This is a genomic window from Candidatus Neomarinimicrobiota bacterium (genome assembly GCA_012964825.1).
In the GTDB taxonomy this organism is placed as follows: Bacteria; Fidelibacterota; Marinisomatia; order Marinisomatales; family S15-B10; genus UBA2125.
The window spans coordinates 1-57671 of sequence record DTTI01000079.1 but is presented as its reverse complement, the minus strand read 5'-3'; the positions used below and the strand labels follow the sequence as shown (position 1 = coordinate 57671).

The 57671-nt window shown below is 47.1% G+C and carries 48 protein-coding genes (1 of these 48 running past the window's edge); 32 read left to right on the top strand and 16 right to left on the bottom strand.

What is annotated here, in order from left to right; translation table 11 throughout:
- The 14 genes from EYO21_08360 to EYO21_08295 form a co-directional block, all read left to right on the top strand.
- Window positions 1-1045, top strand: partial view of an N-acetylmuramoyl-L-alanine amidase gene (locus EYO21_08360; GenBank protein HIB03814.1) — the 3' portion only. Its footprint begins 410 nt before the window's first position; only the last 1045 of its 1455 coding nucleotides appear in the window; its start codon lies beyond the left edge, outside the window; it ends in the stop codon at window positions 1043-1045.
- Between the two features lie 35 nt (window positions 1046-1080).
- Entirely contained in the window at window positions 1081-2355 is a 1275-nt protein-coding gene (locus EYO21_08355) for a bifunctional folylpolyglutamate synthase/dihydrofolate synthase (protein HIB03813.1), read from the top strand.
- Between the two features lie 97 nt (window positions 2356-2452).
- Window positions 2453-3700 carry a transcription termination factor Rho gene (locus EYO21_08350; protein ID HIB03812.1) on the top strand — a complete coding sequence of 416 codons (1248 nt, stop codon included), beginning with the start codon at window positions 2453-2455 and terminating at the stop codon, window positions 3698-3700.
- A gap of 25 nt (window positions 3701-3725) precedes the next feature.
- Window positions 3726-4610 (top strand): hypothetical protein, encoded by an 885-nt coding sequence (locus EYO21_08345; protein ID HIB03811.1) that lies wholly within the window; start codon window positions 3726-3728, stop codon window positions 4608-4610.
- 15 nt (window positions 4611-4625) lie between these two features.
- Window positions 4626-5810 carry a pyridoxal phosphate-dependent aminotransferase gene (locus tag EYO21_08340; protein HIB03810.1) on the top strand — a complete coding sequence of 395 codons (1185 nt, stop codon included), beginning with the start codon at window positions 4626-4628 and terminating at the stop codon, window positions 5808-5810.
- Between the two features lie 9 nt (window positions 5811-5819).
- Window positions 5820-6038 (top strand): 50S ribosomal protein L31, encoded by a 219-nt coding sequence (gene rpmE, locus EYO21_08335; protein HIB03809.1) that lies wholly within the window; start codon window positions 5820-5822, stop codon window positions 6036-6038.
- A 76-nt stretch (window positions 6039-6114) separates the two neighbouring features.
- Window positions 6115-7185: a peptide chain release factor 1 gene (locus EYO21_08330; GenBank protein ID HIB03808.1), complete on the top strand. Its 1071-nt coding sequence runs from the start codon at window positions 6115-6117 to the stop codon at window positions 7183-7185.
- Window positions 7182-8072 (top strand): peptide chain release factor N(5)-glutamine methyltransferase, encoded by an 891-nt coding sequence (prmC, locus tag EYO21_08325; protein HIB03807.1) that lies wholly within the window; start codon window positions 7182-7184, stop codon window positions 8070-8072. Before EYO21_08330 ends, prmC begins: the two co-directional genes overlap by 4 nt.
- A complete protein-coding gene (locus EYO21_08320) occupies window positions 8069-8902 on the top strand; it encodes a hypothetical protein (GenBank protein ID HIB03806.1) in 834 nt (277 codons plus the stop codon). The genes prmC and EYO21_08320 overlap by 4 nt, the downstream gene beginning before the upstream one ends.
- Window positions 8903-8906: 4 nt before the next feature.
- Complete coding sequence (locus EYO21_08315) at window positions 8907-12344, top strand: DNA polymerase III subunit alpha (protein ID HIB03805.1); 3438 nt, start codon at window positions 8907-8909, stop codon at window positions 12342-12344.
- Window positions 12344-12790 (top strand): D-tyrosyl-tRNA(Tyr) deacylase, encoded by a 447-nt coding sequence (locus EYO21_08310; protein ID HIB03804.1) that lies wholly within the window; start codon window positions 12344-12346, stop codon window positions 12788-12790. Before EYO21_08315 ends, EYO21_08310 begins: the two co-directional genes overlap by 1 nt.
- A 32-nt stretch (window positions 12791-12822) precedes the next feature.
- A complete protein-coding gene (locus EYO21_08305) occupies window positions 12823-13194 on the top strand; it encodes a hypothetical protein (protein HIB03803.1) in 372 nt (123 codons plus the stop codon).
- A 71-nt stretch (window positions 13195-13265) separates the two neighbouring features.
- Window positions 13266-13451, top strand: a complete 186-nt coding sequence (locus EYO21_08300; GenBank protein ID HIB03802.1) for a MotA/TolQ/ExbB proton channel family protein — start codon at window positions 13266-13268, stop codon at window positions 13449-13451.
- 186 nt (window positions 13452-13637) lie between these two features.
- A complete protein-coding gene (locus EYO21_08295) occupies window positions 13638-14366 on the top strand; it encodes a hypothetical protein (GenBank protein HIB03801.1) in 729 nt (242 codons plus the stop codon).
- Here the strand turns inward: EYO21_08295 and EYO21_08290 are convergent.
- The gene (locus tag EYO21_08290; protein HIB03800.1) at window positions 14338-14697 is read right to left on the bottom strand and encodes a septum formation initiator family protein; all 360 of its coding nucleotides are present in this window, start codon (window positions 14695-14697) and stop codon (window positions 14338-14340) included. The genes EYO21_08295 and EYO21_08290 overlap by 29 nt on opposite strands.
- A 5-nt stretch (window positions 14698-14702) precedes the next feature.
- Window positions 14703-16001, bottom strand: a complete 1299-nt coding sequence (locus tag EYO21_08285) for a phosphopyruvate hydratase (protein HIB03799.1) — start codon at window positions 15999-16001, stop codon at window positions 14703-14705.
- 250 nt (window positions 16002-16251) lie between these two features.
- On the opposite strand from EYO21_08285, the gene EYO21_08280 reads away from it, so the two are divergent.
- From EYO21_08280 to EYO21_08250, 7 genes are read left to right on the top strand one after another with little or no spacing between them, the layout of a single operon-like run.
- A complete protein-coding gene (locus EYO21_08280) occupies window positions 16252-17679 on the top strand; it encodes a hypothetical protein (GenBank protein ID HIB03798.1) in 1428 nt (475 codons plus the stop codon).
- The gene (locus tag EYO21_08275) at window positions 17676-18662 is read left to right on the top strand and encodes a glycosyltransferase (protein HIB03797.1); all 987 of its coding nucleotides are present in this window, start codon (window positions 17676-17678) and stop codon (window positions 18660-18662) included. The genes EYO21_08280 and EYO21_08275 overlap by 4 nt, the downstream gene beginning before the upstream one ends.
- Window positions 18587-20053, top strand: coding sequence for a hypothetical protein (locus tag EYO21_08270; protein HIB03796.1), 1467 nt, complete (start codon window positions 18587-18589; stop codon window positions 20051-20053). Before EYO21_08275 ends, EYO21_08270 begins: the two co-directional genes overlap by 76 nt.
- Window positions 20050-21603 carry a hypothetical protein gene (locus tag EYO21_08265; GenBank protein HIB03795.1) on the top strand — a complete coding sequence of 518 codons (1554 nt, stop codon included), beginning with the start codon at window positions 20050-20052 and terminating at the stop codon, window positions 21601-21603. Before EYO21_08270 ends, EYO21_08265 begins: the two co-directional genes overlap by 4 nt.
- On the top strand, window positions 21600-22637 hold the full coding sequence (locus EYO21_08260) for a glycosyltransferase (GenBank protein HIB03794.1): 1038 nt from the start codon (window positions 21600-21602) through the stop codon (window positions 22635-22637). Before EYO21_08265 ends, EYO21_08260 begins: the two co-directional genes overlap by 4 nt.
- Before the next feature lie 19 nt (window positions 22638-22656).
- Window positions 22657-23574 (top strand): glycosyltransferase family 2 protein, encoded by a 918-nt coding sequence (locus EYO21_08255; GenBank protein HIB03793.1) that lies wholly within the window; start codon window positions 22657-22659, stop codon window positions 23572-23574.
- 15 nt (window positions 23575-23589) lie between these two features.
- Complete coding sequence (locus tag EYO21_08250; protein ID HIB03792.1) at window positions 23590-24504, top strand: Ppx/GppA family phosphatase; 915 nt, start codon at window positions 23590-23592, stop codon at window positions 24502-24504.
- Window positions 24505-24507: 3 nt separating this feature from the next.
- Here EYO21_08250 and EYO21_08245 read toward each other — a convergent pair whose 3' ends face one another.
- From EYO21_08245 to ltaE, 5 genes are all read right to left on the bottom strand, one after another.
- Window positions 24508-25341 carry a rhomboid family intramembrane serine protease gene (locus tag EYO21_08245; GenBank protein HIB03791.1) on the bottom strand — a complete coding sequence of 278 codons (834 nt, stop codon included), beginning with the start codon at window positions 25339-25341 and terminating at the stop codon, window positions 24508-24510.
- Window positions 25319-26107: an alpha/beta fold hydrolase gene (locus EYO21_08240; protein HIB03790.1), complete on the bottom strand. Its 789-nt coding sequence runs from the start codon at window positions 26105-26107 to the stop codon at window positions 25319-25321. Before EYO21_08240 ends, EYO21_08245 begins: the two co-directional genes overlap by 23 nt.
- Entirely contained in the window at window positions 26104-26853 is a 750-nt protein-coding gene (gene recO / locus EYO21_08235; GenBank protein ID HIB03789.1) for a DNA repair protein RecO, read from the bottom strand. The genes EYO21_08240 and recO overlap by 4 nt, the downstream gene beginning before the upstream one ends.
- A 9-nt stretch (window positions 26854-26862) precedes the next feature.
- Window positions 26863-28338: a proline--tRNA ligase gene (locus EYO21_08230; GenBank protein HIB03788.1), complete on the bottom strand. Its 1476-nt coding sequence runs from the start codon at window positions 28336-28338 to the stop codon at window positions 26863-26865.
- 67 nt (window positions 28339-28405) lie between these two features.
- Window positions 28406-29446, bottom strand: a complete 1041-nt coding sequence (ltaE, locus tag EYO21_08225; GenBank protein ID HIB03787.1) for a low-specificity L-threonine aldolase — start codon at window positions 29444-29446, stop codon at window positions 28406-28408.
- A gap of 93 nt (window positions 29447-29539) precedes the next feature.
- Here ltaE and EYO21_08220 point away from each other — a divergent pair, with 93 nt between their 5' ends.
- The 6 genes from EYO21_08220 to EYO21_08195 all read left to right on the top strand — a co-directional run bounded on the left by EYO21_08220 (window position 29540) and on the right by EYO21_08195 (window position 35007).
- Window positions 29540-30304 carry an RNA methyltransferase gene (locus tag EYO21_08220; protein ID HIB03786.1) on the top strand — a complete coding sequence of 255 codons (765 nt, stop codon included), beginning with the start codon at window positions 29540-29542 and terminating at the stop codon, window positions 30302-30304.
- 251 nt (window positions 30305-30555) lie between these two features.
- A complete protein-coding gene (locus EYO21_08215; protein HIB03785.1) occupies window positions 30556-31350 on the top strand; it encodes a CPBP family intramembrane metalloprotease in 795 nt (264 codons plus the stop codon).
- A gap of 19 nt (window positions 31351-31369) precedes the next feature.
- Complete coding sequence (gene mgtE, locus EYO21_08210) at window positions 31370-32749, top strand: magnesium transporter (GenBank protein ID HIB03784.1); 1380 nt, start codon at window positions 31370-31372, stop codon at window positions 32747-32749.
- 9 nt (window positions 32750-32758) lie between these two features.
- Window positions 32759-33883 (top strand): glycosyltransferase, encoded by a 1125-nt coding sequence (locus EYO21_08205; GenBank protein ID HIB03783.1) that lies wholly within the window; start codon window positions 32759-32761, stop codon window positions 33881-33883.
- On the top strand, window positions 33760-34614 hold the full coding sequence (locus EYO21_08200; GenBank protein ID HIB03782.1) for a DUF3108 domain-containing protein: 855 nt from the start codon (window positions 33760-33762) through the stop codon (window positions 34612-34614). The genes EYO21_08205 and EYO21_08200 overlap by 124 nt, the downstream gene beginning before the upstream one ends.
- Before the next feature lie 126 nt (window positions 34615-34740).
- Window positions 34741-35007, top strand: coding sequence for a hypothetical protein (locus tag EYO21_08195; protein HIB03781.1), 267 nt, complete (start codon window positions 34741-34743; stop codon window positions 35005-35007).
- 59 nt (window positions 35008-35066) lie between these two features.
- On the opposite strand, the gene EYO21_08190 is transcribed toward EYO21_08195, so the two are convergent.
- The 3 genes from EYO21_08190 to carA all read right to left on the bottom strand — a co-directional run bounded on the left by EYO21_08190 (window position 35067) and on the right by carA (window position 40525).
- A complete protein-coding gene (locus EYO21_08190; GenBank protein ID HIB03780.1) occupies window positions 35067-36161 on the bottom strand; it encodes a sorbosone dehydrogenase family protein in 1095 nt (364 codons plus the stop codon).
- A gap of 109 nt (window positions 36162-36270) precedes the next feature.
- Entirely contained in the window at window positions 36271-39447 is a 3177-nt protein-coding gene (gene carB / locus EYO21_08185; GenBank protein HIB03779.1) for a carbamoyl-phosphate synthase large subunit, read from the bottom strand.
- Window positions 39431-40525, bottom strand: coding sequence for a glutamine-hydrolyzing carbamoyl-phosphate synthase small subunit (carA, locus tag EYO21_08180; GenBank protein ID HIB03778.1), 1095 nt, complete (start codon window positions 40523-40525; stop codon window positions 39431-39433). The genes carB and carA overlap by 17 nt, the downstream gene beginning before the upstream one ends.
- A gap of 264 nt (window positions 40526-40789) precedes the next feature.
- On the opposite strand from carA, the gene EYO21_08175 reads away from it, so the two are divergent.
- Entirely contained in the window at window positions 40790-41227 is a 438-nt protein-coding gene (locus EYO21_08175) for a type II 3-dehydroquinate dehydratase (GenBank protein HIB03777.1), read from the top strand.
- A 28-nt stretch (window positions 41228-41255) separates the two neighbouring features.
- Window positions 41256-42284: a M23 family metallopeptidase gene (locus EYO21_08170; protein ID HIB03776.1), complete on the top strand. Its 1029-nt coding sequence runs from the start codon at window positions 41256-41258 to the stop codon at window positions 42282-42284.
- A 2-nt stretch (window positions 42285-42286) separates the two neighbouring features.
- Here the strand turns inward: EYO21_08170 and EYO21_08165 are convergent, their stop codons facing one another.
- Window positions 42287-42475 (bottom strand): hypothetical protein, encoded by a 189-nt coding sequence (locus tag EYO21_08165; protein HIB03775.1) that lies wholly within the window; start codon window positions 42473-42475, stop codon window positions 42287-42289.
- A 112-nt stretch (window positions 42476-42587) separates the two neighbouring features.
- On the opposite strand from EYO21_08165, the gene EYO21_08160 reads away from it, so the two are divergent.
- The 3 genes from EYO21_08160 to EYO21_08150 are packed head-to-tail and all read left to right on the top strand — an operon-like array spanning window position 42588 to window position 46787.
- The gene (locus EYO21_08160; protein HIB03774.1) at window positions 42588-42794 is read left to right on the top strand and encodes a hypothetical protein; all 207 of its coding nucleotides are present in this window, start codon (window positions 42588-42590) and stop codon (window positions 42792-42794) included.
- Between the two features lie 58 nt (window positions 42795-42852).
- The gene (locus tag EYO21_08155; GenBank protein ID HIB03773.1) at window positions 42853-44982 is read left to right on the top strand and encodes a 3-hydroxyacyl-CoA dehydrogenase; all 2130 of its coding nucleotides are present in this window, start codon (window positions 42853-42855) and stop codon (window positions 44980-44982) included.
- Window positions 44983-44996: 14 nt separating this feature from the next.
- Entirely contained in the window at window positions 44997-46787 is a 1791-nt protein-coding gene (locus EYO21_08150) for a DUF1446 domain-containing protein (GenBank protein HIB03772.1), read from the top strand.
- A gap of 250 nt (window positions 46788-47037) precedes the next feature.
- Here the strand turns inward: EYO21_08150 and ggt are convergent, their stop codons facing one another.
- The 5 genes from ggt to EYO21_08125 all read right to left on the bottom strand — a co-directional run.
- The gene (gene ggt / locus EYO21_08145) at window positions 47038-48771 is read right to left on the bottom strand and encodes a gamma-glutamyltransferase (GenBank protein HIB03771.1); all 1734 of its coding nucleotides are present in this window, start codon (window positions 48769-48771) and stop codon (window positions 47038-47040) included.
- A gap of 97 nt (window positions 48772-48868) precedes the next feature.
- The gene (locus tag EYO21_08140) at window positions 48869-51055 is read right to left on the bottom strand and encodes a hypothetical protein (protein ID HIB03770.1); all 2187 of its coding nucleotides are present in this window, start codon (window positions 51053-51055) and stop codon (window positions 48869-48871) included.
- Between the two features lie 76 nt (window positions 51056-51131).
- Window positions 51132-53777 carry a peptidase M14 gene (locus tag EYO21_08135; protein HIB03769.1) on the bottom strand — a complete coding sequence of 882 codons (2646 nt, stop codon included), beginning with the start codon at window positions 53775-53777 and terminating at the stop codon, window positions 51132-51134.
- A 75-nt stretch (window positions 53778-53852) separates the two neighbouring features.
- Window positions 53853-55202, bottom strand: a complete 1350-nt coding sequence (locus tag EYO21_08130) for a RagB/SusD family nutrient uptake outer membrane protein (GenBank protein ID HIB03768.1) — start codon at window positions 55200-55202, stop codon at window positions 53853-53855.
- A gap of 9 nt (window positions 55203-55211) precedes the next feature.
- Window positions 55212-57671 (bottom strand): hypothetical protein (locus EYO21_08125; GenBank protein HIB03767.1); only part of this gene is annotated, 2460 nt, incomplete at its 5' end.

Sequence of the window (57671 nt, the reverse complement as noted above, 5' to 3'; positions counted from 1 at the left end):
CATTGAGGAAAAAGCCAACGGAACAGTCATCCGCCTGGAGTCGACTCGCCAGTTTGAGGAGGGCTCCCTTACCGGTTGGTCAGCGCGAAACAGATGGTTTTATCTCACTGTATCAGGCGGCATTGCTGATTCCGTCGCACTTCGGAAGGCAAAATTGGGCGGTGTCGTCCAAGGCATAACCGTTGATCAGACAGGTCGTTCAGTTCAAGTTGCTTTTCAGCTTAGAACTGAAATCGAAAATTTTGAAATCTATCAAAATAAGGCCCCCAACGAGATTGTTCTGACACTGAGAACTCCCTTAAACTACAGCGCCGAAAAGATCAAAAAACTGAGAGACGCCTGGTACATTGACACAATTGTCATAGATGCAGGTCACGGCGGAAAAGACCCCGGAACTACGGGCAAGTACGGTCTGAGAGAAAAATTCGTCACACTGGACATTGCCAAGCGTCTTGGGAAGCTTATTGAGAAAAACACAAATGCAAAAGTGGTCTACACCAGAGACGAGGACGTGTTTGTCCCTTTATGGGAGCGGACCAAGGTCGCCAATGAAAGTAACGGCAAGCTCTTTATCAGTATTCATGCCAACGCCAACAATAATAGGCGTATTAAAGGATTTGAAACATTTATTCTGAGACCAGGGAAAACAGCTGACGCTGTGGAAGTGGCTGAGCGTGAAAACAGTGCCATCAAACTTGAGGAGGAAGCATCCCGGTACGATCACCTGACGGAAGACAGCTTTATCATTGCATCTCTGATGCAAAATGCCTTCATGAAAGAAAGTGAAGATCTGGCCGCTATGGTTCAATCGGAATTGCGGAAGAGTATTCCCTCACCCGATCGTGGTGTGAAACAGGCTGGATTTTATGTTCTTATCGGCGCTTCAATGCCTCATGCGTACCTAGAAATAGGGTTCCTTTCAAATCCCCTTGAAGAAAAGCAACTCCGCAAGCCCGGTTACCGGCAAAGTATCGCACAAGCCGTTTTCAACGGCGTCCGCAGCTTCAAAGACAAATATGAGCGCGTCCTGGCAGACGAAGGCTAAGACCTTTTCAGGCGTCTCGTCACCCAAGCCTCATCTTGTCTTCCCTCGATAAAGCTACGTTAGACTATCTCTATTCTCTTCGGCGCAGGGGAATCAAGATAGGGCTCCACCGCACAGAGATGTTGCTGAAACGGTGCAAAAACCCTCATCACGGCCTCCCTGTCATTCATATTGCGGGGACCAATGGAAAAGGGTCCACTGCCGCCATGACCTCTTCCATTCTCAGATCAACGGGCCGGAAAGTGGGACTCTACACATCTCCTCACCTGGTGAGGTTCAATGAAAGAATTCGAGTCGGAGGAATCCCCATCCCCGATGAGTGGATTGTCTCATTTCTGAAGAAATATCGTGGTGAGATTGACACCCTCGGCTCCACCTTCTTTGAAACCACCACCGCCATGATGTTCAGCTACTTCGCTGATGAGGCGGTGGATATTGCGGTGGTAGAAGTTGGCCTGGGCGGGCGGCTCGATTCCAGTAACGTTTCTGAATCTATTGTTTCGGTACTTACTCCCATAGATTTTGACCACATGGAATTTCTCGGTGGTGATCTCCCATCCATTGCAAGGGAGAAGTGCGGGATATTAAGAAAAGATGTGCCAGTGGTAACGGCTCCTCAACACGAGAAAGTGATGTCTGTCATCGAATCATCCTCGAAAGACAAGGAGTGTCCTCTCTTTTTGACATCAGAGGTATGTCCAGTTGCCGCAGCTGTTCAAAGCCCCAATGGCAGTCGTTTTGCTATCGGTGAAACATCAATAGATCTACCTCTATTTGGGAAATATCAGGTGATAAATGCACAGACCGCCATAGCGGCGTGTAGTCTCTTTGATCCCAAACTCGGCGATGATGTTGTGAAAATAGGACTGACAAAAATTGTATGGCCAGGAAGACTTCAAAAATTGAGCGAAAATCCATTGGCTTATTATGATGTGGGGCACAACCCTCACGGTATCAGTGCCGCAGCCGGATCTCTGAGAGAAATTTTCCCCAAAGCCAACTTTGGTGCAATTTGCGGATTCAAGAAAAACAAGGACCTCGACGGCATCACAACTGTTCTTAAAAAATACTTCAATCAGATCATAACCGTTCAGCCCGACCACGGCGAATTTCACTCTGCCGAAATAGTGGCCGCTTCTTTGAAAAAAGCGGATATTCCTGCTGAAGCGTGTCAATCTGTGACTGAAGGTCTAGAGCGGTGCAAGTCGGGAAATAGGAGCGTGGACCTGTGGTTTATATTTGGTACACATTATATAGCGGAGGACGTATTCAGCGTCTTTCATTTTCCCTTTGACAAAGGCGAGATTTAGCCTAAATTAAATTAGAGGCTGCCTTTTTAAGGTTTTTATCACTGCCGATTTCATAGAATTCCAGTAACTCAATAAATTAATTAGTGGATTTTATCTCATGGATGTAACCCAGTTACAGGGCCAGAAGATCAAGGAATTAACCAAGCTCGCTCAGGAGATGGAAGTTTCCGGTTATTCCGGTCTGAAGAAACAACAATTGATCATGCGCATTCTCGAAACCAGTGCCGAGAAAGAAGGGAAACTGTTTTCTTCTGGCGTTATCGAGGTGATGAAGGAGGGATACGGCTTCTTGCGATCGCAGGATTATAACTACCTCCCAGGGCCTGATGACATCTATGTCTCCCCTTCCCAGATAAAAAGATTCAATCTCCGCACCGGTCATCTGGTGGCCGGACAGATCCGCAATCCCAAGGATAACGAACGTTTCTACGCCCTACTAAAAGTTGAAACAGTGAACGGCGAGGCACCGGATCAGGTCAAAAAAACTATTCTGTTTGATAGCCTCAAGCCACTTTACCCTGAAGAACGGATCAACCTTGAAGGGGAATCGAAGGAATTTTCGATGCGAATCCTTGATCTCATGGCGCCTATCGGCAAAGGTCAGAGAGGACTAATCGTCGCCCAGCCGAAGACGGGAAAAACAATGCTTCTGCAAAAAATCGCCAATACCACACTTAAGAACCATCCTGAAATTAAGATTATTATCCTACTCGTTGCGGAGCGGCCGGAAGAAGTGACAGACATGGAGCGGAGCGTTGAAACCGAAGTGGTGAGTTCTACTTTTGATGAGCCGCCTGAACGGCACGTTCAGGTGGCGGACATGGCCCTAGAAAAGGCCAAGCGGATGGTAGAGAGCGGCCACGATGTGATGATACTTCTTGATAGTGTTACCCGCCTCGGCCGCGCCCACAACGCGGTGATTCCGCACAGTGGAAAAATCCTTTCAGGCGGTGTAGATGCCAATGCTCTTCATCGCCCCAGGCGCTTTTTCGGCGCAGCCCGGAACACAGAGGAAGGAGGAAGCCTCACAATTATTGCAACAGCGCTCATTGATACAGGCAGCAGAATGGATGATGTAATCTTTGAAGAGTTTAAGGGTACCGGCAATATGGAGCTCGTTCTCGATCGCCGCCTCAGTGACCGTCGGTTGTTCCCATCCTTTGACCTTATACGTTCAGGGACACGGAAAGAAGAACTTTTACTTTCCAAAAAAGAACTTTCAAGAGTTTGGATTCTAAGAAAGATTTTGAGCGACATGACTCCAATAGAAGCAATGGAATTTCTCCTCGACAGAATGAGGCGAACAGAAAATAACAAAGAATTTTTGGATACAATGAATAACTAATCAATGTCTGTCTTTATATCCTCTTGTGTCTAAGGATCAATCTTATATAAAATCAGTCGTCGCCCGCCTCTCCACCGATAAACCGGTTAGAAAGACGTCTTATCAGGTTAAGGGCGTTCTCATGAGAGAATTCCCGGATGACCCCATCGTCCCTTTTATCAACGGCTCTTACCGCAATGACTTTCTGTATCCCCGTGTACAGGTCAAGATACTAAATGAACAAATATATTTTATTGGAGTCAAGGAAGGAGTGGAGTCCATTGAGTCCATGGTTGAAAAACTCGACATTTTGAATTTCGGCAACATCACTTTCAAGGTCGAGAGTGTCGACACTGAAGTTTGTGATGATGGTTTAGGATCGACCGATAAAACAATCCAGTACAAATTTCTCACTCCGTGGATCGCTCTCAACCAGATTAACCTGAAACGCTATAAAGCATTAACAGATAAAGATCGTTTAATACTGCTGAGACGTCTGCTGAGTCAGAATATTGCTTTCGTTGGAAAGGAGGTCGGTCTTACACTTGAAAAAAGAATTTTCGTAGATCTTTCTCTGGAATCGCTCCAGACCAATTTGATGGATGAAGGAAAAATGGGCAGCTTTGATGGTAAATTCAGAACTAACTTTATTTTGCCGAACTTTATCGGCCTGGGGAACGGGATCACCAAAGGTTATGGTGTACTATTCAGTCAATTCAATCCGATAGACTTTTCCTTAGAAGAACTGGAGCTGGCAAACAACCAGTCTGATGATGACGAACCAGTAGGAGAATTGCCCGAGGGTTGGGAGGATGAAGCCATCGATCCAAATGACATCCCTCAAAGTAAGCGGCTCAAGAACTCCGAAAAAGGGAAAGGGACGAAAGAGCCTAACTTCAACACTTCCAAATATCATTCCAAGACGCATTGATCCCGAATAATCCTTATGATCGCTGAAAGAGTCCAGCGGATCCAACCATCTTTCACTCTGGAGATGACAGCGCGGGCTGCTGATTTAAGGAATAACGGTGTAGATGTAATTGACCTTGGCGTCGGTGAACCCGATTTCAACACACCTGAAAATATCCGCCAGGCGGCCATTCGCGCAATGGCTGGCGGTCATACAAAGTACACACCCGGAAGAGGAACAATGGAACTTCGCGAAGCGATCTGCAAAAAACTGAAGCGCGACAATAATCTGGATTACACCCCGAATCAGATCATTGTTTCAAACGGCGCCAAGCATTCCCTCAGCACACTCTGCCAAGCTGTACTAAACCCCGGGGATAAAGTCATTGTCTTTGCACCCTACTGGGTTTCATTTCCCGAATTTATCCGGCTGGCGGATGGTGAACCTATCATTGTACAAACTATGACCGAGAACAATTTTTCTCCTGACTGGAATGATCTTGAGTCAAAAGTCACATCTAAAATTTCCGCAATTATCATTAACTCGCCTTCCAATCCGACGGGAGCAGTCTGGGACAAAGAGACAGTTACAAGACTTCTTGAACTTGCCGCCAAACACAATTGGCTGGTGATTTCTGACGAATGCTACGAACGCCTCGTCTATGATGCCCCCTTCACCAGCACGGAGGCCCTGAATGACGTGGGAGCCAATGTGGTAACAATTCAGAGCTTATCCAAAACTTATGCCATGACTGGATGGCGGATCGGATATGCGGCCGGAGATGCTACAATCGTCAGCGCTATGGCGAAAATACAGGGACAGGCGACATCTTGCCCCAACTCCATTGCACAAAAAGCTGCCGTGGAGGCACTCACCGGTGATCAGACTGAAGTTGAAACTATGTGCAAAATTTTTGCGAAACGTCGTGATGCAATGATTAACCGCCTCAACTCCATTCCCAATTTCTCCTGCGCCAAACCGGGGGGCGCATTCTATGCATTCCCCGATGTGAGTCAGTACATCGGCCTAGCCGCAGATGGGAAGATAATCAACAGTTCTTTTGCCCTAAGTGATTATATTTTGGACAGCGCAAAGACGGTGACTGTCGCCGGTTCCGGCTTCGGGTCAGAGGGCTACATCAGGCTCTCTTACGCCACCGATGAGGCAGTTTTTTTGGAAGGCATCGACATGCTTGAAAAGGCGTTGAGTGATCTGAATTAGAGGAAAGAAATGAAAACTGAGATTCATCCTGAATACACGCTCGGTACAGTGACCTGCGCATGTGGCAACAGGTTCCAAGTGCGAAGCACCGTGGGCGATATGCGAGTGGAAATCTGCTCCGCATGCCACCCGTTTTTCTCCGGTCAGCAAAAACTGGTTGACACCGCCGGCCGTATCGAAAAGTTCAAGAAAAAATACGCAAAGCTGAACGCCAAAGGCGAACAGTAACCAGACAAACACAACGGTTTCTGATGTCATCGGATAGAGATGGCCGGGAACCGTTTTTTTATGCCCAGAAACTTCTGTGAGAGATAAAGTCAAACAGATCATTAAAAGATACGAAGCTGTTACTGCACAGCTGGCCGAACCTGAAATTGCGTCTGACCCGGGTAGATACCGCGAACTGGCGAAAGAACACCACGACCTGGGGCCAGTATCCAAAAAAGGGGGCGAGTATATCAGTGTCACGGATCAAATTGATGAAGATGAAGCTATTCTGCAAGGTGACGATGAAGAGCTGAAAGATCTGGTGCAGGAGGAGATTGAAGGATTAAGGGACGAAGCCCTAAAGCTGGAAGAGGAGCTGAAGGTTCTTCTGCTATCTAAAGATCCGCTGGATGAAAAAAATACCATCATGGAGATCCGGGCTGGGACGGGTGGTGAAGAAGCAGCCCTTTTTGCCGCTGACCTTTATCGCATGTACGGCCATTTTGCGGAGCAAAACGGGTGGAACATCAAACTGATTGCAGCAAATGTAACAGGTAACGGCGGCTACAAAGAGGTGATCTGCTCCTTTCAAGGTGACACTATTTTCGGTAAACTAAAATACGAGGGGGGCGTTCATCGGGTGCAGCGTGTCCCCGCTACAGAGACCAGCGGGCGCATCCACACATCAGCCGCCACGGTCGCCGTCCTGCCAGAAGCTGATGAGGTTGATATTAAGATCAATCCCCAAGATTTGCGTATTGACACCTTTCGAGCGTCAGGAGCCGGTGGTCAGCATGTGAATAAGACAGAGTCGGCTATCAGGATCACTCACATTCCCACCGATACTGTGGTCACCTGTCAAGATGAAAAATCGCAGCACAAAAATCGTGTGGCGGCAATGAAAGTTTTAAGATCCCGTCTTCTGGCTCGCGAGCGGGAAAAACAGCAGTCAAAGCGGGCGGAGGCGAGAAAAACCATGGTGTCCACTGGAGACCGGAGTGCAAAGATCCGTACTTACAATTTTCCTCAAGGACGGGTGACAGACCACCGCATAGAATTGACCCTTTACAGGCTTGAGGAAATTATGAACGGTGATCTCACCGAGCTCATCGAACAACTAAAGATTGCTGATCAGCTGGAACAGTTAAAAGCGGAAAATCTCAGTTGACATACCTGGCTCCACTTGCCACAGTTCAGGAAAACGTCACGGTTCGACGGGTTTTGGATGCAGGTGTAAAATTGCTGACTGATACAAGAACTGATGCACCGAAGGCTCGGGCAGAATGGCTCCTCTCCTCCCTCCTCAAACTTTCCAGATCTCAACTCCACATGGAAGCGGACCGCCACCGCCTCACCCACCAACAAAAAAACACCTTTAGAGCCTGGCTGAGGCGCTCTGCTGCCGGCGAACCGGTTCAGTACATAACAGGTGAAACGGAATTTTTTGGCCTGCCGTTCACTCTCACTGAAAATGTCCTCATACCGCGGCCTGAAACAGAGCGGCTGGTTGAAATTGCAATTGATGAAGCAAATACAAGTAAGGCATCTTCCATATTGGATATCGGTACGGGTTCCGGCGCTGTTGCCATCAGTCTCGCCCGCTCACTTAAAGAGATTTCTGTTGCGGCAACTGACAATAATCGAAGTGCTCTGAAGGTGGCGCATCTGAATGCTGAAAAAAACGGCGTCGCTTTAAGGATTGAGTTCTTTGATCATGACATTCTGAACGATCATATAGAAATTTGTTTTGATATCATCCTCAGCAATCCGCCTTACGTGCCGCTGAAAGAGTATAAAACACTTCAGGATAATGTCCGGTGTTTTGAACCGAGAGAGGCATTGACGGATGACGCTGACGGTCTAACTTTTTACAGAAAATTCGCCAGCGAAGGGAAAAACTGGCTCCGGGAAGGTGGCACGATGATTTTAGAGGTGGGCCGTGGTGAACACCCATTTCGCACTAAGGAACTGTTTGAGTCAGCGGGGTGGGCTAAGGTTGAACTGCTAAAAGACTACAACGGAGATCCGAGAGTGCTGAAAGCGAAACGGCCATGAATAGCGTCCTGGCTGCAATCAGGCTCTTTAGACCCGTGAACCTTCTACTGGGTGCGCTGGCGGTCGCCGTTTCTGCGGCGCTAGTTGACGCCCTGGACCAGGTCGTTCTCCTCATAAAAGGGATCCTTGTGGTGGTGTCTCTCATAGCCGCAGCCAACGCATTTAACGATTATCACGATCTGGAGGCTGACAGGATAAACCAAACGAACAGACCATTGCCAAAGGGTGACCTTTCTCCAAAAACTGCATTGATACTCTCCATCCTACTTTTCCTGATGGGCGCGGGAATCTCATTTACCATGAACACCGAATCTTTCATCATTGCCGCAGTTGTTGCTCTTCCACTCATGGTGGTCTACAGTTTATGGCTGAAAGGGTCAGTTTTAATCGGTAACATTATTGTGGCAGCAATCATCGGACTGGCATTTCTATTTGTGGGAGCACTGTTCAGTGAATTGAACCGGATGATAACGCCGTCACTGCTGGCATTTGGGTTTACAGTGGTAAGAGAATTCATCAAAGATATGGCTGACGCAGAAGGGGACCGCGCCGCTGGGCTAACTACCTTCCCCGTGAAATTTGGTTTAGAAACATCGGCAAGGGTTGCTATCGTGATAACTACTCTTTTCATGGCCCTCTTAGCCGTTCCGTATTTAATGAACATCTACAGTGAAAAATATCTTGTGGCGGCAATCCTGGGAATTGGCATTCCACTCGCATATATCATAAGTTTGCTTGTGAAATCTCCCTCCTCAAACAACTGTCATACCGCTTCGCAGATACTGAAACTTTCCGTTTTTCTTGGTCTGCTGGCTATTTATCTCGGCTGAGGCTATGGCTTCAGAATTCGTACACCTCCACAACCATACAGACTATAGCCTTCTTGATGGTGCTCAGAAAGTACCCACACTTTTAGATACAGTTACTGATCTGAACATGGATGCCGTAGGTGTCACAGAACACGGTAATATGTTTTCCGCCATCGCTTTTTACAAAGCGGCAAGAAAAGCAGGCGTCAAACCTATTATCGGCTGTGAAGCGTACGTGGCACAGGGTGATCGGTTCGACAAAACACCCAAACGAGACGGCGGATGGGGTAATAACCATCTTGTACTGCTGGCACAGAACTACACTGGCTACAAGAACCTCATGAAACTCACCACCGCCGGATATCTTGAAGGATTTTATTACAGGCCCAGGGTTGACAAACATCTCCTGAAAGAATACAGCGAAGGGATCATTTGTCTATCGGCATGTTTGAAAGGAGAGATACAGGAATGCGCTGTTAAGGACGATCTGAATGGTGCCAAGCGGACTGCTATAGAATATGCGGAAATCTTTCCCGGGCGGTTTTATCTGGAACTTCAGAATCACAACATCCCGGAAGAAGATATCTCCCGCACCGCCATCAGTAAACTGGCAAAAGAACTGGACATCCCTCTGGTTGCCACCAACGACTGCCACTACGCTCTCCAGGAGCACTGGGAAGCACACGACATCATGTTCTGCCTTGGAACAGGCAAGGATAGGAATGACCCTAAGCGCCAGCGATACGCCACTTCAGAATTCTATTGTAAATCTCAAGATGAGATGTGGAAACTTTTCAAAGATTATCCTGGCGCAATGGAAAACACTCGATTGATTGCCGATTCATGTGATCTGGAGATACCGCTGGGGGAATACCTCTTGCCCACATTTCCCATACCTGAGGACGCTGGAGCAACCACACCCGACGATTTCCTCTCACTTTCCTGCCAAAAAGGACTGGAAAATCTCTATCCGTCAGTCACCCCTGAACTCAAATCTCGCCTTGACTATGAACTAGACGTTATCCAAAAAATGGGTTTTGCCGGTTATTTCCTTATCGTCATGGATTTTGTCAAATATGCCAAAGATAACAAAATTCCTGTGGGGCCCGGCCGGGGTTCAGTGGCGGGGAGTCTGGTGGCCTTTTGTCTCGGTATTACTACCATTGACCCCATTAAATACAATCTGATTTTTGAGCGATTCCTCAATCCCGAACGGATTTCCATGCCAGACATTGACATCGATTTTTGTTACGAACAGCGGCCCCAGGTCATCGATTATATCAAGGAGCGATATGGTGAAGATTCGGTGACTCAAATTATAACGTTCGGCAAATTGAAAGCCCGCCAGGTTGTTCGTGATGTAGGACGTGTGCTGGGAATGAACTTCGGTGAAGTTGACAAAATAGCCAAATCCATCCCTGCCGGTCCCGGTGTTTCTCTGGACTCAGCCCTGGAGATTAGTAACGAACTTCAGGAATACACTGAAAAAGACGATCAACACAAAGATCTGATCAATTATTCAAGGACACTGGAAGGGATGAATCGACACGTGTCAACCCACGCGGCTGGTGTGGTAATTGCACCAGGCGATCTCACCGACTATATCCCCCTCTATAAATCGCCCCAAGGCGATATTACCTCCCAGTACGACATGAAGGATCTGGAAGATCTGGGTCTTCTGAAAATGGACTTCCTTGGCCTGAGGAATTTGACAGTCATCGATCAAACAATTTCTCTTCTCAAGACAAAAGGAATCAAACTTGATATTGAAAAACTGCCGTTGGACGATGAGGCTGTGTTTAAACTGTTTTCCCAGGGCAAGACCGTTGGTGTATTTCAGTTTGAGTCTGCCGGTATGAGGGAATATCTGAAAAAGCTAAAGCCGACCTCACTGCAGGATCTTATTGCCATGAACGCTCTATACCGCCCTGGCCCCATGGAGAACATTGATGAATTCATCAAAAGAAAACATGGTAAAAAGAAGATTAAACACATTCATCCCGATCTGAAACCGATTCTTGAAGAGACTTACGGGATTATCGTCTACCAGGAACAAGTGATGCAGATCGCCAACAGCATCGCAGGTTTTTCATTGGCACAGGCGGATATGATGCGCCGGGCCATGGGGAAAAAACAAAAAAAGCTCATGACAGACCAAAGAGAGGCTTTCATCGAAGGTGCGATTGGCCAAGGAACGGACAAGAAGAAGGCGAAGGAGATCTATGATCTAATTGAAAAGTTTGCTCAATACGGTTTCAATAAAAGTCACTCTACCGCTTACGCCTGTATCTCCTACCGGACAGCCTATCTGAAAACGCATCACCCCGCCGAATTCATGGCGGCAAACCTAACTAGTGAAATGACCAACACAACTCGTGTGGTGACTCTTCTAAATGAATGCCAGAAACTGAAAATCACAATTCACCCGTCCGATGTAAATGAATCAGACATCAACTTTAAAGCTGTGGATGAAAAAACTATCTCTTTCGGACTGAATGCGATCAAGAATGTCGGTTCAAAAGCTCTTAAGAACATCCTGTCTGTGAGAGATGAGCAAGACCACTTTAACACACTCTTCGACTTTTGCGAGCATCTCGACTTACGGATTGTAAACAAGAAAGTACTGGAAAGTCTAGTGGCCGCCGGCGCCATGGACTCACTAGAGGGGAATCGAGCACAACAATACGCTGCCGTTGAATCAGCGCTTAAGTTCACCCAACAGATGCAGGCTAACGCCAATGATAATCAATTTTCAATGTTTGGGAGTGAGACCTCAGAATCTCAGATAATTGTAAAACCTACTCTCCCAGAGGTATCCGACTGGAGTGAGACTGAAAAGCTAAATCGTGAGAAAGAGTTGATGGGCTTTTATCTAACAGGCCATCCACTGCTCGAATATGCTGATACACTGGAGAAATATTCTAATTTCGATTTTTCAGATGCTCCTGACGATATCGAAATTGAACAGATCCGGGTTGGGGGAATTATACGGGACATTCGCCATCACTTCGACAAAAAGAATCAGCAGATGGCTTTCTTTAATCTGGAATGCCTAGGCGGTTCTGTTGATGTACTTGTTTTTCACAAGGCATTCAATAATTTCAAACAGCTCATAAGTGACGGTGGTCTCATCTTTGTCAAAGGTCGCTCTACTTCACGCCTGTCGGATGATACACCAAAAATGATTGCTGAATCCATTGAGTCACTTGATGAAGTCCAGGGAAGAAATCAGTCCACGGTAAATATTGTGGTAGAGGTCGACAAAATGAAAGAGACAGATGTAGACGCACTCTATCAGTTAACCAAAAGTCACGCCGGAAATTCACCTGTCTTTTTTCATCTTTACAATGATGAGGGCAACGGCAAAAAGTTTTACGCCAAAACTGTAAAGGTCACTCCAGACGAAACATTTATCTTAAAGCTCAAGGGGCTTTATGGTGATCAAAATGTCTGGGTGGAGTGATGATTGCTCTGCTCCAGCGTGTATCGAAAGCAGAAGTCACCATCAACGATAAAACCACCGGAGACATCGGCCTGGGTCTCCTCATTTTTCTAGGTGTTTTCCAGAAAGATTCACGGGAAGATATAAAATTTCTGACGAATAAAATTGTTAACCTCCGCATTTTCAATGATGGGAACGGGAAAATGAACAAGTCGATTTTGGATATTACAGGTGCCGTTTTGGTGGTAAGCCAATTCACACTGTGTGCAGACACCAAAAAAGGACGGAGGCCAAGCTTCATCAAAGCAGCTCGACCTGGGCTGGGTGAAGAACTCTACAAAAATTTTATCCAAGCTCTCAAAGAAAGAGGTCTTTCTGTTGCCACGGGGATTTTCGGTGCCATGATGGAAGTGCACCTTGTCAACGATGGCCCCGCTACTTTTGTGTTGGATAGTAAAATCAGTTAGATACTCGCCTATTTAGAGGAGGTAAGGGTTACATGGATCTTGGCACAGCATTTGGTCTATTATTAGGTATAGGGCTCATTTCCATCGGGATTGTTTCTAACAACGGTAATCTGATGTGGTTTTTGGACTGGGATTCACTCTTGATCGTAATTGGCGGCACTTTCGCAGCAACACTGGTCAACTATCCTTTAAGAAATATTCAAGGTCTTCTGAACATTGCCTCGGCAGCATTTACCCGACAAGACATCGATCACGATGGTGTCATCGATGAGTTGGTGGAAAAAGCAGAAATATCACTGAAAAAAGGTGTTCTTTCCCTGGAACAGGAGCTCCCGAAAGTGAAGGACAAGTTTTTACGAGACGGGCTCAATCTGGCCATCAACGAGCGGGATCCGCAAGGCTGAGAAATTACCTTGAACTGGACCTGTAAAACACAGAACGGCGCAACAGCCTTGGACAGGAAATTTTTCTCTACATGGGAGCCTATGCACCTGCGTTCGGTATGCTGGGAACAGTTTTGGGACTTATCATCATGATGAAGAATTTCGCTGTAACTCAGAGCAGTGAAATGAGAGGTATTGAATTCAACATAGCGGAAAGATTCGCAGATCTGCTTGGTGGCATGGGACTTGCTCTTATTACAACATTTTACGGGGTATAGCTGTCCAATCTAGTCTTCCTTCCACTGGCCGGAAAACTAAAGCGCAAATCTGAAGAAGAATTGATGGTAATGGACATCATGGTTGAAGGCGTCATTGGAATTCATGCCAAGGATCACCCCATCATTCTTCGTGAAAAACTTATGACCTTCGTTCCTCAGAGTAAGCGACCAAGAAAGGAATAGGGTTTGGCCCGTAAAGTTTCAGGTGTATCGTTCAGCGAAGCAAAGGCCAGAAGTACAGCCTGGGCAGTTACCTTTGGGGATATGGTAACTCTGCTGCTGACATTTTTTATACTCGTTATTGTCATCATGAATGAAGCAGAAAAACATTTGGATCAAATCGTTAATATGTTACTAAACGAGACCTACAAAGAACTAAGCACCGAACTTGAATCAGACAATGTCCAGGTAGATCGCGTTACAAAGGGTGTAAAAATTACCATGGCAAGCGGTCAGCTGTTTTCGTCTGGTGACGCTGAACTCCGCCGTGAGGTGTTACCTGTCCTTAATCAGATCACCACATTCATCAAGAATTCGAGGATCGTCAGCATTCGAGAGGATCCTGAGTTTAAACAATTCCTGGATGCCATCGAAAGGAGCAAACAAAAACTTAATATTGAAATCAGGACAGAGGGACATACAGATAATCTACCCTTGCCAAAAGAGCTTACATCAAAATGGAAATCCAACTGGGAATTGTCAACCGCTCGGGCATTGAATGTTGTGGAGCTTTTGTCTGAATTCTCTGAACTATCTGAAGATAAGTTTTCGGCCATGGGCTACGGTGAATTCAGGCCCGTTGGCAAAAACGACACTCCGGAAGGACGTGCCAGGAACCGTCGAGTGGAAATCTATCTGGACGCCTTTGTGACGATGGAAGAAGTTATTACCGTTTCTCCTTTTCCAGCACCTTAAAGACTTTTTCTCCCGGTTTTGCCATCCTGTGACGTTCCCGGGCAAGTCGCTCAATATACTCCAGATCATTTTCAAGCTTGCTCTTCTCACTAATTAATTCCTCCTGCTCAGCGCGCAAACTATCAATACTCTCCATCAGGTAAGCCTTCTCTCTCTTGATTGAATAGAGTCGGTACACACCGTGATCTCCGAAGAAAAATATGACCACCAAAATGAGAGCTCCCAGAATAAGAATTTTAGGGAGAAGATTCTTGCTCTTTGACGGGGCGCCGATTCGCCGGACGGGGTGATACCGGCGCTTAGAAAAGAGAGCTAGTCTTTTTCGTGCCATCTGTTCTACCCTTCTTCGGAAAGATGCCCCAACACTTCCATTCCGGGAAAGGTGGCTGAACTGCCGAGTGTCTCCTCTATCCTTAGCAACTGATTATACTTACAGATACGGTCAGTCCGGGAAGCTGAGCCCGTCTTTATCTGGCCCATCCCCATGGCTACCGAAAAATCAGCGATAGTGGTGTCTTCAGTCTCACCAGAGCGGTGAGACACCACAGCCGCCATGCCGCTCTCTCTTGCCAGCGTCATGGTCTCCACAGTTTCCGTTACACTGCCCACCTGACTCAGCTTAATAAGAATGGCATTCATGGCGGACATATCGATAGCTTTTTTCAGGCGAGTCATATTTGTGACAGTAAGGTCATCTCCAACGATCTGGATTTTTTTTCCCAGCGTTTTGTGGAGCTCCGTCCACCCTTCCCAGTCATCTTCTGACAGCCCGTCCTCGATGGAAACAATAGGATACTTCTGCGTCAGTTCGCAGTAGAACTCTATCATTTCACTACTTGTCAGCTCTCTATCTTCTGAAGCAAGGCGGTAAATATTGCGACCGGCATCATAGAGCTCTGAAGCGGCCACATCCAGGGCGAGATAGATTTGGCTCCCTGTTTCGTAGCCCGTACGGGATACAGCCTCCAAAATAACTTCGATAGCCTCTTCATTTGAACGGAGATCAGGGGCGAAACCGCCTTCGTCCCCCACAGCTGTATTGAGGCCCTTTTCACCAAGAACTGACTTGAGATGGTGGAAAGTCTCCGTCCCCATCTGGAGCGCCTCTGAAATGCAGGAAGCACCGATTGGAAAAACCATGAATTCTTGAATGTCTACCTTGTTATCGGCATGGCAGCCGCCGTTCAGAATATTCATCATAGGGATAGGAAGAAGGGTTGCTTCTCCATTTGAGAGATAACTAAAGAGTGGCAACCCCTTGTAAGCAGCCGCTGCGTGGGCCACCGCCATGGAGACACCCAGAATAGCGTTGGCACCTACTTCACTTTTGTTTTCTGTCCCGTCACATGAGATGAGAAGTTCATCTACGCCCTGCTGATCTAGGGCATTGTGGCCTGCAACTGCTTGGCCTAACACACCTGTAACCTTGTGAACAGCCTTCATTACACCCTTCCCAAGATAAAAGTTTTTATCGCCGTCCCGGAGTTCTACCGCTTCATGAGTTCCGGTGGAGGCACCTGATGGTACAGCCGCACGACCGAAACTTCCGTCTGAAAGCAAAACGTCAACTTCCACAGTGGGATTACCACGGGAATCGAGAATTTGTCTCGCTTTGACTTGCGAAATGTTACTCATTTCTTTTTTTCGACCTTCCAGTTTACAGAAACCTGTCCAAAAATAGCACTTTCCTGCCCCACAGACATCCGGAAAAATAGATGGTTCAGAGGAAGGGAGTAGGTTGTGCGAATAGCGATCCCCCTGTATATTCGCCATCTGGAACTACCTGCAAAGAGAAAACGTATCAGACCAACTCTACTGAAAATAGAGGATCTCGTTTCTTAATTCTCACGTGACACCGCCTCTCAGACAACTCACTCGACAAACTTTGGTCTACGGCGCCGGCAATGTGCTAACCCGGCTGGTTACCTTTCTCCTACTGCCTATCTTTACTAATGTGCTCACCCCGAGGGAGTACGGTCTCACCACACTACTTTATGTATTCCTCGGCTTCATGAATATTATCTATCACTACGGGCTGGATGCTGCGTTTATGCGTTACTATAACGAGGCCGATGATTCAGACGCCCGGCAATCACTTTTTTCAACAGCGCTTTGGCTCAGTTTGGGGACGAGTTGTGTTCTATCCTTTCTGATTTTATCAGGTTCATCCGGCCTAGCATCCCTTCTTTTGGGAAACGGGCAATATGGACATCTATTACAGTTAGCTGCGGGGATTCTTCTTTTTGATGCTGTCAGTCATGTCCCTTTTTCTCTATTGAGATTGAAAGGGCGGGCAACTTTTTTCGTCTCAATCAAGCTTTTGAATGTGGTTACCACTCTCGGGATGAACATTTATCTTGTGGTCATAAAAGGAATGGGACTTGATGGAATTTTCCTGAGTGTTGCCGCAGCTTCGGCAGTGACCACCCTTTCCGTCCTGGCGGCAAGTGGCGAGTCACTCCAGCTGACTTTCAATCGCACGAGTGTCAACTCTCTTTTAAGGTTTGGTTTTCCTTTTCTGCCGGCAGGCCTCGCTTCCATCACTATGGAATCAATAGACCGATACATTCTTTCCGGACTAACCGATACAGCCACGGTGGGCATTTACACTGCTGGCTACAAGCTGGGAATTTTCATGCTTCTCATCACCACTGCATTTCAGTATGCCTGGCAGCCATTTTTTCTAAAGGCCGGTAATAATTCCGAATCAAAAGCACTTTTCGCCCGTGTCTTCAACTACTTTATGGTGATTACATTTTTTGTCTGGACACTGCTCACTCTGTTTATTTCTGAGATTTTCCAGCTGAATGTGGCTGGAGTATCACTCATCGGACCTGCCTTTGTTGAGGCCCAGTCCATTGTTCCCATTATTCTTTTAGCCTATGTTTTTCAAGGGGCTTATCTGAACTTTCTCCCCGGCATCTACTTTGAGGAAAAAACAAAATATATTGCTGCCATTACAGGCCTTAGTGCTGCTGTAAATATTGTGGTCAACTTTACTCTAATTCCAAGCTTCGGCATGACAGGCGCCGCCTACGCCACACTGGCGGGTCACGGTACCATGGCCATCACAACCTATTTCACCTCGAAAAAACTATTCCCTATCCCTTACGACTGGTTCAGGCTTTTCAGAGCAGTCATCGCTGTAGTCATAGCCCTGGGCACAGCTCACCTTCTCGATTACACGCTCCCCGGTCGGATTGCGGGAGCCGCAGCTTTCATAGGTGCTCTCTTTCTGCTAAAGGTGATCACTCTCGGACAGCTGAAGAACATCGTATCCATTTTTATGCCATTCGCCAAGGAAACTAAATGACCGGTTACAGACCCAAGGTTCTCCTCTTTTCCACACTGAAAAAGTCGTTTATAGAAGATGATGTCAGGTTGCTGGAGGAATTCAGTGATGTGAAATGGATCTGTGCACACGGCCTTTTCACTGCAGCACGGATTATGTGGTCCATGCTGTTTAGCAACGTGGGGATTGCGTGGTTTGCCTCTGTTTACAGCGCCTTCCTGGTTTTCACGGCACATTTCTTGCGGAAAACATCCATCATTATTGTGGGGGGTGCGGACCTAATTACAGATTTACATCTCGGCTATGGTCTTCTTCTTTCACCCTGGAAGCGGCCTTTCATCCGGTATGCTTTGAGAAAGGCGACACATGTTCTACCCACTTCGGAATATTTGAGACAAACGGCCTTAAAAGTGGGAGAGTATAAAGGTCATAATCTATCGAAAGTACCTCCCGGTCTCGATAGCAACTTTTGGCAACCCGGCAACCAAAAAGAGAATATGGTCTTAACAGTGGCCCAATGCACCACAGCGGACCGCATCCAAATCAAGGGGGTCGATCTGCTGCTTCAGGTGGCGGAAAAGATGAGCAACATCTCCTTTCAGATCATCGGTGTTGAGGAGACTTTGCTCTCCAGAAACAGCTTTGTCGTGCCGGAGAATGTTATTGTTTCTCCCCCCATGACTCAAGAGCAGTTACTCAGTTACTACCAGCGGAGTGCTGTATACTGCCAGTTGAGCAGGGTAGAATCCTTTGGAATTGCTACAGCTGAGGCCATGCTGTGCGGGTGCATCCCAGTAGTCACCGATGTGGGAGGTTTGCCGGAAACTATAGGCGACGCCGGCCACACTGTCCCACCGGAAAATGTAAATGCCGCCTCAGAGGCTATTCAAAAAGCTTTGAAGGAGGCAGACAGTTCTAATGGTGAAAAATGTCGAAATCGTGCCACCAAAAAATTCACTGTGGAACAGAGAAAGGAATCTCTCAAAGCAATGGTGCTTTCTTGAACCGAATGGGGTCAAATATTCTTTCTCTCACAAGCGCCGACACCGCTAGCCGGCTCCTCGGTTTTCTCGCCGTGGCCTATCTGGCAAGAACCGTGGGTCCAGAGGGAATGGGACTCCTAGCAGCCGGCATGGGAATATTGACCTGGGGAACCATCCTAGCCGAGGCAGGTTTGCCCATGCTGGGCACAAGAACTGTGGCAACTTCAAACGTGGCACCCACGAATCTTGTACGCAGGTTTATCACTATACGTCTGACTCTATCACTGGGGATACTCATTTTATTTTCTACAGTTCTTTTCCTAACGCTGGACACATCACGACTGCGCAACATTACTCTTATCTATCTTTTCGCACTTTTGCCGTCAGCCCTTGTCCTAGAATGGGTCTTTCAGGGATTGAGAAAAATGACCGTCCTCGCTACAGGTAGGATCTTGGCGGCGGTGTGTTATCTTATTTGGTTGCTTCTTTTTGTGAGGAGTGAGTCATCCATTATTTGGATTCCGGTGGGATGGGTAGCCGGTGTGGTGGCTCAAAGCATCTACCTTTGGAAACAGTACGGCGGCGTAAATGAAACTGAATCAACAGATGTCTCTCCGGCATTGAACCTCATCAAGACCGCCCTCCCTCTGGCTGTGGCCGGACTGGTGGCACAGGTGATCACTTATTTCCCGGTCATCTATCTGGGCATAACCGATCCCCGTGAGGGTGGGCTTTTCAGTGTCGCTTTCCGGGTCATTGTACTGCTTCTAGTGGTGGACCGAGTATTCTACACAATCTTTTTTCCATCAATTACAAAATATCTGAAGATCGGTGGAGAAGATCTCTTCACACGTTTCAATCGAACTCTGAAATTGGTGACTCCAGTTACTTTATACATAGCCATTGTAGCAGTCATGGGAAGTAGGCAAATATTCCCCGCCATTTTCGGCAGTGAGTTTAATCAGTCAGCCCTTATTTTCCAGATATTGACTCTCTATTTTGTCTGCACCGCTATCAACAGTGTATTTACGTTTACGCTTATCGGTGCCGAAAAAGAGAAGGTCTATCTAAACTCTCTTCTTCTGGGTGGGGCTGGTTTCTTTGGTATCATGCTACTTCCGGGCCCTTTGCCATCATCACATTTTGCTGCCATGGGCCTAGTTCTCTTTCAAGTCATCTCTCTCCTTGTGATGATGCGGGAAGTACAGAGCTTCATTTCTTTCCCAATGATCAGGTCTCTTCTTCTGCCTATTATTGTCAGTGGTTTTCTCATGGGGATTTTTTCGCTCACTTACCCCTCATCACCTGTGCTTACATTTCTAGCCTGTTTGGTAATAACACCAGTCGTTCTTTATAAATCAGTCGGAATTACATCAGAAGAAAAATCGTACTACATTAAATCAATCTTATGAGACTCTCTGTCGGTATTACACACCTTTCGCCTGCCTGGAAAATTTTACTGGAGCAGATCGCACCCCTTTGTGAAGAACTCACTAGTGCAACTGACTGGTCCACTGAAAACTATGGATGTATCATTGTCTCCTCCACCATCAGCGGCGCGGCAAAAGAAAAGCTCATGCATTTTCTGATTGATGGCGGTTCTCTTTTGTTGGAAACTGAAGGTGCTGAGCAGATGCTTGGGACTAAAAGCAAACCCGCATTTGTGGATTACATAGATACCACTGATGACCCGCTTTTCAGCTCTCTGGCATCTGGATTTATTGGGCAAAAAATGAACCTCCCTTCCAAAGCTACACAGCTCAAAGAGAGGCACGGCAGACATTTGATTGAGGAAACCGCTGTGGGAAAAGGAAAAGTCATCATACTCCCAGGCGGACTGATAAATTCCGTATTGTCATGGGGGCGCGTCCGTAGAAACTTTCCTTCCCACGGGCCGTGGATGCCCTCAGAACGGGTGGCAAAAGTTTCCAAGCGGACCGTTCGTGATATAGTTCACCGATCACTGCAAGAACTGTTTTGGCGACGAGATCTCCCCTTCGTATCCCTCTCGCCTTTCCCAAATGGTGAAAACTCGGTCTTCAATTTTCGCGTCGATACCGATTTTGCCTCACAGGAAGCAGTTGAAACACTTTATAAGCTCTGCAACAAACATGACGTTCCCGCCACTTGGTTCGTTGAGACAGGTAGTTGCCAAGAGTGGGTTGACCGATACGGCAAGATGGAAGGTCACGAAATTGGCCTACATTGCTTCAAACACAGGATTTCCAATGACTATACAAAAAACGAGCTGGACATGCGAAAAGGGACATCCATTCTTCGAAAAAATGGCATCACCCCCCGGGGCTACGCCGCACCATTCGGCGAATGGAACAGAGCATTGGCAAAGGCCCTGGAACACCGCGGTTTCGAATATTCCTCAGAATTTGCCTTAAACTATGATGACCTTCCTTTCTATCCGTTCCTAGGTGAACGGTCATCATTTGTTTTACAGGTTCCCGTCCATCCCATCTCCACCAGCACATTGCGTAATGCCCGCCACTCAACTGAAGAGATGAAAGATTACTTTGAGACAAATATGGAAGATCACCTCGCAAACCGGTTGCCGCTATTCATTTATGATCACCCCGCTAACCCTGATCACGAAGCTCTGGATTGGCTTTTCCAGACAGTTAAGGAGAGAAAGATATCCGCCCTGACCATGGGCCAATATGCAGATTGGTGGAAAGTCCGCGCAGGGACCCATTGGTCAGCCCAACTGAAAGGCGGGCTTCTCCAACTCTCCAGCAGTGATTGGGACGACTCTGTGAAGGTTGAGGTGTCTCAGTCAAGCAACCGAAACATGATGGTTGGGAAAAACACTGATCTCAAGTTGACTGAAACAGCCTGGCTCACGACACAACCAAAGACAAACAGACAGCCGCATATATCTGTCCTACATCGATTGAACCGTAAGATGATTTTCAACGATATTCTCCATACTTACTGGAAGTACAAATTGTGAAGATCACCCTTGCTAGTTACCACACCGTCAACGTTAAACACGGTGGCCCCCGCACTCAAATCCTTCAGACCAAACAACATCTTGAAGATTTGGGCCACCATGTAAAGCTGCATGAAACGTGGAACGGGAAACCTGATCTGAAATCATCCGATCTTTTCCATCTTTTCGCCTCCAACTTCGCTGTCTACGATCTAGCCCGGTTTCTCCATATTGAAGGAATGCCCTTTGTTACCAGTCCTATTTTCTTTACACGGCGCTCCCCCCGAGTGATCAGGTGGGTCCTTAGGGTAGACACCCTTGTGAGAAAACTGGCACCTGGGATCTGGTCCGACTACGGGTTCACACGGGACATCTGCCATTGGTCGTCTGCAGTCCTTCCCAACACCGAATCAGAGCAATCTCTGATAATTGATGGATTGGGTATCCCTGCCGAGAAAACAGAAGTGATCCCCAACGGAGTGGAAGAGCGGTTTCTTCACGGTGATCCTGAACCGTTTTTGGAGAAGTACGAAGTCCAAGATTTCATTCTGAATGTGGGTCATATCGGTGTGGAGCGAAAGAATACTCTTTCCCTCATTCGCGCTCTTGAGACAATTGATCACCCCGCAGTCATCATCGGAAAAGTGACTGACACTGAAGAAGGGCAAGCTTGCCTGGCGGAAACGAAAAAAAATAGGAATTTGACCATCATCAAGGGGCTCGATCACGATTCAGACCTTTTGGCATCTGCCTATGCTGCGGCAAAGGTGTTCGCTCTCCCTGCCAGGTACGAAACGCCGGGCATCGCCGCTTTGGAGGCGGCACTGGCAGGAGCAAACATTGTGATCACTCCTCACGGCGGCACCCAAGATTACTTCCGGGAGATGGCTATCTATGTGGATCCTTACTCTGTCAATGATATCAGAGCGGGACTTGAACGGGCCCTCAATGCTCCCCCAGATGACAAACTGAAAAAACATGTCCAAAGTAACTTTCTCTGGCAGCGTGTGACTGAAATGACAGCTAATGTATACCAATCCGTTCTAAATCAGTAATGCATCACCTCATCAGTTAATGAACGTCTCCATCATTGTCTCCGCCTACAACGTTGCCGATGTCCTGGGCACAACCCTCCCTCCCCTCCTCAGTCAGGACTACAGTTCAGAGAAACTTCAGATCATTGTTGTGAACGATGCATCAACAGATGAGACAGCCGCTTTACTAGCTTCTCCCGAATGGACGGACAGATGCGAGATCATTCACCATGAAACAAACCGGGGCCGCTGCGCCACACGAAATTCAGGCCTTCACGCCGCCACCGGTGACCTGGTCATATTTATCGATTGCGACATTGAAGTGGCGGATGATTTTGTGTCACGCCATGTTGAGCGGCACGCCGACCCGCAGGTGACAGGTCTGGTATCTAATCTTCAGCCTGCTATGTCCCCCTTGCGGCAAAAGTATCACCGCTATCTCTTTCACGGCCGGCGCGGCGCGAAAACGGTGGGCAGAGACCAGCCTCTCCCCTACCGCTATTTCATCCTCACCGCAACATCTGTACAGCTATCAGCACTGGAGGAAACAGGAGAGTTCAAGCAAGAACTAACGGGCTACGGCATCGATCTTCACTACGCTTACCGCCTTTGGAAGAACTTTCCCGAAAATCTTTTCTATGAGCCCAATATTGTTGTGAAACAGCACAAACTTAAAACTTTTCCTCTAGCCTTATCTGACTTTGGGGACTACGGCAAAACCAATCTCCCCATTATATTGGATGAATTTCCTGAACTGGGGAAGAATATGGGCATCGATTTCGTAAACGGCTCAAATAGTTTAAAGCGTTGCGCCGGGGCCTTGCTATTTAACCCCTTAACTCGGGGAATGGGGCGGCTTTTACTGTCCCTTTTTCCGTCCCCCCTTTGCAATCCTTTCATCCGATACTTCATGGTTGACGCTGTTGTGACGGGATACAGGCTTTCCTTGAAATCATAATGGGCCACTCCTCTTATGAAAATCGCCTCTCTTGATCTCGGCACCAATTCACTCATATTGACTGTGGCAGAGTGGAACGGTACCGCATTTACGCCGCTCTTTGAGGATGTTCAGGTGGTCCGGCTGGGCCAGGATCTTGCAAAACGGGGTTCTCTCCACCCTGAGGCCAAAAAGCGTTGCTTGAAAGAGCTCCAAAACTTCTCAGAAAAAATAGCCCAGTTTGAGATAGAAAATGTTTTGGCGGCGGGTACCGCCGCCCTCAGAAACGCTGGCGACGGCGTTCAGTTTGTGCAAGAAATTGAAGATCAATTAGGGTTTAGCTTCAGGATCATTTCAGGAGATGAAGAAGCGAGCCTCACTTTCAAAGCAATTCAGCATGAGTTTGCCGACCTAGCCCAACAATTCATTATGATTGATATTGGCGGCGGAAGCAGTGAGCTGGTGGTTGGCGATGGTGACATAATTTTATCGAAAACCAGCCTTGAAGTAGGCACAGTTTCTTTCACGGAACGGTTTGTTCAGCATGATCCACCCGCCATTGATGAGCTCAATGCAGCTTCATCAGTCATTGCTGAACTGATGCATCAGTTTCCCGCCGGTTCTACCTCAAGCATGGCCGTAGGAGTGGCCGGAACAGTAACAACATTGAAGGCAGTGGACGTGGAGATGGATGAATATGACCCATGTGCTGTCCATCGGAGTCAATTGAATAAAGACGACGTTGTGCGTCTTGGTAAGCTTTTTAGGAGCATGCCCACAAAACAACGGGTAAAAATAAAAGGGCTCCCACCGATGCGTGCTGATATTATCCCCATGGGCGCCACCATTTTGGAGACCCTCATGGAAGAATTAAACCTGGAATCGGTCTACGTTAGTGATCGAGGGTTGAGGTGGGGATTACTTTACGACTGGATTGAGAAAAACGGCTGACAATCAGTTTCTATCTTCACCCTTAGCAAGCTTCTGGCTCGCTTCGTAGAGGAGCTTTTTCTCGTTTTCTGAGAGACCATCGTACCCGATTTCATTGATCTTGTCCAGTAGTCTATCTACTTCCAAACGCAAATCTTCATCCTGTTGTCGCTTCTTCCTAATGTAGCGCTTCCGGATGCTGTTCTTTTGCTGCACCAGTACATTCTTTAGCATATCCAGCTGCACGTTAGACTTCAAGTAGGCAAAACCAATGATCATGCCGGACAAGTGCGTTAAATGACTTACGTTGGATGCACTTGTGCCCAGTGATGAAAAGAAAGCGAGGCCGCCGATAAATATAACAAAATACTTTACCCTTACGGGAATAAAGAAGTAGAGATAGACATATCTATTGGGAAAGATAAGACCGTAAGCAAGCAATATCCCGTAGACAGCACCGCTCGCACCCACCACCGGAACAGGAGAATTGAGACTGAATAATACTGTCACAAGCCCTGAACCCACACCGGTAATGAAGTAGTATTTTAGGAATTCTTTCCGTCCCCACAGTGTTTCCAGTTCTGAACCAAACATCCAAAGTACAAACATGTTGATGAGAACATGCCAGATTCCTCCGTGAAAAAAAAGGTAAGTGAACGGCTGCCAGATCATCAGCTGAGACCAGGTATTCCTGGGAACTATGCCGAAAAGTTGAAAAAGGATTCGCTCTTGACCCGAGATGGTCTGAAGCACAAAAATGACAAAATTGATGGATACCAGCAACTTGATGGCATCAGTGAAGAGCCTCGGACCGAAATAGTTGCCCCGGGAAAAACTACTCTGGTACTGGTACCGCATCTGTTAAAACTTTTGAATGATCCTGTACAAATTGCAAAGTGGCATCCCACACCGCCTCCTTGTCACGGTCGTACATGAGCATGTGTGTGGAACGGTTGAATGTGATGAACTGTTTATCTTCAGAACTGATAGCGTCGTAGACCCGAGGGCCGTTCTCATAGGGCGCGGAAATGTCCTCAGTAGAATGCATGATTATAGCCGGGGCCATCACTTTATGGAGTTGACGGCGTATTCTGAAGGTCAATTTCAGAACTTCTCGTCCCGCTTTGAGAGGATAAACAGAATAACCAAATTTTGGTAACTGGTCATCACTAGTTGTTTTAAAACGTTTGACTTCATACTCTTTAAAATGACACACAATAGGTGAAAAATATACTTTTCGGCTCTTGAATTTATACATAGCGGGTGCCATGATGACCAAACCGGGCACATTCCTAGTTAGGGCAAGATGAAAAGCCAGTGTGCAACCCATACTAAAGCCGATAACGAATACTTCTTGAAATTCGCGAGCAAGTTGATCATAACCTTTTTCAACGGCATCTATCCAGTCGCGATAAGATTTTGAATTACAGTCCTTCACAGATGTCCCATGTCCCGGCAGCAGTTCTCCCACGGCTGTGAAACCGTTGGACGCCAGGAATTTGCCAAGGCCGTGCATTTCGAAGGTGCTGCCGGTGTAACCGTGGATGATATAACACGCCGAGTTACTGGCGCCATCATACCTGAAAGGCTCAGATGAAATTCTTGATGTCAACAGATCGTTCATGACAGAATACTCTCCATCACCCGTAGAGAGCGGACCTCACTTAGCCCTTCTATGTGGAAACTGAAATATTGTTGCAAAAAGCCGCCCACTTCCCGTCTCTCTGATGCTCCAAAACTAATATCACCCACATTATCAAGACTCCCACTTTTCAACGCTTTCAGGATCGTCACTGACTGTTGAGACAGTTGCGTTCCGGTGCCGGAGCTGCAGTTCCCACACAACAGTTCACCGTATCCCAAAGAAAAGAATGCGCTCTCAATTGCACCCTGACAATGGGGACATTTAGAAAGGTGCGGTCGAAAACCGAGCAATGAAAGTAGTTCCATTTCGAAAAACCAGAAAAGTCTGTTGAGGTGCCCTTCACTTTTGTCCATGGCATCAAGGACATCTTCTGTAAAATGGAACAGTTCAGCGTGGGGTTCTTCACCGGTAACTGTCCGGTCCACTAACTCCACAACGGCAAAGCCGTAACTGAGTTTTTTCACATCATGCTTTAAAGAGAGTAATGGGTGGCTAAACTCTGCTTTGGAGAAAATCTGAAGCTGCCGTTTTGGATTGTAGTAAAAATTGAGAGAGAGACAGTTCATGGGCTCCAGGTAACCACTCTGAAGAGTCTTTGAAGTCTTGATCCCCTTAGCAATGATAGAGAGTTTCCCGAAATCGCGGGTATAGCACCGGGCGATTTTGCTGGTATCTCCATAAGGAAAACTCTTCAGGACGATTGCGAGAGTGGATTCAAGCGCCATCTCCTTGAATCAGTATGCCTTACCGAACAGAACCTGATATTTTGCAGGCTTGCCACTATAAACACAGTTGAGACCACCCACTTTTTGCTCGAATGGAATGCACCGGATGGTAGCCTTGGTCTCTTTCTGAATGGCCGCTTCTGTTTTGGGATCTCCGTCCCAGCCACACTTTACAAATCCCGATATTTCTTCAATGATGGATTTGAATTCATCATATGATTCTACTGTAAAGGTGTGCTTATCACGGAATGCTTTTGCCTGATTGTAGAGCGATTTCTGAATTTCATCCAGCAATCGTGGGATTTCTTCTCCCAATTTATCTTTAGGGACTGCAACTTTTTCCCCGCTGTCACGTCTCACCAGTGTCACCACATTTTTTTCCATGTCGCGGCTGCCCACTTCAAGCCGTACCGGCGCCCCTTTCATCTCCCACTCATTGAACTTGAATCCGGGTGTGACACCATCGCGGTCATCAACGTAACACCTGACACCTTCAGCCTGAACTGCTTCAAGCGGCCCGGAGAGATATTCCAAGACGGCGTTCATATCTTCCTCACTCTTGCCGATGGGGACCACCACCACCTGGTGCGGTGCAATGCGAGGCGGCAGGCGTAACCCCTTATCATCGCCATGAACCATGACAATGGCACCAATGAGACGTGTGGAAACGCCCCAGCTGGTGGCATAAACATATTCCTCCCGATTGTCTTCTGTCTGAAAAGTGACATCGAAAGCTTTGGCAAAATTTTGCCCGAGGTTGTGTGAAGTCCCGGCTTGAAGTGCCCGACAATCACCCATCATCGCCTCGATACAATAGGTATGCTCGGCACCGGCAAATTTTTCCATATCTGTTTTCAGCCCCGTGAAGACAGGAATGGCCATGACATCTTCCGCCACTTCACGGTAAATCTCTAGAATCTTCTTTGCTTCTTCTTCAGCTTCTGAAGCGGTGGCATGAGCGGTGTGTCCCTCCTGCCAGAGAAATTCAGTGGTGCGGAGAAAGAGCCGCGTCCTCATCTCCCAACGAACCACATTGACCCACTGGTTAATCAGAATCGGGAGATCACGGTAAGACTGAATCCACTTCTTGTACATGGCCCAGACGACCGTTTCGGAAGTGGGCCGGATGATAACTTCTTCCTCCAAAGCCGACTCCGGATCCACCACAAGACCGTCCCCATCAGGATTAGCCATGAGGCGGTGATGAGTAACCACAGCACATTCTTTTGCAAAACCGGCCACGTGTTCTGCTTCCTTACTGAGAAAAGATTTAGGTATGAATAATGGGAAGTAAGCATTCACATGACCCGTAGCCTTAAATCGATTGTCAAAGGCACTCTTCACCAATTCCCAAAGAGAGAAACCATATGGCCGAATGACCATGGTCCCCTTAACGGGGCCGTAGTCTGCCAGATGCGCCTTAGTAACCACATCGGTATACCACCGGGCATAATCTTCACTCTTTGCTGTTACACCTTTAGACATTCGAATCTCGGGTTAGAAAACGATTAGAATATACCTCGACAGAGAGAATTATCTGAACGTAGGCCTGTCAGGAGCAACCGAAGTAAGAAGAGAATTCCTTGAGAGCTTTTTCAATACCGTCACAGTCAACGCTGCGGTTTGTCACCATTCTAAAGCGAGCTGGCCCCACAGCGAAAAATTTCACACCCACGTCACCCATGGCAGAAACCACTTCTTCCAGGGTCTTGCTGTTATCCGTGAGCACAGCGTAAACAATATTGGTTTTGACATAGTCAAGATCAACGGATAGTCCGTCAATATCGGAAATTCCCTCAGCGAGGCGGCGGGCGTTGGCGTGATCATCCTTCAACCTTTCCACCATTTCATCAAGCGCCACCATGCCCGCTGCGGCGATAATTCCCGCCTGCCGCATTCCGCCACCAAGACCTTTCCGGAGGCGCCTGGCCTTCACGATAAAGTCAGAAGGACCACAAATCACCGAGCCGACGGGACAGGAAAGACCCTTGGACATGCAGAATGAAACTGAATCGACATTTTCTGTCAGTAATTTAACGGTGGTCCCCAGAGCGACAGCTGCATTAAAAATCCGGGCACCATCTATGTGGATGGGAAGTTTGTGTTCTCTGGCAACACAAGAAACGGTATCTATGTAATCCTTGCTGAGAGGAGCACCATAACAGACATTGTGGCTATTCTCAAGACCAATGAGTTTCGTCTTCGGGAAATGCACATTGTCTGGTCTGATGGCTCCTTTTATTTCGTCCAGGTCAATAGTGCCATCATCGTGATTCTTAAGGGTCCGAGGGTGGACACCACCGAAAGCGGCGATACCGCCAGCCTCATACATGTAGGTGTGTGCCTTATCACCGAGGATCACCTCCGTCCCCCTTTCACAATGAGCGAGTACCGACACCAGATTTGCCATGGTGCCACTGGGTACAAGAAGTGCTTTCTCCTTTCCGAAAATGTCAGCCGCCTTATTTTCGAGAGCGTTGATGGTTGGATCCTCTTCAAACACATCATCGCCCAGCTCAGCCGCGGCGATGGTTTGGCGCATGGATTCGGTGGGGAGTGTTACTGTATCGCTGCGAAGATCAACTATTTCCATCAATATTTCACCTTAGTTGGAAAGGCGTGAATTTAGATGTCGCCCCTCTGGCTTTTCAATGAAATTGTTGGTGCCTGACTGTACATTCAGCCAGTGGTTTCCGAGAATAAACTAAAGCAGCTGAGGAGTCTCAGCCAAAAGAAAAACCGTCTCAAGCGGAATCGCTTTATCGTCGAGGGTGTCAGGCTGGTAGAGGAAGCGACAAGAGCTGGAAGGGTTGAATCTGTTTTCCACTTCCCTGATGCCGTTTCGTCCGAGCGATTAGCAACCCTCATGACTGAATTGAAAAAAAGGGACATTCCAGTTATGGAGATTGAGGAAAAAGACTTGAACAGTCTCTCCGACACAGTCCAGAACCAAGGTGTGGTGGCTCTTTCCACCATCCCGGAACACAATGATTCACAGCCTGCTCAAATCAACGGCAATTGGCTCTATCTTGACCAAATTAGAAATCCGGGCAACCTCGGTACTATACTGAGAACGGCTGACTGGTTCCATCTCAAGAATATCGCTCTTTCACCTGCCACTGCCGATCCCTACAACCCGAAGGCGGTCCGCGGAGGCATGGGAGCACATTTTCATCTGAATATTCACACTGATTGGCCGCTAAGTGATCTCAAGAAATCTGGCCGCAAAATCATTGCCGCTGATCAGGACAGTGAACATATCTTGAAATTTAATGTAAAAGAATCTGAGGAGTGGTGTTTGGTAATAGGAAGTGAAGCAGACGGTATTTCAAAGGAGAATCGAAACTTGGCAGATCAATTTGTCTCTATACCGGGAACCGGAGAGGGCGACTCACTGAATGTCGCGGTGGCAGCAGGAATACTGTTATATCAACTCACTAATTCAAGCTGATGTAACGTTCTGGTATTACGCTAAAACCGGATCGGTTTTGCAGGGCCCATGTCCAAATCTTTCATCGCTTTGGTGACGACTTTCGATTCTACTCCCCCCCTTGATAAAGCCAGTCAATTTATTAAAGAATCACCTCCCCTTAAAGTGACTCAGGCGTTTATACCGTCACCTTGGTTTTCCCTAACCAATTCTTTAAGTTACCTTGACCGTGATGGAAGCATCTCCAGAGATGAGCAAGGAACCGGAACCCCATGAGTGTAATATTTACAGTAAGAGGAGCATTCATCCTCGTCACACTTTCTTTGCTTTTTTCCGGCTTTCTCACTTCTGCGCTCATTCTGCTGGTTGATCCGGCCGGTCAAACATTTCTTCCAACCACACTCATCGTAGGCGAACTTTTGCTCGTTGTCCCTCTCATCATAATCCTCACCCGGAGTAAGGTAAATCTGGGGGAAACATTAAGAATCAATCCCGTCTCAAAGAGAACATTACTGTTGTCAGCCTTGATATCTTGTGGGATTGTGGTCTGGGCCGATGAACTGGAGCGGATTATTGCACTAATTATCCCGCCACCTCAGTGGCTGGACCAATTGGGACAATTCCTGGCAGTGGATAACCCGCTATCACTGACACTTATTTTTATTGGTGCTGTGCCCCTGGCTGCTTTCTCAGAGGAGGTTCTTTTTCGCGGTTTTCTCCAGCAGGTCCTTGAAAAACAATGGCAGGATGTCACACGGGCAGTTCTTGTGGGAAGCCTATTTTTTGCTGTTATCCACCTCATTCCTTACTGGGCTGTTCAGATTTATCTCCTAGGCCTTGTCATGGGTTACCTGGCATGGATTACAAACTCCATCTTTCCCAGTATGGTCCTTCATGGAATCAATAACGGTATCGCATTCAGTTTTGCGAACTGGGGGGACTTTTTCGAGGGTTGGTACGACTGGAATGGTCATGTTTCTCCACTAATTCTTGCAATTGGCACCACCATGACAATTTTTGGTTTCAGGCAACTTAACAGGGATTTAACACCGGTAGAGGACAGTTAAGATGATGTCAACACATCCAATGGGGTCATCATCCATGCTCGGCACGGAAGTGGCTGTTCTCCTCGACACTTTCCGCCGATTTATACGCCGGAAGGCCAATGCCAATCTGCGACGGCTCATCGAAAAAATTCATGCGGCCGACCTGGCACTGCTTTTCCGTTATTTCAATGAACCAGAGAAAAGTTTTGTCTTCGCCCTCATCCGAGAGAGCGAGGAAGTAACGGGAGAACTGCTCAGCGAACTAGATGAGTCCATCATCTCTGAATTGTTGTCTCCGCTAGAGCCAGCCGATGTAGCAGCCATGCTGAGCGACATAGGTTCCGATGATGTGGCTGATATACTTAATCTTCTGGAGGATGAGAAAGCCCAAGCAATCCTTGAAACACTACAGAAAAAGGAATCCGAGGAGTTGGAAGAGCTCATGGCCTACGCCGAGGACAGTGCCGGCGGAATTATGTCCTTGGATGTTTTCTCCCTCCCTGAATCGACAAAGGCTATGGATGCTATCACAGCCATTCAGAGTTCGGAAGAGGCCGAGATGGTCTTTTATCTTTATGTCACGGATAAAGAATTTCATCTGACGGGTGTTGTATCGTTGCGTGATCTTGTAACAGCACCCGCCGGTGCTGAATTGAAAGGAATCATGGAGCGAAATGTTGTATCGGTTACTCCTGATAGAGACCAAGAGGAAGTGGCCCGGCTTGTCTCACAATACAATCTACTGGCCATCCCAGTGGTAGATAACAATTCAACGCTTCTTGGTATTGTCACTGTAGATGATGTTGTGGACGTGATTCGCGAAGAGGCCACTGAAGACTTCCTCCAAATGGCAGGTATCGGAAAGGACAGAGAGATACTTATGAAGTCCACATTTGATAATGTCAAGCTGCGTCTTCCCTGGCTCTTCGCCAGCTGGATCGGTGGCACCATCGCAGCCTATGTCATCGGCACGTTTGAACCTTTATTGGAATCGGTCATCGTACTGGCAGCCTTTATTCCTGTCATTATCGGTATGGGGGGTAATGTGGGAACACAATCATCCACTATCATTGTCCGTGGCTTTGCCACAGGAAGATTGCAGCTCTCAAAAATTGGGTCTGTTATCTGGAAGGAAATGCGGGTTGGATTAATCCTGGGAATTTTCTACGGAATTCTTCTGGGCGCGGTGGCCATGCTGAAGTTCATAGATGCCCCTCCTGAACTGGGGCTTGTAGTTGGACTGGCCATCTGTGTGTCCATGATTATTGCCACATCCATCGGCACACTGGTCCCCATCGTCCTGAGAAAGCTGGATGTGGACCCGGCCATTGCCTCCGGACCGTTCGTCACTACAGCTATCGATATTTTCGGTCTCCTCGCCTATTTTCTCATCGCTGTCTCCTTTATCTCTTCCATCTGAGCGGTAGGAATGTTTGCCGCCCTATTTTCTCTGACGGTCACCCTCTATGCTGCCATCCTGCTCTTTTTCTTTTTGGGACTCTTCTCCACAAGGGAAACCCGGACTGAGAATCAGCCGTTTGTATCCATTGTGATTCCGGCTCGGAATGAGAAAGATCATATCGAAAACATTCTTCAGGATGTGACCCACCAGACCTACCCCGTTGATAGTTACGAAATAATCATTGTGGATGATGAATCCAGCGATATTACACCAAATCTGGTCCAGGCCTTTTCCCAGTGTTATCCAAACGTCAAACTCGTGAGCTCACAGAAAGGATCACCTCATTTAAAGAATAAAAAACGGGCGCTGGATGTGGGAATCAGAGTATCCAAAGGAGAAATCGTTTTGGTCACAGACGCTGATTGCCGCGTTACCAGTCGCTGGGTCGAAACTATGATTTCCTATTTCGCCCCTGAAGTGGGGCTCGTAATTGGTTATTCTCAGGTTAATTCAAACGAAAGACTTAATCAGCAAATCGAGGCCCTCGATTTTCTAATGCTTTCCGCCGCCGCCAGAAGTACGGCCCAGTTTGGTGTCCCTTTCGCCTGTACGGGACAAAACCTGGCATACCGTCGAGCCGGATTTGATGAAGTGGACGGATTTTCAACTTTCGCTGATGCCCTTGGTGGCGATGACAATTTTCTACTCCAATCTGTTAGAAAAAAAACTTCCTGGGAGATCGTGTCAGCACTTGATCCGAACTCATTTACCAGAACTTCCCCCTGCAAAACCAGAAGTGAGTTCGTTTCGCAGCGCATCCGATGGGCGTCAGATGCTCTCTATTTCAAAGAAGCAAATCCGCTATTCTTTTTTGCCATTGTCACAACATTTCTGGCAAACCTCTTCCCGGTGGCTTCTGCAATCGGACTCATTTTCGGTTTAGGTTCACTATCTTCACTCACAAACGGCCTCACCATTAAATTCCTTGCTGAGGGATTTATGATGGCCAAAGCCACAAGCCTGTTTAAATGTCGCGATTTGAGGAAGGCTTTCGTCCCGTGGTTTCTGTTGCAGATGCCTTATGTTGTCTATATAGGCCTAACCACCCTCACCGGGAAAACGGTAACATGGGGAGGCCGCCAATCGGAATGAACATTATTCACCGATGGTTAGTGGGCGGCCTAGTGATGGTGCTGCTTCAAGCTGATGACAATGAGGAAAAGCTTCATTATACCGTTACTTTATTGAAGATCCCCTGCGTCGATGTGACCATGGTGAATAAAACGGTTGAGCAAAATCAAATGAGACTAAACTTCAGTGCTAAGACAAAAAACGTCTTTGACTACTTCTTTGCCATCGATAATCAGTACAACACATGGTACAGCTCACAGACTTTCCAGATGACACAATATGCTTCCACCATCAACCAACCGAACGCCGACTATTCTTTCAAACTGAGCTGGAATCCGGAGACGAGAAAATATGAAACATCTAAACAATCATATAGCCGCCCTGAAGGGAGCCACAATATCTTCTCTCTTCTCATGCGTGCTCGCAAGCTCCCATGGGAAAAACTCGATACTGTCTGGTGGCCCGTGGAGCACGATGGTAAACCGTATCGGGGGCGTTATCTTTGGGTCGAGTCTGAAGACATTGCAGTGGGATCTGAGGAAGTTCTTGCTGATCACTACCGACTCGACTTGGAACTTGATGACGGTGATAATGTAGAGCTTCTTGAAGTATCAGATGTCTTTTCATGGGGGATTGTGCTGGACGGATGTGTTCGCCAGCTATGGATAGAGAAAAATGGTGACAGGAGGATATTACGTGCTGAAGTGTCAGTTCGTGGAATTACATTGACAGCTAAGCTGAAAAGTGACTAACCAAAATTCAGATATAAAAAAGCCCTTCCTTCAGGAATACGGCCAAACCCTTCTGCTCTGGCTCGGCATTCTCACTGGCATTGTTATCCTTCTTCAGTTTCATGTTGAAAAAAACTGATCGCTATTGTGACCATAACGCTTGGACTTTTCACCAAAGCATTTGCCGGACTGGGCGTCATTATTTCCCTGGTTCCCGTAGTTGGCCCCCTAATCGTTAATATTTTTACACTACCTTTCTTCTGGCTCATAAATGGCCTCGCCTCTATCGTCAGTATGGTCGCCATCCGGAAAGGCTATAACAAAGAAGTGCTCCGTTCCAGAGTGCTGACCGTCGCTCTCCTGATTGGGATACTGATCGGGTATATTTTGGGACACTTGCTTCCGATCCGCTGAAAACGGAACGTCCCGCCTGATATTATTATTTGATCAGGGTTATTCTTTAGAAACCCAGGTCAGCGGTCTGAGTAAAATACTCGATAAATGGCACCGGCATGATCATCCGAAATCAAAAGACTACCATCGGGCAGGACCTCTACATCAGCCGGGCGGCCCCAAGGCTTATCCTTCTGTAACCATCCTTCAGCAAAAACCTTGTAGCTTATCACATCATTTCCGTCTAGCTCCACAAACATGATACGGTAGCCAAGAGGAACACTTCTGTTCCATGAGCCGTGTTCAGCAATGAATATCTGATTCCTGTACTTCTTCGGAAACAGATTTCCAGTGTAAAAGCGCATCCCGATGGCGGCCACATGCGGAGCAAGTTTCCTTGCAGGTGCTTCATAGTCCTCACAATCATGACCTGCGCCAAATTCAGGATCCAATATCTCGCCGCCGTGACAATAGGGGAAACCAAAGTGCTGACCCGGTTCGCTGGCTCTGTTTAATTCATCAGGCGGCAGGTCGTCTCCGAGCCAGTCCCTGCCGTTATCCGTAAACCACAGCTCCCCCGTTACGGGATGCCAGTCGAAACCTACAGAATTTCGGACGCCACGGGCGTAGATCTGCATGTCACTCCCGTCCGGCTTCAGACTCGTGATGGATCCATACACCTCATTCTCTTCATCACAGATATTGCACGGTGCTCCCACCTGTACGTAGAGTCGACCATCAGGGCCGAAACGAATAAATTTCCATCCATGGTGGCTATCTGATGGATAACCGTCATAGACTACCACCGGCTTCGGCGGATCGGCTAAGTGTTTTTCAATATCATCAAATCGAAGGACACGATTCACCTCGGCCACATACAGATCACCATCTTTAACAGCTACACCGTTAGGCATATTTAGCCCTTCAGCAATTGTGTACACTTTTTCAGCAATATAATCACCGTCTTCATCCCGAAGAGCATAAACGTAACCCCGGCGGCGCGTCCCCACAAACAAGGTCCCTTTGTCACTGCGAATCATAGACCGTGCGTTGGGGACATTGTCTGCATAGACCTCGATTGAGAAGCCGTCTGGAAGCTTCAATGTGTGAAGCGGTAAACTTTTTGCACTTAGTGCACTAAGAAATGGAAAAAAGAGCAAACCGAGAAAAACCATGGAGATTGGTTCAGATACAGTTTTGAGGAATCTTTTCATTATCAATGTATGCCTCCGGTAAAGTTAGAAAATATAGTTTCCCCATTATCAAAACAATTTCCTAAAGTTATTATTTACCATGGATTTCCTGAAGGGACCGCACTTCGTTCCGATCCCTTGATCGAATGGCCCGCACAGCTGCTTGAGCACCAGACAGTGTGGTGACAATGGGTATTCTTGCCTGGATAGCGGCCCGACCAATGGCATATTCATCATAGCGGGACTGAGCTCCCAGCGGTGTGTTTACGACCAATTGGATTGCCCCATTTTTTATGCCGTCTACAACGTTGGGTCGTCCTTCACCTACTTTGAAAATCTTTTCAGCCTTGATTCCGTTTCGTCGGCATGTTTGGGCTGTCCCCTCTGTAGCTACCACCTCAAATCCCAGCTCAGTAATATCGCGAACAATGGGAAGCACTTTCATCTTATCGTTATCATTTACGGACACAAACGCCTTTCCGGAAGTGGGAAGCGACTGACCGTCACCTGTAATCGCTTTAGCGAAAGCATCACCAAAACTTGGGGCTATACCCATCACCTCTCCGGTGGACTTCATTTCAGGACCTAAAAACACGTTTTCTTCTGGAAACTTATTGAAAGGAAAGACAGGTTTCTTAACGGCAATGTGGCCGTTGGTGGAATATTCTGAAAGTTTATAGTCCGAAAGTGTCTTACCCAGAGCAATACCGGTGGCAATCTTAGCTAGCGGCACATCCGTCGCCTTACTGACGAACGGCACCGTCCTGCTGGCTCTGGGGTTTGCCTCCAGTACATAAACAGTTCCACCCTTTTCGGCAAACTGAATATTGATCAAACCTTGCACTCCAAGCTCCAAGGTGATCTGCTTGGTATATTCCTCTATTTTTTTCAAACCACTGGCCGTGAGCCAGTATGGTGGAAGCACGCATGATGAATCTCCGCTGTGGATGCCCGCCTCCTCGATGTGCTGCATCACACCGGCCACATAAACCTGCTCTCCGTCGCAAAGAGCGTCCACATCAAATTCGAATGCGTCCTCCAGAAATACATCGATGAGGATAGGGTGTTCAGGTGATACATCAGCCGCCCTACGGACATATTCCAGAAGCTGCTGATCGTTATAGACGATCTCCATGGCTCGGCCACCCAGTACATAAGACGGACGGACAAGAACAGGATAACCAATTTTGGCCGTAACATTAACTGCTTCTTCCTCCGAGAGTGCTGTACCGTATTCCGGCTTAGGAATATCGAGCTTATCAAGAATGGTGCCAAACTTTTTCCTGTCTTCGGCAAGATCAATGGCATTCGGAGAGGTGCCCAAGATCGGTGCTCCGGCATTCATGAGACGCTGGGCGATATTCAATGGTGTCTGTCCCCCAAACTGAACCAAAACGCCGTCCGGCTGTTCAAGATCAACAATATTCATCACGTCTTCAAATGTCACCGGCTCGAAATAGAGACGGTCTGTTATGTCAAAATCTGTGGAGACTGTTTCGGGATTACAGTTTACCATGATGGCCTTCCACCCCAATTCCCTTACAGCAAACACCGCCTGCACACAACAATAGTCGAACTCAATCCCCTGCCCGATACGATTAGGACCACTACCCAAAATGATTACCTTCTTTCCATCCAATGGTTTTACTTCATTTTCTTCTTCATAGGTGGAGTAACAGTAAGGCGTCTCTGCTTCAAATTCGGCGGCACAAGTGTCTACAACTTTATACGTTGGTGTGATTCCAGCTTCTTTTCTGGCGAACCTGACTTCTTCTTCACTTTTCTCCAGCATCCTACCGATCTGGCTGTCCGAAAATCCTTCCTGTTTCAACTGTTTGAGCGAATCATTACCTCCTTTTTCAGAGGAATGATTCATCACGATCCTTTCAATTTGGCGTAGGAACCACGGGTCGATCTTTGTTACCTGATGGAGCTCATCCACAGTCTTACCCTCTAAAAAGGCCTGTCTGATTTTCAACAGTCGAAAGGAGGTTGCAAATCTCAGCTTTGTCATATCCAGCGGTCGCTTACCGGGTTTTGGCTCCAACCCATCCAAGCCAGTCTCCAGAGAACGAAATGCTTTCTGCAGGGATTCTCTGAACGTTCGACCGATTGCCATGGCCTCGCCCACCGACTGCATCTGCACACCCAGATGTCCACTGGCGGAAGGAAACTTCTCGAAGTCCCACCTCGGTACTTTCGTCACCACATAATCGATGGTAGGCTCAAAAGCCGCCAGAGTTTTACCTGTGATATCGTTAGGAAGCTCATCTAGCGTATAGCCTACAGCAAGTTTGGCCGCCACCTTGGCAATAGGAAAACCCGTCGCTTTGGATGCCAGAGCTGAGGAGCGGGAAACTCTGGGATTCATTTCAATAATGACCATGCGTCCGGTGCCTGGATCTACCGCAAACTGGATATTAGAACCGCCCGTATCGACGCCTATTGCCCGGATACAATCAATGGACCAATCTCGCATTTTCTGATACTCGATGTCAGTGAGTGTCTGGGCCGGCGCAACAGTGATGGAATCACCGGTATGGACACCCATGGGATCGACATTCTCGATAGAACAGATGATAATCACATTATCCTTCCGGTCGCGTATAACCTCCAGCTCAAACTCTTTCCATCCGAGGAGGGACTCTTCGATGAGTACTTCAGTGATGGGACTTGATTCCAACCCTTTATTCGCAAGTTCCAGGAACTCTTCGTTGTTATAGGCCATGGCACCGCCTGTTCCCCCAAGTGTAAAGGAAGGACGGATGATCATGGGGAATTCCATTTCTTCAACTATCTGTTTCGCTTCATCCCTTGATCGTGCGAAGCCCCCTTTAGGAATATCGATGCCCACACCTTCCATAGTCTTTTTGAATTTCTCTCTGTCCTCAGCCCTTTGAATAGCATCAATGTCCGCACCAATAAGTTCCACGCCGTGTTCATCAACCACTCCCGCTTCTTTAAGCGAAACTGTCAAATTCAGTGCTGTTTGACCTCCCACCGTTGGCAGGAGCGCGTCAGGTTTCTCTTTTTCAATAATGGCTGTAACCGACTCCACTGTCAGCGGCTCGATATAGGTTGCGTCCGCCATATCCGGATCTGTCATGATAGTTGCGGGGTTGGAGTTCACCAGGATAATGCGATACCCTTCCTCCTTCAGTGCCTTACACGCCTGTGTTCCAGAGTAATCGAATTCACACGCCTGACCGATGACGATAGGCCCGGCGCCAATAATCAGGATGGAATTGATGTCAGTTCGTTTGGGCATTATCCATCATCTCAATAAACTGTCGAAACAGGTAACGGCTGTCGTGTGGTCCCGGTCCAGCTTCCGGGTGGTATTGGACACAAAAGGCAGGAATATCTTTACACCTGAAACCTTCCACAGTATCATCATTAAGATTCCAGTGTGTAATCTCTGAATTGTCGGGAAGAGAATCAGGATCAACAGCAAAACCATGATTATGGCTGGTGATCTCAACTTCAGAAGTTTCAACATTCTTAACAGGGTGATTGATACCCCGATGGCCAAACTTCAGTTTATAGGTTGAACCTCCCACTGCCAATGATAGTAACTGGTGACCAAGACAGATGCCAAAGACAGGTTTTTTCCCCAACAATTCTTTGATGGTTTGTATACCGTAAGTAACCGTTGAAGGGTCTCCCGGACCGTTAGAGAGAAAGATGCCGTCAGGCTTCAGTGCCAGTATATCATCAGCTGACGTTGTTGCCGGCACCACGGTTACGTCACAGCCGTGGCTGTTTAAAAGCCTCAGGATACTGTGCTTGATCCCAAAGTCCATAGCCACAACCCTGTGGGAAGATGCATTCCCGTTCCAATGGTAGGATTGTTCACAGGTCACATTGGGTACCAGATCCAGCCCGGCCATGGACGGGATGTTCTTAAGTTTTTTCTTTAGTGAAGCTTCATCAAAATCGGTTGTGCTTATAATACCATTCATGGCGCCACAATCCCGCAAGTGCCGGGTGAGTGCTCGGGTATCGATCCCCTGAATGCCAACAATTGGGACACTACGAAGATATTCACCCAAAGACTGGTCTGAACGATAGTTTGAAGGTATTTCAGTCTCTTCTCTCACCACAAAGCCCGCAACCTGAATTTTGCTCGATTCAACATCATCCCGGTTGACACCGTAGTTGCCTATGTGAGGATAGGTCATGGTTACAATCTGCCCGCAATAGGAAGGATCGGTGAGGATTTCCTGATAGCCGGTCATCCCTGTGTTGAAGCACACTTCGCCCGTGTTCTCCCCTTCGGCTCCAAATGAATATCCCCGGAACAAGCGACCATCCTTCAGCATGAGCAGAGCGGCGGTGTTGTTCATTGAAAATCTACCTTAACTACAACTGAGTGATATTTGGACCACATAAAAAAAGAGCCCCAACAATGGGGCTCATAGTTGCAAAACACACTCAACACGGTTTAGCTTACCATTATAAAAGGACAGACTCCGATTATTAAAATGGGAATCCGTCTCACACTTCGCCCGTTATGTTCATTGTTAACTCATTCACCCCAAACCGCTTAAATTTGGCTTATGAATTTACCCTTGCACTTATAGGGCGGCAACCGAAAAGCTGAAGAGAAAATGAATATTCTAGTCCTCCATGGTCCCAATATGAACCTCATTGGTGTTCGTGCTTCTTCTATAGGTGAACACGTCACCCTGGACAAAATCAACACAGCTCTCCGGCGTGAGGCATGTCAAAAAGAGGTGACACTAAAAATCTTCCAAACTCACGATATTTCTAAAGCTATGACCTTTTTACAGCGAAATAGGAACTGGGCAGACGGGTGTCTCATTTCACCCGGAGCTTGGGCTCGGAGCGGTTTTGATCTTCTTGATACAATCCAGCTGTGCCAGTTTCTTACTGTGGAAGTTCACTTCAGCTCAGACTATGATCCGTCGAACTTCGGTGCCTCATCCATCATTTCAGAGTCATGTATCTCAACAGAGACGGGACCGCCCATTAAAGCTTACGCCAAGGCGCTGAATCTCCTCACAGCACATTTATCGAGCAATTAAACTCCTTTCTTCAAAACAGTCAATCCTGATGCTCCTAGGGCTGTGGGCCGGGTGTGTCCCGACAGTACCATCCTCGGGGCCTAGTGAAGAACCAACCGGGGTAGCTTTCCACCGTTCAACTGACGTTGATACGGTCTCATTCCATATTCCCTTCGGTGCAAACATGGATGAAAATCTCATGACAAATGTCTTGACAGAGGCGGCAAATGGGATTGATTACTCAAGATTCCTAACGGAGGTCACATACGACTCAGTTATTGATAAGATAGCCACCCATTTTTCAAGAGGAGAAAATCTCCCTTACCGTCCCCACTCGTTAACATATGAAGGGTCAGTCATAAATCTCACTTTTGTCCTTGATAGAGACAGGATAGCCTTTTATGCAACCAGTCTGGCAGCAAATGCCAACACAATTTCATTCACATCTGTAGGCGCTGTGAACCCTGACCTGGAATCGAAAGACAGTTTTGATTATCTGCCCGATGGTCTTCTTTTGGAGCCGTGTCCCGGAGTTTCGTACCCCAAGCGTTCCAACCTTATCCCCAACGCTCCCCGCACTTACCGAAGTGGAACCCATCGCGGCATCGATTTCCCAGCGCCTTTCAGTTCTCAAATCCGAGCGGTGGCGGACGGCGTGGTCATCCGCGCTGATCTGAATTATTCCGAGGTAACGAACGAGTTTAGAGAATCATTACTTGAAAAAGCCGCTAAGATCGGAAGAACTCCGTCTGACATTTTTGAACATATCCTCTTTGGACAAGCCGTTTTCCTTGATCACGGCATTGAACTCGTGGAAGGGAAAAGGCTTATTTCGATCTATGCCCACATGTCGGAGATAGCTGACGGCATTACTGTGGGTACCACTGTCGAACGTGGCCAGATAATCGGGAAGGTGGGCAATAGCGGTACGAGTGATGGTGCGAAAGGAAATCGGAAAGGTGCTCATCTTCACTATGAACTGATCATTCAGGATCAAGCAGGGGAGCGATATATAGGGCAAGGGCTGGATTACGACCCACTGACGAATCTGTTAGACCGTCTTTTTATCTCTAACTGAGTTTATTTTTCCAGAGAACGTTCGATCTCTTTTTCCTCATCATCCCTCGATTTTTTCCTATCGTACTTCTTGTCAGTTTCTTCAACTTTTTTAGAGGGAATTGGGTGGGTTGACTGTCTCAACGATTTCTTAAAGGATGTTGGAGAAAAACTTTTTTCTTTACCTTTTTTCTTCTTTCTTTTCTTTGCCATGAGCTAGATGACATCTTAAACATCAGTAAGCTTTGACGCCAACACCTTTTAAGGTTAACCACTAAATTCTATATTATCAGTACAGAAAAAAACCAACAATGATGACTGCGTTATGGATGTAAATGGTAAGAGTATTGTCATCACTGATGCAGCCAGTGATATCGGCAGGACAAAGGCAATCGCTTTTCATTCAGCAGGTGCTAAATCAATACTGGTCTCCGATATCAATGAGCAAGGCGCAAGAGCTGTTTCTGACAGAAATCAATTCTCTTATAGAGTAAACCAGCTCAGGGAAATTATTTCAAACGGTAAGGAATAAATCCATAATAATTAATTATGGTTCACATTTTATAATGGAAAAGAGGAAATAATAAAATATGGCATTTACATATCACAAGGATGAGCACAATATTGTAACCCTGACCATGGATATGCCGGGCCGTTCGGCCAATCTCATCAACGAGGAATATTCCCTCTCACTCTTGGAGATGGTGAAAAAACTGGAGCAGGAACCATCGTTGGCCGGGGTCATTGTTACTTCCGGTAAAAAAACATTTCTTGCCGGCGCTGATCTGGGAATGCTTTACCGTCAGGATGATCCTCAGGTATGTTTTGAACTGGTTGAAAGCGGGAAAGCAATCACACGCCGTCTGGAAACGCTAGGCAAACCGGTTGTTGCCGCTATAAACGGCACAGCCCTGGGCGGTGGTATTGAACTTGCTTTCTGCTGTCACCATAGAATTGTTTTAGATAAACCAAAAACTAAATTTGGTTTTCCAGAAGTAACTCTAGGCATTCTGCCTGGTGGTGGTGGCGTTACCCGGTTGCCCCGGATGATAGGGATAAAAGAAGCGGTTCCTTTTTTAGTAGAGGGAAAACAGATTAGTCCTTCGGCAGCATTAGAATCAGGTCTCGTCGATGAACTGGCAAGAAATCCTGAGGAAATGATGTCCAAAGCTCGGGAATGGATACTTGTTAACCCGGAACACGAACAACCATGGGATCGGAAAGGATATAAAATGCCTGGAGGGACGGCTCAGAACCCTAAAGTAGCACAGATGCTTGCCAGAGCGTTGGCCATACTTCGCAATAAAACCAGAGGTAATTACCCGGCGCCGGAAGCGATCCTGAGTACTTTATCTGAAGGCTCATTGGTTAACTTTGAAAAAGCCAGCCGAATCGAATCCAAGTATTTTGTACAGCTAACCACTGGCAAAGTATCCAAAAATATGATGAATGCTTTTTGGTTTCAGTTGAATGAGATCAATTCTGGTGCCAGCCGGCCTACCGAGATAAAGGCCACAACTACATCAAAAGTAGGTGTATTGGGTGCCGGTCTTATGGGACATGGAATTGCCTATGTTACTGCCTTGGCTGGCATAGAAGTGGTCATGACCGATGCAAACCAGGATAATGCCGAAAAAGGATTTACCCGTATAAAATTGATCCTTGAGGGCGGATTAAAACGAGGTCTGCTTACCAGCGAGAAAATGGATGAAGTATTGGGTCGGATCACTGCTACGGATGATTATAACAAACTGGATGGTTGTGACCTGATTATTGAAGCGGTCTTCGAGGATCGTGAACTAAAAGGCAAGGTGACCAATCAGACAGAGAGTATTATGGCTCATACTGGTGTTTTCGCTTCCAACACGTCCACCATACCTATTACCAGTCTTTCTGAAAAATCCTCCAGACCGGAAAGTTTCATCGGGATACACTTCTTTTCACCAGTGCATAAAATGAAACTGGTAGAGATCATTAAGGGTGAAAAAACCAGCCCGGCTACCCTGGCAAAGGCTTTTGATTATGCACTTAAAATCCGGAAAATTCCCATTGTAGTGAATGACAGCCGAGGCTTTTATACCTCCCGCGTTTTTGAACGCTATACGGGTGAAGGAATGACACTTTTGGTTGAAGGAAATCATCCCCAGGCAATAGAAGATGCTGGCAGACAGGCAGGATATCCTGTAGGGCCTTTAGCCGTCATTGATGAAATTAATATTGGACTGGCGGCACACATCCGTGACCAGACTTGGCGAGACCTGAAAACAGAGGGCAAGGAATTGCCCACAGGACCCTGGGATCAGGTAATCGATTTTATGACCAAAGAAGCCAGACGAACCGGTCGGGCTGGCGGCGGCGGTTTTTATGAGTATCCAGATGATGGCAATAAATTCCTGTGGCCGGACCTGGAAAAGCACTTCCCAGTTGTCAAAAATCCCTTATCTCAGGAAGAAATGATCGACCGTTTTCATTTCTCCCAGGTGGTGGAAACTATCCGATGCTATGAGGAGAGTGTACTCACTTCTGTAGCTGACGCCAATATTGGCAGTATTTTTGGTTGGGGTTTTCCCTCTTTCAAGGGCGGTACCCTGCAGTTTGTCAATGATTACGGTGTTGCTACCTTTCGCGATCGAGCTCAGGAACTGGCAAAAAAATATGGTGGTCGCTTTGCTCCACCGAAATTGCTTTTAGAAATGGCGGAAAAAGGACAAACTTTTTAAAAGGATAACAATTGATGAGCAATCATAAAAAAGTAAGGATTGGCTGCTCTTCTGCCTTTTGGGGCGATACTGCCACTGCTGCAAGCCAATTGGTGGAAAAGGGGAAACTGGATTACCTGGTATGCGATTTCCTCGCAGAAGTAACCATGTCCATTTTGGCTGGCGCAAAAATGAAGAATCCTGAAATGGGTTATGCCGGGGATTTCATAAAACAAATTGGTCCGCTTTTGAAAGAAATAAAGGAACAGGAAATTAGAGTGATCAGTAATGCCGGGGGTATCAATCTTAAATCCTGTCGATCTTCAATACTGGCTGAGGCTGAGAAAGCTGGTTTGAAACTAAACATAGCCCTTGTTTACGGTGATGACCTAACAGATCAGGAGCAGACACTGCGTGAGCTGAAAGTTACTGAATTAGAAAGCAACAATTACCTGCCAGAAAACATCCTCAGCATGAATGCCTACCTCGGAGCCTCAGGCATTCAGCTAGCCTTGGCTGAAGGTGCAGATATGGTCATCACGGGACGGTGTGTTGACAGTGCCTTAGTTCTAGGGCCACTCATGCATGAATTTGGTTGGACTGTGCAGGACTATGACTTGTTGGCAGCCGGTAGTTTAGCCGGTCATATTATTGAATGCGGTGCCCAGTGTACAGGTGGCAATTTTACAGATTGGCATCTGGTGGAAGGATTTGACAACATGGGCTTCCCCATCGTGGAAGTGCAAGCCAATGGTGATTTCATCGTCACCAAACCGGAAGGGACCGGTGGTCTTGTCACTTTTGGATCTGTGGCTGAACAATTTTTGTATGAGATTGGAGACCCGGGGGCCTATATCCTTCCAGATGTGGTCTGTGATTTTACTGGTGTAACCATCGAAGAAATTGGCCCCGATCGCGTTCTGGTGCATGGAGCAATAGGTTTGTCACCTACAGATACGTATAAAGTATCAGCTACTTATATGGATGGTTATCGCGTTGCTGCTACAATTGTCATTGGTGGCAAAGATGCAACAGAAAAAGCAGAACTAATTGCAAATGCAATTCTAAAAAAGACCAGCCGCATGTTTAAAGAACAAGGCTTGCCTGAATTTAAAGATACATGTGTTTCTGTTCTTGGGACAGACTCCATTTATGGGCCGCAGCAAAACACAAAGCAGTCACGAGAAGTTGTCCTTCGATTGATGGCCACCCATGATGTAAAGGAAGCTCTAATTTTGCTCTCTCGTGAAATTGCTCAATCTTCAACAGGTATGACCGCTGGTGTGATGAATTATTTGGGTGGACGACCCTCGGTATCCCCTTCCATTCGATTGTTTTCATTTCTCCTACCAAAAAAAATGGTCACTGTTCAACTGGATTTAAACGGACAAAGTCTACAGGTTGACATTCCAACGAAAGGCGGATACAATGCTAATGACACAGAACCCGCAACAACAGTACAACATAGTATCCAGGAACCAGTTACAGAGGTCCCTCTTGTAAAATTGGCCTATGCCCGTAGTGGGGATAAGGGTGACCATGCTAACATTGGAGTTATCGCAAGACAGGCAGAATTTTTCCCTTATATCCGTGCCGGATTGAGTCCGGAGACAGTGGCGGAATATTTTTCCCATGTGCTTAAAGGACCTGTTCAACGCTGGGATGTTCCCGGAATTAACGGACTTAATTTTCTACTGAAAAATTCCCTGGGCGGCGGTGGAATGGCCAGTCTGCGCATCGATCCTCAGGGTAAAGCTTATGCCCAGCAGCTCCTGGAAGTAACGATCTTCGTACCGCAGCATATTGCTAATCAGGTATTGGTGTGATGGCGGTTCCGAGGAGTTTAAGCGCGATCTGCCCAACTGCCAGATGGGACTGTAATTATGACCATATTTCGGAGACAATGAAATTCGTGTTGATGTCCATTCCGCCGGAATCGGCATCAACTTCGTTTCCACCAATCAGCACTGTGAAAGAGTATAATGATAGGTTAGTCAGGGTAGCTCATTAATCCCTGAATTATAAGGATGCCCTTTCTGCTATAAGAAACAAAGGATTAACACGTATTATGGCTGTTCAGTAGGCTTTCGCCCCAACACCATTACGTGATCTCGGGTCCGCCGCACCAACGTAAGTCTGATGCTTTTCGCTCCAAGCGATGGCTCTGACCGTACCCAGTCCGCCCCTGTCCATAACTTTGTAACCTCTATTAGTCATGGCAGACTTGTGGTCATCTGGCATGTGAGTTTCCACAAAGAGAGCATCAGGACGATACTGATGATGAAAACGGGGTAAGGATAGTGCTTTTCCCACAGATAGGTCAAAGTCCAGCACGCCTAAAATTGTATGGAGCACAGCTGTAATAATTCTGGGGCCTCCGGCGCCACCGAGAATCATCACAGGCTTACCATCTTTAACCACAATTGTGGGTGACATACTGGATAAAGGCCGCTTACCCGCAGCAACAGCATTGGCCTCGGCTCCGATCAGTCCAAAAGAGTTGGGTACGCCCGGTTGAGCACTAAAATCATCCATTTCGGAGTTGAGAGCGACACCCGTCCCGGGAACTGTTACCTGGGCACCGTAAGTGAGGTTCACCGTGTGGTTGATGGCCACAGCATTCCCCCATTTATCAATGATGGCAAAATTAGTGGTATGCCCTTCACCGTAGGCTAATGAATATTTTTCATCCCGAGGTTCAACTGAGGCAACAGCCATCACTTCATTTACGAGCGTCTGAGCATAATCTTTACTTATAAGCCGGTCAATCGGAACTGGATGGAAGTCAGCATCACCAAGATGTTCAGCACGATCTTTGAACGCTTTGTCCATGAACTTTGCAACCAAGAAAATACTTTCTTCGTCCCATGCAGATTTGTTATCCAACACGCCGGAAGCTTCAATCATATTCAAAATCTGGACCACATGGATCCCTCCGGAACTGGGAGGTCCCATGCCAAAAACCTCATAATCTTTGTACGTACCATGGATGGGTTCTCTCTCTACAACCCTGTAATTCGCCATATCTTCTTCGGTTATGAGACCACCGTTATTTTCCATGAACTGACCCACCTGCTCAGCAAATTCACCTCTATAAAAATAGTCCAGACCATTTTCAGCAAATTTGTCATAAGTCTCAGCCAAAAGAGGTTGTTTGAAGAGCTGTTTCATCTGAAGCTCTGAACCGTCAGCATTAAAATAGACCTCTGCTGACCCTGGATCTTTTTTAAGATTTTCCGCCGCACCTTTGTATCGGTTGACATATGCCTCATCCAGCACAAATCCGTTCCGGGCTATAGCTGTGGCAGGTTCGATCACTTTTTTCAAAGACATTGTTCCGGCCAGTTCAAGTGCTTTCAAGTAAGCTGCAGGCACACCAGGGACACCCACTGCCAATGGGCCGCGCCTGCTCAATTCCGAATCAACTTTCCCATCTTTGATATACATGTCACGATGGGCTCGTGAGGGGGCCATTTCTCGACCATCTAATGTGTGCACTGTGCCATCAGCAAGACGGATAACAATGAATGCGCCGCCACCTAAACCACAGTTCGCCTGATCAACAACACCAAGAGCCAAGCCTGTAGCGATGGCTGCATCAACAGCATTACCACCGGCTTTGAGAATATTGATTCCAACTTCAGAAGCAAGAGGGTGAACAGACGACACAACGCCATTCTTTCCAACGGCCTCCTCAGTATTCTCCCCAGCAACCCCCTCATAGGTATAAAATCCAAAACTATTCTTGGCACAACTGTTAATCAGTAGGAGCGAGAAGATGAAACTATAATAAACTCTTTTCAATTGCATGAATTCCTCACAGATTTTCTAATAGCTGATAGCATTAAGAAAGTCAGTTTGTCAAATATAATACTAACTTACAATGACACTTGTGGATTAAATATCACTAAAGACTGAACAGCTTTGTCACCTTCAGAACTACAGCTTGATCGATCGACTCACCACTGGTAACATATCTTCGGTCCAGATAAACGATGAAAAAATCGCTTAGCGGTGAATGGATCAAGTTAAAACGAAAGTTAGACACCATCTCATCGGAAACGGAATTATACTGAACATAAGCTGAGGAGTGAATCGTTGTGGTTTGAGAGTAATTGACACGAATCCCGTATACATTCGCCGATATATTCTTATTGTCGTAGGCAATGTCATTGAAACTGGAAGAGACCTGTACTGTCAGTTTATAGCCCAGCCGACCGGCAAGGTTCAAAGAAACTGTTCTTTTCTTCCCGGCAAAATAAGTCCCATTATAGAGGCGCACGTAAGTAAACAATGGAAGGGAGGCATTGGAACGGAAAAAACCAATCACTTCACCAAATGAGTAAGATCCCACATCAACAGTAACATCCTCACCAATGGAAAAAGGGGTATCTACTTTTTCAAATCTGCTCACAGCCTTTACTCCCAGAGTACCACCATCACGGAGATGAAAATCCAGGGCAGCTGAACCGGTTCGGGTTACCATCATGGAATTCAGATCGGTCACATAGTGGATCTCACTATAAGGATTCAATTTATAGAACCATTTCGTGTCCACGGTTGGGTGAGCACCCAAAGTTGCGTAAGTGTGACGGATCCCTTTCCTCTTAATGAATCCAACCCCGGGATTGAACTGGTCACCTACTTCCTTAAAAAAAGCTGAGACATCCCACAAGCCATCCCGCCAACCGGCGGAGACGCGACCGGCAAGGTTATCTTCAGTAACGCCCGGCTCAGCCGTTCCGGCCAGATAAGAATTGACGACTAAGTTCTTGAAAAACCTGAAGTTGCCATCCAGACCATAACTCCTTTCATAGGTGTCATTGAGGCTCGGCGTTTGCCTTTGGATGACCATGGCCCCAATATCTGAATTCCCTTCCATCGTTCGTCTCAAACGGAACACATTAAAGTCTTCCGCCGGATTATCAGTCATATCATCCGTTCGGATTGCTAGAACACCCAATTCGTAATCCTTGAACCGCCCAGTGAGGCGACCACCGCCCATGATAGGTACGCGAAAACCACCTTCCAATCCAATTCGTCTAGAATGAAATAACGTGAATTCCCTCAGAGATGAACCCATGCGGTAATTCCTTTCGGTCACATCCCCAAAAGTGAAAGCGCCGGCATTCTCTATAAAAAAATCACGCTTTTCCGGAAAGAAAAGGGGAAAGCGATCGAGGTTAATCTGGAGCCTGTCTGCTTCCACTTGAGAAAAATCAGTGTTAGCTGTCAGATCTAATGTAAGGCTTGGTGTAACTCCCCATTTGATATCTGCTCCACCATCATTTGATACAGAAGAACTCCCTTCTGATGAACCTACTGAAGCGAATGGTTTAATGGTCAAGTTACGTCCCGACTCTATACCTTCAATACCAAGCAACGTACCCGCCTTGGACATTTTATGGATTCGTCCGCGTCTAGGTAGCGGAGCCCAGTAAGAATCCTCGTTTTTCCTCCGGACTCGCCTGAGAAAGTTTAAACCCCATTTCTGTTCTTTCAATGTGGGGTCGAAACGGAGAGTAGAAAAAGGAATTGCTAATTCAATATTCCACCCTTCCTCATGATGATAAGTTTTTACATCAATAATACCTTCCCAGGCCAGGTTTGGATTGCGACTATCGTTGAAAACCTGACCATCCTTGATGGCACCCATAGGATTGAATAGAAACATGAAGGCATTACTTCTATCGAAGAATGTGTCCAAAGTCAAAGCAAACACATCACTGTTGTGTGTCTCAAAATCCTGAACGAGACTTTCAACAACAAGTTTATCGGGCTCTGAATCGTAGCAGACGGCGCCAACATAGAGGTGGTTGTCATCATAAAGCAATCTGACAACCGTCGGTTCAGTGGCGGGGTATCCCTCCTGAAGTTTGGCCTGGATAAATCCATCAATGATTTTGGCTCTGTCCCACTCAATTTCATCTAATAAGCCATCGATGATTATTTTCCCCGTTATGGGTGTGGCGTAGGCCACAGGGCGTGGCGTAACATCTGGATTAATGGGATAGATAGGTTCATCACCATCTTTTCCCCAGGCAGATGACAAAATCCCAACCAGAAGCGCAATATAGATTTTGTAGCGCAACACTGTCTCTACTCTCCCGCTTACTCCGCTAACTCCCTGTGAGACCGAGTTACTACCGGGTGAGGCCTACCTGTTCCAGCTACTCAGAAACGGTGGGATACGCATCCAATCCACTCAGAAGGAGCGAATTAAACAGCAGCTTGTAGGTCCCCCTCGGCTGCCCGCGAAATTGCGGGCGGAATCCGATAAGGATCACATCGCCTTCACCCAACTTCACACGAACAGCTGCGGCTTTATCTCCAATGTGAGATTTTTCACCGAGAGCCCAGCCACTCATGAGTATTTCTTCCTTATCGTAACTGGCAATGACTTCCACAGGCGGTTTCGGCGCCTCTTTTGTGTCCTCACGACCACCTTCACCTTTCCTGCTCAATTTCACTTCACTAAAGGCACGGCTGCGGACAAAATAGGCAGCCGCTTGATCCTGCATGCCGGCAGCCAGAGGATGTCCCTTTTTAAGGTGAATCCGGACCAGTGAACCGGGGATGAAGAATTTCTGAGACGATACTCCTGATACCACATTCTTCACAGGCAAGCCAAACTGCTCAATAGCAAAGTCAGAGGCACCATCCAGCATGACAAGTGTTCCACCGTCTTCCACATACTTTTTGAGAGCGGCAGCACCTTCCACGCCCATACCGCCCACATACTCTTCCGGCATGGTGTTCATGGCATGGCCGTTTAGGATTCGGTTAGGCGACTGATCGGGGATAACAATTGCACTATAACCATCCAGTTGACCTCCCCTGATATCGGCATCGTGGAGCGTATCCATTGAAAATTCATAATTTTCCAACAGCCAGCGGGTCCACCCTTCGTCCATATTTGAGACCCACGATTTGTAAAGACCAACCTTAAAAGGTTTGGCCGCAACCAGTTTACTTGACGGTTTTTTTGACAGTTTGGTGAAACTGACACCCAGTTCTTTCGCCAAAGAATTAATTACGGAATTAGTCTCTTTACCGGACGATTCCACAACAATGGCCCCTTTGCCGAATTCAGCTGACTTGATTTTGAACGAACCGTCGCTGTAATGAACCTTGGCTCCTGCATCTAGAAGACGGTTGACGGCAAGAAACGACGCATTGGTCTTATTGGACAAAGCATAGCCATAGTTGCCTTTCCCCGAAATTGTTCCCGGTTTAGGAGCAATTTCAATGTCAATCACTTCTTCAGTTTTCGCATTGAAGGAATCATCAATCCGTTCAACTGTAACACCCATCTGAAAGGGAAGCGTCCAGCCGGCAAGATCGTAAGGGACCTGCGGTGTTCCATCCGGGCTCCGCCTGTCAGGATAATCCTGAGGCTCCATCATATCTAAAACCATAGGACGATAGGCTTGTGCCGCATAGACAAGGTAGGACCCTTTTCCGTATTTCTTATCACCAGCGGTGAAGTTGCCTGTAGCCTGATGAACTTCAATCCCGGTCCGACGAAGGTGGGTAACAAGATTCGTCGCTTCAACTCCGTCCCACTGCTCTGTGGGGATAACATAGGCGTAAGGTCCGCCCGCCTCTCCACTTTCAATGGCGTCTCTACCCATAGTATATATATTCATGAGCCATTTTTCCCTAAGGTCGGCCGAAATGCTCATGACAGCCATGGAGGCTGTAAGCATGTAATCAACTGCATCCCTGAAGTGAGATTCTCCCGCTTCCCACGGCAGGGGAAGGAAAATATCTGTTCCATCATTAGACATGCGGTTGGCTCGGCGAGAGCCGATAGTTTTTGGTATGGAGTCAGGGTCGTAGAAACGAGGCGTTGGCGTAGAGTGACTGGTCTCAGTAAGGATACCGATCTGATTGTGGAAGTATGGTGTTGTCCTCATGCCACCATTCCACCACATGCTGTATTGAAAATCGGAAACAACACCGCCCATCTTTTTCATGGCAAAACGATTCCCCATGGCGGTTCCGACCAAACTGACACCCGTTGTTACACCTGGATGAATATTCGGGTTAACAGGATCAGAGAATGGGGGAAGAAAGATTCTCGCCCAGGATGGTCCCGTCTGGTGATGGTTATAAACGATCTGGGGATACCAATCATTATAAATGACCTGGGAGCAAGCCTGCGATTCGGGCATATTGTTCATAAACCAGTCCCGGTTGTTGTCATGCCCTACGTAATGGTGATAAAGCCACGGCGGGCTGGTGGTCTCAAACGGTGTACCAAGATTGCGACGGTACCAGTCCACCACAATATCCATTCCATCGGGGTTTATAACGGGCATTAAGAGAAGAATCACATTCTCACGAATCTTTTTCATCTCATCAGACTCTTCAGTGGCTACCCGGTAAGCAAGTTCAGCAGTCATTTGCCCGTGAGCCCGCTCAGTAGCATGCATACCACCGTCGATCCAAAGTATTGATTTCCCCTCCTTCACCAGTTTTTTCGCTTCATCCTCACTCACCCTGGCACGAGCCAGCTTTGTGCTGATGGACTTCCAGTTGTCTAACTGTTTCAAATTCTCAGGTGTTGAGATGAATAACAAAAGCATGGGCCTTCCTAGGGCGGACTTTCCGATCTCGGTTAGTTGAACTCTATCGGAAGCATCAGCCAGTTTCTTGTAATAGTCCACCATCTGACTGTGGTCAGCAAGCTTGTAGTCATCGCCAATACGAAAGCCGAAAACATCCTGTGGGCTGGGGGGTTTCTGGGAATGCCCAACCGACAGAAGAAAAACAGCTGAAAGAAGATAAACGGTCCATTTACGATTCATCATGATCTCCTTTATCTAATTAAAAAGGGGTGACATATTAGTGCCACCCCTTTTCCTCATTTCAATAAACTCTAGAAGTTAATACGGACGACCATCCGAGGTTGTCACATTCGGATTGGTATCAATCTCACTTTGCCCAATAGGAAATGACAGATAGGCTGGTGTATAAGCACTGCCTTCCCAGTTAGTTGTCTCATATTCATGATAACTACCAGCGGCTGAAGCTTCCGCCCACCTGCGCATATCACCCAAACGTCTGCCCTCAAGCCACAATTCGATACCCCGCTCTCTTTTTAGCATAGTCCACCCTTCAGCAGCCGTTGTAGCTGTGACAGCATCCTGTCCGGCCAGGGTACGAACAGCATTAATATTTGTCAGTGCGTCATCCACAGAGCCGTTATTAAGTGCATTTTCAGCTTTGATGAGATACATCTCCTGTGAGCTTGAGAGGCGGATTGAGGATGTCCGTTTATCGTGTTTTTGCTGCGGCAGCCACGGGATGATTTTACCATTCACGGTAGCATCACCTGATTCAATCTGATAGGTGGTACCATCTAAATCTGTCCAGTCAGGACCACCACCCTTTTCAGTAAATATAAAGCCTACTCTGGTATCCCCCGTCTCCTGAGAATATTCTTCATAGGCGGTATGCCAGACAGTGTTGGCCCTGTAGGGACCATCACCGCTGCTTGCGTAGTAGATTCTATTGTATACATCAATACCATATCCATCGTAGTAGGGCATTTCATACTTAAAATTATCCCCACCAGCGCTTAGAACAGCATCAGCATCAGATACAGCTGCTGACCAGTCACCTTTCCAGACCTTTACAGACGCTCTTCCTGCTTGCGCAGCGGTAGCAAGATCAGTCTCGCCTGCGGCCTTGGCTACAGTGATTGCTTCGTTAAAATTATCCAAAGCTCTGTCAAAATAGGTGCTTCCATCCTGGGCGGAGCCACCGTCAACAACGGCACAGCAAAAGTTTTCTCCCAAAAGACGGTTGGCATATCCTGCATACAGTAATATTTGGGCGTAATTGGCATTGGATGAATAATCATCATATACTTCTTCTTTCATCTTTGTTGCGCCACTTTCAGCCATCCATCTTGCACGCTGAGACGTATTCCAATGAGTACTGGTTTCATTAGCGTCAAGGTTTCCCTCTTGAGTCCTTAATGAAATGCCAAAGCTACCTATTGAACCAGAGGGGGTTACCTCTCTTGATATAGCACCCCCAGTGTAGGACACCCAGTTCATGGCCGCTGATAGTGCGCGACCGGCACCATTCACGACACCAACTTGTGCCTCCTCCGTTACAAGAAATGAATCCTGAACGGGGCCCGGATTGGTAACTTCTAAATCGCAGGCAGCAAATGTCAAAGCAAGAACGATTAAAGTAAGTTTTTTCATCATTTTCTCCTTCTCCATGATAACCACCTAGAAAGTCACCCTGAGGCTCAGGGTGTAGCTTCCGGTTGGAGGTATATGTTCCGAGATAGAACGTGACTGGTGATAGTACGCTGTACTACTGCCAGTAGCTCGGCCACCACCTGAAACCATTTCCGGATCGAACAGCGGGAAATCCTCATTTAACCAGCGGTAGGCGTTCCTGGCTGAAAACTTCAGCGTCATTGAATTAATATTATTGAATTCAACAGGAATCGGGACTGTCACAGTGAAATTCCTCATCTTGAAGAAATCCGCTGGATAAATAAAAATATTGCCAGAACCACCCACAGTACTTCGGGTGCACATGGCGCGCTCTCTAGCGGTCAGTTGATCAGTGGTGCCTGCATTAACTAATTCATAAGCTGTACTACCACCTTTCACAATTTCATCACAAACCGTATAAGCACCACGACGAGCAACATTACTGCTGGCTCCATCAGAAATGTAGTGTCCTCCCATATATTCACCCCTTGCGGAGACCCGAATACCCATGGGAAGAGTAACTTCAAGAAATCCAGCATACACATTTACTGGCAAATTGGGACCAAACATATGTCTGCTGTCTGTTGACCCATTCTCATCTTTTGCGAAGTCTGGATCGGCCAGATCGTTGGGATTGAGGATTTTTCTACCGATAATACCAGGGACTGACCCACCTTCCTTAATCCATCCACCGCCACCAACACCGAATTCAGGGGAACCACCCAGACTGATAACCTCACTGTTATTAGTGGCCAAAGTAAATCCTCCACTCAGGCCAAAACTGCTGGTGCGCACTATGTCAGCCTGGAGCGCCACTTCGATGCCGGAATTTGATAGTTCACCCACATTTTCCAGCTGAGATCCAAGGAATCCAAGAGATGGTATCTGCGTTACACTAAAGAGTGCGTTCATCGTGGTTTGATCATAAGAGGTGAATTCCATTGTTACCTTGTCATTCAAAAAGGTTGCATCAAAACCAAACTCAATCTCGGAGGTTATCTCAGGTCCGAGAGATGAGTTACCAACATTTTCCGGAAAGAAAGCAACAGATCCACCCCAGCCAACAGGGTCCCAAGTTCTTACAGCATCAAAAGCACCAGGAGCACGTCCAGACTGTCCCCATGCCACACGCAATTTCATAGCTCCGAAGAGGGGTGTCTGAGGCCAGAATGACTCATCTGAAACAATATAAGACGCACTGACTTTAGGCAGTTGCTGGTAACCAGCTTCTTCTCCGAACGCGCTAAAACCGTCAATACGCATACCAAGGGTTACAAAATACCTGTCTTTGAAGCCGATCAAAGTTTGCCCAAAGTATCCTGCATTAATGATCTTAGTGCGATATTCTCTGGCCTGCTGCGAAGCGCCGCCGGTAACTGTCGCGTCACCGGGTGGTAGGTTCTCAGCATGAGCGGTAATATGATGATCTCTAGATTCGGTTCTTTGGCCTCCAACAGATATATCTAATGTCAGGTCACCCATATCCAGATCATAACTGCCTATGTATTCACTGTTTATAAGCTCTCCCGTCCAATCAAGATCAGCCAATATTCCATATTTTGCCCGTATGAAACCGTAAGGCCGGTAATTTCTATGATCGGCGTGAGATCTGTCATATCCCAGTTTGAACGTGTTCGTAAAATTGGGTATCGGGCTCCAAATCATCTCACCACCAGTGGTGTACCGGGTGAACTCTGATGTAATGTCATACACCATCAATTGATCTAGTTCCTCTTTGAACATTGGATCCCCCCACTCCGTGCCAAAGTAACTGGCTCGTCCGCGGTAGGCGTTCAAAGTCAATCCATGGGCATTGTTACCTTGGGGTGGATTCTGGGTGTGTGATTTCGAAACCATTGTGTTATAGTTGATCTGGAGATTTTTTGCAGGACTAAATCCAAAATTCCCTCTGAAGTTCAATCGATCATCCCGTGCATCAGGCAAAACACCGGTATTGTCAGACCAGTTTGCAGAGATAAAGTATCTAAGATCGGCTCCGCCTCCAGCAGTAGAGACGGAATAGTTTGCTTTGCTACCATCTTTTACAAATGGACCCAAGCCAAAATAAGGTCTTTCCTCAGTACCAAATTCAGGTAAGAAGATTGTCCCCTGGTCTACTTGTACATTCCACTTTGCGCCGCCGCCTGCTGTTCCTTTTTTAGTGAAAATTTGAATTACACCTGCAGCTGCTTCTGTTCCATAAAGAGTGGTAGCGGCCGCACCTTTAATGATTTCAATTCGTTCTACATCATTTGGATTAATATCGTTTAATGGGCTTGACAGTGTGTTGTGGCCTCTGCCAGAGTACCCGGTGGGAGGAACATTTTTGGGATATGAATCAGATCTTACACGAATACCATCAATATAAACCAAAGGTGCATTGCTCATGGACACACTTGAATTACCCCTCAGTCTTATAACACCGCCAGCACCAGAAGCACCGGATGTGCCCTGAATATTGAGGCC

Excerpts from the sequence above, each read along its gene's own strand:
- EYO21_08165 (HIB03775.1), bottom strand. The coding sequence starts at position 42,475 with ATGGCAAAGAAAAGAAAGAAGAAAAAAGGTAAAGAAAAAAGTTTTTCT.
- EYO21_08155 (HIB03773.1), top strand. The coding sequence starts at position 42,853 with ATGGCATTTACATATCACAAGGATGAGCACAATATTGTAACCCTGACC.
- EYO21_08350 (HIB03812.1), top strand. The coding sequence starts at position 2,453 with ATGGATGTAACCCAGTTACAGGGCCAGAAGATCAAGGAATTAACCAAG.
- EYO21_08170 (HIB03776.1), top strand. The coding sequence starts at position 41,256 with ATGCTCCTAGGGCTGTGGGCCGGGTGTGTCCCGACAGTACCATCCTCG.
- EYO21_08300 (HIB03802.1), top strand. The coding sequence starts at position 13,266 with ATGGGAGCCTATGCACCTGCGTTCGGTATGCTGGGAACAGTTTTGGGA.
- EYO21_08340 (HIB03810.1), top strand. The coding sequence starts at position 4,626 with ATGATCGCTGAAAGAGTCCAGCGGATCCAACCATCTTTCACTCTGGAG.
- mgtE (HIB03784.1), top strand. The coding sequence starts at position 31,370 with ATGGGGTCATCATCCATGCTCGGCACGGAAGTGGCTGTTCTCCTCGAC.
- EYO21_08215 (HIB03785.1), top strand. The coding sequence starts at position 30,556 with ATGAGTGTAATATTTACAGTAAGAGGAGCATTCATCCTCGTCACACTT.
- EYO21_08255 (HIB03793.1), top strand. The coding sequence starts at position 22,657 with ATGAACGTCTCCATCATTGTCTCCGCCTACAACGTTGCCGATGTCCTG.
- EYO21_08135 (HIB03769.1), bottom strand. The coding sequence starts at position 53,777 with ATGATGAATCGTAAATGGACCGTTTATCTTCTTTCAGCTGTTTTTCTT.
- EYO21_08265 (HIB03795.1), top strand. The coding sequence starts at position 20,050 with ATGAGACTCTCTGTCGGTATTACACACCTTTCGCCTGCCTGGAAAATT.
- EYO21_08230 (HIB03788.1), bottom strand. The coding sequence starts at position 28,338 with ATGTCTAAAGGTGTAACAGCAAAGAGTGAAGATTATGCCCGGTGGTAT.
- carA (HIB03778.1), bottom strand. The coding sequence starts at position 40,525 with ATGAACAACACCGCCGCTCTGCTCATGCTGAAGGATGGTCGCTTGTTC.
- carB (HIB03779.1), bottom strand. The coding sequence starts at position 39,447 with ATGCCCAAACGAACTGACATCAATTCCATCCTGATTATTGGCGCCGGG.
- EYO21_08275 (HIB03797.1), top strand. The coding sequence starts at position 17,676 with ATGACCGGTTACAGACCCAAGGTTCTCCTCTTTTCCACACTGAAAAAG.
- EYO21_08285 (HIB03799.1), bottom strand. The coding sequence starts at position 16,001 with ATGAGTAACATTTCGCAAGTCAAAGCGAGACAAATTCTCGATTCCCGT.
- EYO21_08320 (HIB03806.1), top strand. The coding sequence starts at position 8,069 with ATGAATAGCGTCCTGGCTGCAATCAGGCTCTTTAGACCCGTGAACCTT.
- EYO21_08310 (HIB03804.1), top strand. The coding sequence starts at position 12,344 with ATGATTGCTCTGCTCCAGCGTGTATCGAAAGCAGAAGTCACCATCAAC.
- EYO21_08190 (HIB03780.1), bottom strand. The coding sequence starts at position 36,161 with ATGGTTTTTCTCGGTTTGCTCTTTTTTCCATTTCTTAGTGCACTAAGT.
- EYO21_08240 (HIB03790.1), bottom strand. The coding sequence starts at position 26,107 with ATGAACGATCTGTTGACATCAAGAATTTCATCTGAGCCTTTCAGGTAT.
- ggt (HIB03771.1), bottom strand. The coding sequence starts at position 48,771 with ATGCAATTGAAAAGAGTTTATTATAGTTTCATCTTCTCGCTCCTACTG.
- EYO21_08130 (HIB03768.1), bottom strand. The coding sequence starts at position 55,202 with ATGGAGAAGGAGAAAATGATGAAAAAACTTACTTTAATCGTTCTTGCT.
- recO (HIB03789.1), bottom strand. The coding sequence starts at position 26,853 with ATGGCGCTTGAATCCACTCTCGCAATCGTCCTGAAGAGTTTTCCTTAT.
- rpmE (HIB03809.1), top strand. The coding sequence starts at position 5,820 with ATGAAAACTGAGATTCATCCTGAATACACGCTCGGTACAGTGACCTGC.
- EYO21_08270 (HIB03796.1), top strand. The coding sequence starts at position 18,587 with ATGTCGAAATCGTGCCACCAAAAAATTCACTGTGGAACAGAGAAAGGA.
- ltaE (HIB03787.1), bottom strand. The coding sequence starts at position 29,446 with ATGGAAATAGTTGATCTTCGCAGCGATACAGTAACACTCCCCACCGAA.
- EYO21_08175 (HIB03777.1), top strand. The coding sequence starts at position 40,790 with ATGAATATTCTAGTCCTCCATGGTCCCAATATGAACCTCATTGGTGTT.
- EYO21_08305 (HIB03803.1), top strand. The coding sequence starts at position 12,823 with ATGGATCTTGGCACAGCATTTGGTCTATTATTAGGTATAGGGCTCATT.
- EYO21_08205 (HIB03783.1), top strand. The coding sequence starts at position 32,759 with ATGTTTGCCGCCCTATTTTCTCTGACGGTCACCCTCTATGCTGCCATC.
- EYO21_08250 (HIB03792.1), top strand. The coding sequence starts at position 23,590 with ATGAAAATCGCCTCTCTTGATCTCGGCACCAATTCACTCATATTGACT.
- EYO21_08150 (HIB03772.1), top strand. The coding sequence starts at position 44,997 with ATGAGCAATCATAAAAAAGTAAGGATTGGCTGCTCTTCTGCCTTTTGG.
- EYO21_08245 (HIB03791.1), bottom strand. The coding sequence starts at position 25,341 with ATGCGGTACCAGTACCAGAGTAGTTTTTCCCGGGGCAACTATTTCGGT.
- EYO21_08315 (HIB03805.1), top strand. The coding sequence starts at position 8,907 with ATGGCTTCAGAATTCGTACACCTCCACAACCATACAGACTATAGCCTT.
- EYO21_08290 (HIB03800.1), bottom strand. The coding sequence starts at position 14,697 with ATGGCACGAAAAAGACTAGCTCTCTTTTCTAAGCGCCGGTATCACCCC.
- EYO21_08160 (HIB03774.1), top strand. The coding sequence starts at position 42,588 with ATGGATGTAAATGGTAAGAGTATTGTCATCACTGATGCAGCCAGTGAT.
- EYO21_08200 (HIB03782.1), top strand. The coding sequence starts at position 33,760 with ATGTCGCGATTTGAGGAAGGCTTTCGTCCCGTGGTTTCTGTTGCAGAT.